70 protein-coding genes (1 of these 70 cut by a window edge) are annotated in these 55,479 nt (G+C 32.4%); 36 read left to right on the forward strand and 34 right to left on the reverse strand.

Annotated elements, in window-relative coordinates:
• Together STK_RS08225 and STK_RS08230 are read right to left on the reverse strand one after the other, a co-directional pair.
• On the reverse strand, positions 1-60 hold the beginning of the coding sequence (locus STK_RS08225; protein ID WP_010979518.1) for a B12-binding domain-containing radical SAM protein. It extends 1,410 nt beyond the left edge of the window; 60 of the gene's 1,470 nt are visible here — the first part of the coding sequence; its start codon is at positions 58-60; its stop codon lies beyond the left edge, outside the window.
• Positions 61-151: 91 nt separating this feature from the next.
• Positions 152-394 (reverse strand): hypothetical protein, encoded by a 243-nt coding sequence (locus STK_RS08230; RefSeq protein WP_052846575.1) that lies wholly within the window; start codon positions 392-394, stop codon positions 152-154.
• Positions 395-447: 53 nt separating this feature from the next.
• Between STK_RS08230 and STK_RS08235 the strand changes: the two genes are divergently transcribed.
• Positions 448-873 carry an HIT family protein gene (locus STK_RS08235; protein WP_010979519.1) on the forward strand — a complete coding sequence of 142 codons (426 nt, stop codon included), beginning with the start codon at positions 448-450 and terminating at the stop codon, positions 871-873.
• Here STK_RS08235 and STK_RS08240 read toward each other — a convergent pair.
• The 10 genes from STK_RS08240 to pyrB all read right to left on the reverse strand — a co-directional run bounded on the left by STK_RS08240 (position 859) and on the right by pyrB (position 6,922).
• Positions 859-1,164 carry a zf-TFIIB domain-containing protein gene (locus STK_RS08240; protein WP_010979520.1) on the reverse strand — a complete coding sequence of 102 codons (306 nt, stop codon included), beginning with the start codon at positions 1,162-1,164 and terminating at the stop codon, positions 859-861. The genes STK_RS08235 and STK_RS08240 overlap by 15 nt on opposite strands.
• A 73-nt stretch (positions 1,165-1,237) precedes the next feature.
• Positions 1,238-1,705, reverse strand: a complete 468-nt coding sequence (locus STK_RS08245; protein ID WP_052846576.1) for an Lrp/AsnC family transcriptional regulator — start codon at positions 1,703-1,705, stop codon at positions 1,238-1,240.
• 59 nt (positions 1,706-1,764) lie between these two features.
• Complete coding sequence (locus STK_RS08250; protein ID WP_010979522.1) at positions 1,765-2,373, reverse strand: MarC family protein; 609 nt, start codon at positions 2,371-2,373, stop codon at positions 1,765-1,767.
• Positions 2,370-2,681 carry a hypothetical protein gene (locus STK_RS08255; protein ID WP_010979523.1) on the reverse strand — a complete coding sequence of 104 codons (312 nt, stop codon included), beginning with the start codon at positions 2,679-2,681 and terminating at the stop codon, positions 2,370-2,372. Before STK_RS08255 ends, STK_RS08250 begins: the two co-directional genes overlap by 4 nt.
• Positions 2,653-2,964, reverse strand: a complete 312-nt coding sequence (locus tag STK_RS08260; protein WP_010979524.1) for a hypothetical protein — start codon at positions 2,962-2,964, stop codon at positions 2,653-2,655. Before STK_RS08260 ends, STK_RS08255 begins: the two co-directional genes overlap by 29 nt.
• A complete protein-coding gene (gene pyrD, locus STK_RS08265; RefSeq protein ID WP_052846577.1) occupies positions 2,961-3,827 on the reverse strand; it encodes a dihydroorotate dehydrogenase PyrD in 867 nt (288 codons plus the stop codon). The genes STK_RS08260 and pyrD overlap by 4 nt, the downstream gene beginning before the upstream one ends.
• The gene (pyrC, locus tag STK_RS08270; protein ID WP_052846578.1) at positions 3,799-4,968 is read right to left on the reverse strand and encodes a dihydroorotase; all 1,170 of its coding nucleotides are present in this window, start codon (positions 4,966-4,968) and stop codon (positions 3,799-3,801) included. Before pyrC ends, pyrD begins: the two co-directional genes overlap by 29 nt.
• On the reverse strand, positions 4,958-5,545 hold the full coding sequence (locus STK_RS08275) for a hypothetical protein (RefSeq protein WP_052846579.1): 588 nt from the start codon (positions 5,543-5,545) through the stop codon (positions 4,958-4,960). The genes pyrC and STK_RS08275 overlap by 11 nt, the downstream gene beginning before the upstream one ends.
• Positions 5,542-6,024, reverse strand: coding sequence for an aspartate carbamoyltransferase regulatory subunit (pyrI, locus tag STK_RS08280; RefSeq protein WP_052846971.1), 483 nt, complete (start codon positions 6,022-6,024; stop codon positions 5,542-5,544). The genes STK_RS08275 and pyrI overlap by 4 nt, the downstream gene beginning before the upstream one ends.
• 1 nt (position 6,025) lies before the next feature.
• Positions 6,026-6,922 carry an aspartate carbamoyltransferase gene (gene pyrB, locus STK_RS08285; protein WP_010979529.1) on the reverse strand — a complete coding sequence of 299 codons (897 nt, stop codon included), beginning with the start codon at positions 6,920-6,922 and terminating at the stop codon, positions 6,026-6,028.
• 62 nt (positions 6,923-6,984) lie between these two features.
• Here pyrB and pyrE point away from each other — a divergent pair, with 62 nt between their 5' ends.
• From pyrE to STK_RS15690, 3 genes are read left to right on the forward strand one after another with little or no spacing between them, the layout of a single operon-like run.
• On the forward strand, positions 6,985-7,572 hold the full coding sequence (pyrE, locus tag STK_RS08290) for an orotate phosphoribosyltransferase (protein WP_010979530.1): 588 nt from the start codon (positions 6,985-6,987) through the stop codon (positions 7,570-7,572).
• Position 7,573: 1 nt separating this feature from the next.
• The gene (locus tag STK_RS08295; protein WP_010979531.1) at positions 7,574-8,215 is read left to right on the forward strand and encodes an orotidine 5'-phosphate decarboxylase; all 642 of its coding nucleotides are present in this window, start codon (positions 7,574-7,576) and stop codon (positions 8,213-8,215) included.
• The gene (locus tag STK_RS15690; RefSeq protein ID WP_010979532.1) at positions 8,190-8,840 is read left to right on the forward strand and encodes a hypothetical protein; all 651 of its coding nucleotides are present in this window, start codon (positions 8,190-8,192) and stop codon (positions 8,838-8,840) included. The genes STK_RS08295 and STK_RS15690 overlap by 26 nt, the downstream gene beginning before the upstream one ends.
• Here the strand turns inward: STK_RS15690 and STK_RS08305 are convergent.
• The 5 genes from STK_RS08305 to STK_RS08325 are packed head-to-tail and all read right to left on the reverse strand — an operon-like array spanning position 8,803 to position 12,455.
• Complete coding sequence (locus tag STK_RS08305; RefSeq protein WP_010979533.1) at positions 8,803-9,834, reverse strand: phosphate signaling complex PhoU family protein; 1,032 nt, start codon at positions 9,832-9,834, stop codon at positions 8,803-8,805. The two genes, STK_RS15690 and STK_RS08305, sit on opposite strands and share 38 nt — an antisense overlap.
• A gap of 21 nt (positions 9,835-9,855) precedes the next feature.
• Entirely contained in the window at positions 9,856-10,353 is a 498-nt protein-coding gene (gene cdvB3 / locus STK_RS08310; RefSeq protein ID WP_010979534.1) for a cell division protein CdvB3, read from the reverse strand.
• A gap of 24 nt (positions 10,354-10,377) precedes the next feature.
• Complete coding sequence (locus STK_RS08315; protein ID WP_010979535.1) at positions 10,378-10,686, reverse strand: winged helix-turn-helix domain-containing protein; 309 nt, start codon at positions 10,684-10,686, stop codon at positions 10,378-10,380.
• Between the two features lie 27 nt (positions 10,687-10,713).
• On the reverse strand, positions 10,714-12,072 hold the full coding sequence (locus STK_RS08320) for a dihydrolipoyl dehydrogenase family protein (RefSeq protein ID WP_010979536.1): 1,359 nt from the start codon (positions 12,070-12,072) through the stop codon (positions 10,714-10,716).
• Positions 12,073-12,074: 2 nt separating this feature from the next.
• On the reverse strand, positions 12,075-12,455 hold the full coding sequence (locus tag STK_RS08325) for a hypothetical protein (RefSeq protein WP_010979537.1): 381 nt from the start codon (positions 12,453-12,455) through the stop codon (positions 12,075-12,077).
• Positions 12,456-12,490: 35 nt separating this feature from the next.
• Here STK_RS08325 and STK_RS08330 point away from each other — a divergent pair, with 35 nt between their 5' ends.
• The gene (locus STK_RS08330) at positions 12,491-13,135 is read left to right on the forward strand and encodes a tRNA-wybutosine modification methyltransferase TYW3 (protein WP_010979538.1); all 645 of its coding nucleotides are present in this window, start codon (positions 12,491-12,493) and stop codon (positions 13,133-13,135) included.
• Here STK_RS08330 and STK_RS08335 read toward each other — a convergent pair.
• From STK_RS08335 to metG, 3 genes are read right to left on the reverse strand one after another with little or no spacing between them, the layout of a single operon-like run.
• Complete coding sequence (locus STK_RS08335) at positions 13,049-13,687, reverse strand: 7-carboxy-7-deazaguanine synthase QueE (RefSeq protein ID WP_010979539.1); 639 nt, start codon at positions 13,685-13,687, stop codon at positions 13,049-13,051. The two genes, STK_RS08330 and STK_RS08335, sit on opposite strands and share 87 nt — an antisense overlap.
• On the reverse strand, positions 13,641-14,645 hold the full coding sequence (locus tag STK_RS08340; protein ID WP_010979540.1) for an NOG1 family protein: 1,005 nt from the start codon (positions 14,643-14,645) through the stop codon (positions 13,641-13,643). The genes STK_RS08335 and STK_RS08340 overlap by 47 nt, the downstream gene beginning before the upstream one ends.
• On the reverse strand, positions 14,639-14,980 hold the full coding sequence (gene metG / locus STK_RS08345) for a methionine--tRNA ligase subunit beta (protein WP_010979541.1): 342 nt from the start codon (positions 14,978-14,980) through the stop codon (positions 14,639-14,641). Before metG ends, STK_RS08340 begins: the two co-directional genes overlap by 7 nt.
• A 108-nt stretch (positions 14,981-15,088) precedes the next feature.
• Between metG and purC the strand changes: the two genes are divergently transcribed.
• The 15 genes from purC to lysX all read left to right on the forward strand — a co-directional run bounded on the left by purC (position 15,089) and on the right by lysX (position 32,192).
• Positions 15,089-15,793: a phosphoribosylaminoimidazolesuccinocarboxamide synthase gene (gene purC / locus STK_RS08350; protein ID WP_010979542.1), complete on the forward strand. Its 705-nt coding sequence runs from the start codon at positions 15,089-15,091 to the stop codon at positions 15,791-15,793.
• A 1-nt stretch (position 15,794) separates the two neighbouring features.
• Positions 15,795-16,064: a phosphoribosylformylglycinamidine synthase subunit PurS gene (purS, locus tag STK_RS08355; protein WP_052846581.1), complete on the forward strand. Its 270-nt coding sequence runs from the start codon at positions 15,795-15,797 to the stop codon at positions 16,062-16,064.
• The gene (purQ, locus tag STK_RS08360) at positions 16,045-16,716 is read left to right on the forward strand and encodes a phosphoribosylformylglycinamidine synthase I (protein ID WP_052846582.1); all 672 of its coding nucleotides are present in this window, start codon (positions 16,045-16,047) and stop codon (positions 16,714-16,716) included. Before purS ends, purQ begins: the two co-directional genes overlap by 20 nt.
• Positions 16,713-18,824, forward strand: a complete 2,112-nt coding sequence (gene purL / locus STK_RS08365; protein WP_010979545.1) for a phosphoribosylformylglycinamidine synthase subunit PurL — start codon at positions 16,713-16,715, stop codon at positions 18,822-18,824. The genes purQ and purL overlap by 4 nt, the downstream gene beginning before the upstream one ends.
• Positions 18,821-20,152 (forward strand): amidophosphoribosyltransferase, encoded by a 1,332-nt coding sequence (gene purF / locus STK_RS08370; RefSeq protein ID WP_010979546.1) that lies wholly within the window; start codon positions 18,821-18,823, stop codon positions 20,150-20,152. The genes purL and purF overlap by 4 nt, the downstream gene beginning before the upstream one ends.
• Positions 20,153-21,364: an amidophosphoribosyltransferase gene (locus STK_RS08375; RefSeq protein ID WP_010979547.1), complete on the forward strand. Its 1,212-nt coding sequence runs from the start codon at positions 20,153-20,155 to the stop codon at positions 21,362-21,364.
• 1 nt (position 21,365) lies between these two features.
• Complete coding sequence (gene purD, locus STK_RS08380) at positions 21,366-22,799, forward strand: phosphoribosylamine--glycine ligase (protein ID WP_010979548.1); 1,434 nt, start codon at positions 21,366-21,368, stop codon at positions 22,797-22,799.
• Positions 22,793-23,752 (forward strand): phosphoribosylformylglycinamidine cyclo-ligase, encoded by a 960-nt coding sequence (purM, locus tag STK_RS08385; protein WP_010979549.1) that lies wholly within the window; start codon positions 22,793-22,795, stop codon positions 23,750-23,752. The genes purD and purM overlap by 7 nt, the downstream gene beginning before the upstream one ends.
• A 56-nt stretch (positions 23,753-23,808) precedes the next feature.
• On the forward strand, positions 23,809-24,255 hold the full coding sequence (locus tag STK_RS08390) for a hypothetical protein (RefSeq protein ID WP_010979550.1): 447 nt from the start codon (positions 23,809-23,811) through the stop codon (positions 24,253-24,255).
• A gap of 97 nt (positions 24,256-24,352) precedes the next feature.
• On the forward strand, positions 24,353-24,499 hold the full coding sequence (locus tag STK_RS08395) for a ribbon-helix-helix domain-containing protein (RefSeq protein WP_052846583.1): 147 nt from the start codon (positions 24,353-24,355) through the stop codon (positions 24,497-24,499).
• Positions 24,500-24,590: 91 nt separating this feature from the next.
• The gene (locus STK_RS08400) at positions 24,591-25,763 is read left to right on the forward strand and encodes an argininosuccinate synthase (RefSeq protein WP_010979551.1); all 1,173 of its coding nucleotides are present in this window, start codon (positions 24,591-24,593) and stop codon (positions 25,761-25,763) included.
• Complete coding sequence (gene argH, locus STK_RS08405; protein ID WP_010979552.1) at positions 25,763-27,103, forward strand: argininosuccinate lyase; 1,341 nt, start codon at positions 25,763-25,765, stop codon at positions 27,101-27,103. The genes STK_RS08400 and argH overlap by 1 nt, the downstream gene beginning before the upstream one ends.
• The gene (gene carA, locus STK_RS08410) at positions 27,087-28,205 is read left to right on the forward strand and encodes a glutamine-hydrolyzing carbamoyl-phosphate synthase small subunit (protein WP_010979553.1); all 1,119 of its coding nucleotides are present in this window, start codon (positions 27,087-27,089) and stop codon (positions 28,203-28,205) included. The genes argH and carA overlap by 17 nt, the downstream gene beginning before the upstream one ends.
• Positions 28,198-31,347, forward strand: a complete 3,150-nt coding sequence (carB, locus tag STK_RS08415) for a carbamoyl-phosphate synthase (glutamine-hydrolyzing) large subunit (RefSeq protein ID WP_010979554.1) — start codon at positions 28,198-28,200, stop codon at positions 31,345-31,347. The genes carA and carB overlap by 8 nt, the downstream gene beginning before the upstream one ends.
• Entirely contained in the window at positions 31,344-32,192 is an 849-nt protein-coding gene (gene lysX / locus STK_RS08420) for a lysine biosynthesis protein LysX (protein ID WP_010979555.1), read from the forward strand. Before carB ends, lysX begins: the two co-directional genes overlap by 4 nt.
• On the opposite strand, the gene STK_RS08425 is transcribed toward lysX, so the two are convergent.
• On the reverse strand, positions 32,180-32,767 hold the full coding sequence (locus STK_RS08425) for a haloacid dehalogenase (protein ID WP_010979556.1): 588 nt from the start codon (positions 32,765-32,767) through the stop codon (positions 32,180-32,182). The genes lysX and STK_RS08425 overlap by 13 nt on opposite strands.
• A 100-nt stretch (positions 32,768-32,867) precedes the next feature.
• On the opposite strand from STK_RS08425, the gene STK_RS08430 reads away from it, so the two are divergent.
• Positions 32,868-33,824: a 3-hydroxyacyl-CoA dehydrogenase family protein gene (locus tag STK_RS08430; protein WP_010979557.1), complete on the forward strand. Its 957-nt coding sequence runs from the start codon at positions 32,868-32,870 to the stop codon at positions 33,822-33,824.
• 4 nt (positions 33,825-33,828) lie between these two features.
• On the opposite strand, the gene STK_RS08435 is transcribed toward STK_RS08430, so the two are convergent.
• A complete protein-coding gene (locus tag STK_RS08435) occupies positions 33,829-34,392 on the reverse strand; it encodes a cupin domain-containing protein (RefSeq protein WP_010979558.1) in 564 nt (187 codons plus the stop codon).
• 42 nt (positions 34,393-34,434) lie between these two features.
• Here STK_RS08435 and STK_RS08440 point away from each other — a divergent pair, with 42 nt between their 5' ends.
• The gene (locus STK_RS08440) at positions 34,435-34,620 is read left to right on the forward strand and encodes a hypothetical protein (protein WP_052846585.1); all 186 of its coding nucleotides are present in this window, start codon (positions 34,435-34,437) and stop codon (positions 34,618-34,620) included.
• On the opposite strand, the gene STK_RS08445 is transcribed toward STK_RS08440, so the two are convergent.
• On the reverse strand, positions 34,601-35,155 hold the full coding sequence (locus tag STK_RS08445) for a membrane protein (protein ID WP_010979559.1): 555 nt from the start codon (positions 35,153-35,155) through the stop codon (positions 34,601-34,603). The two genes, STK_RS08440 and STK_RS08445, sit on opposite strands and share 20 nt — an antisense overlap.
• A gap of 50 nt (positions 35,156-35,205) precedes the next feature.
• Here STK_RS08445 and STK_RS08450 point away from each other — a divergent pair, with 50 nt between their 5' ends.
• Both STK_RS08450 and STK_RS08455 read left to right on the forward strand, forming a co-directional pair.
• The gene (locus STK_RS08450; protein WP_052846586.1) at positions 35,206-35,595 is read left to right on the forward strand and encodes a hypothetical protein; all 390 of its coding nucleotides are present in this window, start codon (positions 35,206-35,208) and stop codon (positions 35,593-35,595) included.
• Between the two features lie 80 nt (positions 35,596-35,675).
• Positions 35,676-36,164: an adenosine-specific kinase gene (locus STK_RS08455; RefSeq protein ID WP_010979561.1), complete on the forward strand. Its 489-nt coding sequence runs from the start codon at positions 35,676-35,678 to the stop codon at positions 36,162-36,164.
• On the opposite strand, the gene STK_RS14880 is transcribed toward STK_RS08455, so the two are convergent.
• Positions 36,093-36,533, reverse strand: a complete 441-nt coding sequence (locus STK_RS14880; RefSeq protein WP_010979562.1) for a DUF309 domain-containing protein — start codon at positions 36,531-36,533, stop codon at positions 36,093-36,095. The two genes, STK_RS08455 and STK_RS14880, sit on opposite strands and share 72 nt — an antisense overlap.
• Positions 36,534-36,647: 114 nt before the next feature.
• Here STK_RS14880 and STK_RS08460 point away from each other — a divergent pair, with 114 nt between their 5' ends.
• Positions 36,648-36,998: a hypothetical protein gene (locus STK_RS08460; protein WP_010979563.1), complete on the forward strand. Its 351-nt coding sequence runs from the start codon at positions 36,648-36,650 to the stop codon at positions 36,996-36,998.
• 29 nt (positions 36,999-37,027) lie between these two features.
• Entirely contained in the window at positions 37,028-38,083 is a 1,056-nt protein-coding gene (gene amrS, locus STK_RS08465; RefSeq protein WP_010979564.1) for an AmmeMemoRadiSam system radical SAM enzyme, read from the forward strand.
• A 17-nt stretch (positions 38,084-38,100) separates the two neighbouring features.
• Here amrS and STK_RS08470 read toward each other — a convergent pair whose 3' ends face one another.
• Positions 38,101-38,874 (reverse strand): enoyl-CoA hydratase/isomerase family protein, encoded by a 774-nt coding sequence (locus tag STK_RS08470; protein WP_052846972.1) that lies wholly within the window; start codon positions 38,872-38,874, stop codon positions 38,101-38,103.
• A 93-nt stretch (positions 38,875-38,967) separates the two neighbouring features.
• Between STK_RS08470 and STK_RS08475 the strand changes: the two genes are divergently transcribed.
• A complete protein-coding gene (locus STK_RS08475) occupies positions 38,968-39,525 on the forward strand; it encodes a hypothetical protein (protein WP_010979566.1) in 558 nt (185 codons plus the stop codon).
• A gap of 42 nt (positions 39,526-39,567) precedes the next feature.
• On the opposite strand, the gene cyoE is transcribed toward STK_RS08475, so the two are convergent.
• The 4 genes from cyoE to STK_RS08495 form a co-directional block, all read right to left on the reverse strand.
• On the reverse strand, positions 39,568-40,443 hold the full coding sequence (gene cyoE / locus STK_RS08480) for a heme o synthase (RefSeq protein WP_052846973.1): 876 nt from the start codon (positions 40,441-40,443) through the stop codon (positions 39,568-39,570).
• A gap of 69 nt (positions 40,444-40,512) precedes the next feature.
• Positions 40,513-41,427 carry a homoserine dehydrogenase gene (locus tag STK_RS08485; RefSeq protein ID WP_052846974.1) on the reverse strand — a complete coding sequence of 305 codons (915 nt, stop codon included), beginning with the start codon at positions 41,425-41,427 and terminating at the stop codon, positions 40,513-40,515.
• Positions 41,424-42,095: a B3/B4 domain-containing protein gene (locus STK_RS08490; protein WP_010979569.1), complete on the reverse strand. Its 672-nt coding sequence runs from the start codon at positions 42,093-42,095 to the stop codon at positions 41,424-41,426. The genes STK_RS08485 and STK_RS08490 overlap by 4 nt, the downstream gene beginning before the upstream one ends.
• 3 nt (positions 42,096-42,098) lie before the next feature.
• Positions 42,099-42,482, reverse strand: coding sequence for a CopG family ribbon-helix-helix protein (locus tag STK_RS08495; RefSeq protein ID WP_010979570.1), 384 nt, complete (start codon positions 42,480-42,482; stop codon positions 42,099-42,101).
• A 30-nt stretch (positions 42,483-42,512) separates the two neighbouring features.
• Between STK_RS08495 and tldD the strand changes: the two genes are divergently transcribed.
• Genes tldD through STK_RS08510 form a run of 3 tightly spaced genes read left to right on the forward strand, consistent with a single transcriptional unit; the run spans position 42,513 to position 45,566 of the window.
• Positions 42,513-43,859 carry a zinc metalloprotease TldD gene (tldD, locus tag STK_RS08500; RefSeq protein WP_010979571.1) on the forward strand — a complete coding sequence of 449 codons (1,347 nt, stop codon included), beginning with the start codon at positions 42,513-42,515 and terminating at the stop codon, positions 43,857-43,859.
• On the forward strand, positions 43,852-45,096 hold the full coding sequence (locus STK_RS08505) for a TldD/PmbA family protein (protein WP_069168150.1): 1,245 nt from the start codon (positions 43,852-43,854) through the stop codon (positions 45,094-45,096). The genes tldD and STK_RS08505 overlap by 8 nt, the downstream gene beginning before the upstream one ends.
• 41 nt (positions 45,097-45,137) lie before the next feature.
• Positions 45,138-45,566: a universal stress protein gene (locus tag STK_RS08510; RefSeq protein WP_198429665.1), complete on the forward strand. Its 429-nt coding sequence runs from the start codon at positions 45,138-45,140 to the stop codon at positions 45,564-45,566.
• Between the two features lie 16 nt (positions 45,567-45,582).
• Here the strand turns inward: STK_RS08510 and STK_RS08515 are convergent, their stop codons facing one another.
• Positions 45,583-46,269: a biotin--[acetyl-CoA-carboxylase] ligase gene (locus tag STK_RS08515; protein WP_052846587.1), complete on the reverse strand. Its 687-nt coding sequence runs from the start codon at positions 46,267-46,269 to the stop codon at positions 45,583-45,585.
• Entirely contained in the window at positions 46,256-47,314 is a 1,059-nt protein-coding gene (locus STK_RS08520) for an L-threonylcarbamoyladenylate synthase (RefSeq protein ID WP_010979575.1), read from the reverse strand. Before STK_RS08520 ends, STK_RS08515 begins: the two co-directional genes overlap by 14 nt.
• A 273-nt stretch (positions 47,315-47,587) precedes the next feature.
• Between STK_RS08520 and STK_RS08525 the strand changes: the two genes are divergently transcribed.
• Positions 47,588-48,109 carry an NADH-quinone oxidoreductase subunit B gene (locus STK_RS08525; RefSeq protein ID WP_010979576.1) on the forward strand — a complete coding sequence of 174 codons (522 nt, stop codon included), beginning with the start codon at positions 47,588-47,590 and terminating at the stop codon, positions 48,107-48,109.
• Here the strand turns inward: STK_RS08525 and STK_RS08530 are convergent.
• A complete protein-coding gene (locus STK_RS08530; RefSeq protein ID WP_010979577.1) occupies positions 48,082-48,609 on the reverse strand; it encodes a hypothetical protein in 528 nt (175 codons plus the stop codon). The two genes, STK_RS08525 and STK_RS08530, sit on opposite strands and share 28 nt — an antisense overlap.
• Before the next feature lie 303 nt (positions 48,610-48,912).
• Here STK_RS08530 and STK_RS08535 point away from each other — a divergent pair, with 303 nt between their 5' ends.
• Positions 48,913-50,061 carry an ArgE/DapE family deacylase gene (locus STK_RS08535; RefSeq protein ID WP_010979578.1) on the forward strand — a complete coding sequence of 383 codons (1,149 nt, stop codon included), beginning with the start codon at positions 48,913-48,915 and terminating at the stop codon, positions 50,059-50,061.
• On the opposite strand, the gene STK_RS08540 is transcribed toward STK_RS08535, so the two are convergent.
• Complete coding sequence (locus STK_RS08540) at positions 50,047-51,297, reverse strand: MFS transporter (protein ID WP_052846588.1); 1,251 nt, start codon at positions 51,295-51,297, stop codon at positions 50,047-50,049. The two genes, STK_RS08535 and STK_RS08540, sit on opposite strands and share 15 nt — an antisense overlap.
• Before the next feature lie 131 nt (positions 51,298-51,428).
• Here STK_RS08540 and STK_RS08545 point away from each other — a divergent pair, with 131 nt between their 5' ends.
• The 4 genes from STK_RS08545 to STK_RS08560 are packed head-to-tail and all read left to right on the forward strand — an operon-like array spanning position 51,429 to position 54,286.
• Positions 51,429-51,974 carry a 2-oxoacid:acceptor oxidoreductase family protein gene (locus STK_RS08545; RefSeq protein WP_010979580.1) on the forward strand — a complete coding sequence of 182 codons (546 nt, stop codon included), beginning with the start codon at positions 51,429-51,431 and terminating at the stop codon, positions 51,972-51,974.
• On the forward strand, positions 51,967-52,233 hold the full coding sequence (locus STK_RS08550; RefSeq protein WP_052846589.1) for a 4Fe-4S binding protein: 267 nt from the start codon (positions 51,967-51,969) through the stop codon (positions 52,231-52,233). Before STK_RS08545 ends, STK_RS08550 begins: the two co-directional genes overlap by 8 nt.
• Before the next feature lie 2 nt (positions 52,234-52,235).
• Positions 52,236-53,396 carry a transketolase C-terminal domain-containing protein gene (locus tag STK_RS08555; protein WP_010979581.1) on the forward strand — a complete coding sequence of 387 codons (1,161 nt, stop codon included), beginning with the start codon at positions 52,236-52,238 and terminating at the stop codon, positions 53,394-53,396.
• On the forward strand, positions 53,393-54,286 hold the full coding sequence (locus STK_RS08560; RefSeq protein WP_052846976.1) for a 3-methyl-2-oxobutanoate dehydrogenase subunit beta: 894 nt from the start codon (positions 53,393-53,395) through the stop codon (positions 54,284-54,286). Before STK_RS08555 ends, STK_RS08560 begins: the two co-directional genes overlap by 4 nt.
• 5 nt (positions 54,287-54,291) lie before the next feature.
• Here STK_RS08560 and STK_RS08565 read toward each other — a convergent pair whose 3' ends face one another.
• Positions 54,292-55,335 carry a VIT1/CCC1 transporter family protein gene (locus STK_RS08565; RefSeq protein ID WP_010979583.1) on the reverse strand — a complete coding sequence of 348 codons (1,044 nt, stop codon included), beginning with the start codon at positions 55,333-55,335 and terminating at the stop codon, positions 54,292-54,294.
• Positions 55,336-55,479 lie beyond the last annotated feature (144 nt).

Consider the following 55,479-nt stretch of genomic DNA (forward strand, 5'->3'; position numbering starts at 1 on the left):
TCCTACTGCTGGTCCTGTAGCTAGGAAGCCTAGAAATTCTTTTCCGTGATGATTCGTCATTAAACATCTATCAGTGGTTAAAATAAAATCAAAGTGCTCTTCCAAGCAATCACCTCTCTTTATATAGTATATCCATATTTATAAAGACTGTTTATAAACTACTTAAAACATTTCTTAATATCTTTCTTAGGTTCTCAGGTAAATCTTCTCTTTTCTCTATTGTCTTAGCATTACTTAAATCTTCGTTCCACTCTTCTCCGTTAGAAAGTTTAGCAGAAGTTAAAACATAAAACGAATAGATTTTTTCTCCTTTCTCATTTCTACTTTCTTCTACTACAACTTGTCTATTTTTTAGGTTTAATACGTATTTAGCTTCTACGTTAGATATTTTCATCAGTTTATAGTAAAGGAAGCAAAACATTAAAGTTTTTACTCTATTTATAATCGATGCAAGTAGATAATTGTATATTTTGTAAAATAGTTAAAGGAGAGATAAAATCACAAAAAGTCTATGAGGACCAAGAAATAATGGCATTTTTAGATATTAATCCAGTTAATAAGGGTCATGTTCTAGTAATTCCTAAAGATCATTATGAAAATATTTTCGATGTTCCAAAAGAGAAATTAGGCAAAGTGATAGAAGTTGTACAGAAAGTTGCAATAGCGTTAAGAAAGATGGGAGCAGATGGGGTAAATATTGTATCTAACAATGGTAAAGCGGCTGAACAACATATATTTCATCTACATATTCACGTAATTCCAAGATATTTTAATGATGGAAAAGATATTGACTCCATGTCTAAAAGGACAAAATATAACGATGAAAAGGAAATGTCAGAATATGCTGAGAAGATAAGATTATTCCTCATCTGACTCTGTTTCTTCACTTAATTCTTCTCTTAATAGTTCTAATCCAACTTCTTTATAATATTCTTCTCTTTCTTGTTCTAATTGCTCTTCCTCTAATTTTCTCTCTCCTTTATCACTAACTAATGACGTGGTAAGTACTCTACTATTTTTGTCCTTTTGTTCTTTTACACTATATTCTTTTTTATCCTTGGCTGTAAGTTCCATCTCGTAACCGCACTTAGTACATCTCAGTATCTCTTTTCCGTCCTTCTTAGTCGGTATCATTACTCCTCCACATTTAGGGCAGAACTTCATTATTTCACCATATAAAAGAGTAAAGTCATAATACTATATATAAGGCTTTTGGTAATGATTTATCATTAAAAATTCATATTACTCTTATTCTTGGATCTTCCTTAACAACATTTAAAACAATGCTAGTGTGCGTTCTTTCAACTTTTGGGTTCTTTAGTAAGTTTTTAAGAAAGTTATCTAAATCTTCTACGCTTCTGAACTTAGCAACTATTGCAACATCATATTCTCCTACAATATCATAAACTGCTATAACATTATCATAATTTGAGATTTCCTTTTCAAATTCAACCAAATGTTTGCCATCTACTTTAGCCATAATAATACTAGTGAGAGAATAGCCTAATTTAGTATAGTCTAATAGTGCTATAAAACCTTTTACAACACCTTCCTGCATTAATCTAAGGAGCCTGTTATGTAATGTTGCAGGAGAAACATTCATTTCTTCTGCTAATCTTCTTAAACTAACTCTTGAATCTCTTAACAATTCCATAAGCAATTTTTTATCTACTGTATCTATTTCAACACGTCTTTTATCCGACATAAATTTCATAATAAAATTGATGAGGTGATTAAAAAATTTTCATCTTACGAAGATATTTATCATGCAAACTTTACTTGAGATATACCTTGTAATATCAGCTGAACTCCAAATGCAGCAATAATTATTGCAGTAAATCTACCAGCAGCTACTGTACCCGTTTCACCTAGTGCTTTTACTATGAAAGGTCCAGTTAGTAGAGATAAGTAAACTAGAAAACTAACTATTAAACTACTTATTATTAATATTAATGGATTATAACTAACCGACAATGTTATCAAAGCAGTCATTGTACCTGGGCCTACAAGAAGTGGAGTTGCAATTGGTGTTATAATTGCCTCTTCTAGTTTTCTAACAAATCTTAATTGCTGGAAACCGCCCATGGTATCTACTCCAAGGTATACAAGTAGAATTCCTCCAGCTATTTCAAGTGCTTGAGGCGAAATTCCTAGGAAATCTAGTAACGGTCTTCCTAATATAGAGAAAATTATTAAAAGAATTATGATAGCTATAGTTATCTTGTTGACTATAAAGTTCCAACTTACTTTTTTATCAGATCCCTCTTTAATAGCTTCCTCATATACTGCCAATAAATACGGAAGCACTGAAAAAGGATCTATTATAGCAAATAACTTTACTGTTATAACAGCTATAGCATCTAAACTACTCATTCTAATAAGCCTATGATATCTTTAAGATTTTTAATTCTCTCATCTTTATTTTCAGTAATAGTAGCTAATAGTAATTTACTAATTATCTTATACAATCTAGATATTTCTTTCTTGCACTCATCATTACTTTTTTCAAGTTCTGTAACTCTTCCCTCTATTCCTTGAAGCGACATGTACAATTCTGTAAGTAATTCTTCTTCACTATGCTCATGGTGATGATGGTGATGCTGTTCCTCTTCCTCTACTTCTCTTTGAATCTCATTTAAGTCCTCTTCACTTTTAGGTATCTTGTCTATCCTGAACTTCATCTTCTTCTACCTCTGTATCCACATTTTTAACATTACTTATATCATTATTCTGAATAATTAGTTTATCAACGCCCATTCTTAAATAATGTTTAATAACAACTGATATCTTTCCAGCAGCTCTAGTTGCTATACATTCTGTCTCTACTATATCACCATCAATTGTTTCTACGACAACTTTAGCCATCTTTTTACTTTCATCGCAATATTCAACGTTAACCGATTTTATCTTACCCATAAAAAGAAGAGATTCTATATCTCTTCCTTTCATAGTCATTCTTGTCATTTTTTCACTGCTACACCTATTATATCTGAATATTTTAATCCTTTTTCTTTTAAATATTCTTCCATTTCTTTTCTTATCCTTATAATACTAGAATATCCTTCATCAATGATTACAGTACCAAGCCCTATTAACTTTGCACCAACAGACATTAGCTCAATAGCGTCTATCCCGGAAAAGACACCACCCATACCTATAATATCAACGTTATACTCTTTATACACGTCATGGATAATTCTTACGGCTAGAGGATGAATGCATTTCCCAGATATTCCTCCAGTACCATAATGCATGACTTTCTTAAATGTCTCTACATCTATGACCATTCCTTTTACTGTGTTAATAAGTGAAAGCCCGTCAGCTCCAGCAGATATAGCTCGACCAGCAATCTCTATTATATTATCCCAAGGCCCTAACTTAACAAATACGGGTTTATTAGTTACTCCTTTCACATTCTTTACGACCTCATAAACGTAAGAAGCTAGACTTTCTCCATACCCCTTCCTATTAGGGCTACTCAGGTTTAATTCAATAATCTCCCCTCTATCAACTTTCTTTATAACTTCTATTATCTCATCAATACTACTTCCACCAACACTAACAATTAACTTGCATTCCATTTCATTTATTTTCTTTAGTTCGTCTATTCCTGGGTTTCCAAGACCGATAGCATTAAGATAACACTTATCATGAAATTTCACTAATGTAGGTGGATCATGGGGGTTAAGTGGCTTAAGAGTCAATGTTTTAGTTGTTATAGCAGATGGCAAGTAGTTTTTGCACACTTCTTTTATTTTAGATAATGTTACTATGCCAGAAGATATGATAATAGGATCTTTAAACTGGATACCTGCTAGATTTATCAAACGCGTTTACACCTCTTATCGGTAATACATTTTTCCCATCAAAAGCTATTTTACCTTGGACAATAGTAAACTCAACTTTTGCTTCTAGGGGGAAATTATCTAAAGGTGTTTCAGTAACTTTAGAGAATTTAGTCCTATATTTCCAATCATTTTTACTAATAATTGTAAAATTAGCAACATATCCGATTCTTATTTCTCCATAAGGTATATTAAGAATTTTAGCTGGATTTTTTGAAAGTAAATTTACGGCCCTTTCTATGTTTAATAAATCCTTAAAAACCAGTGAATAAATAAAGGGAGTAGTAAACGAAACAGCCGCAATACCAGGTGGGCACAGATCATAATTTAGATTTTTCTCCTCTTTTGAATGAGGTGCATGATCACTCACAACTGTATCAACTTCAAATAATGCTTTCCAAAGCCCTAACCTGGTTAAATAATCTCTTATTGGAGGATTAACTTTCGTAATACAATCTCTTTCACCATTAACTAGAAGATGATGTGGCGTAATATCAGTAGAGAAACCTAGTTCTTTGGCTATTTTTACTGTTTCGTAGTTTGTAATATGTGTAACATGAACGTTTCCTTGAACATAATGAAGAGCTGCTATTTCCATCCATATATTTCTTAACTTTCTTGGTACTTTTAATGCCAGCGGTATTTCTGGGTGAAGTACTTTTAATTTCTTGCTTTTTTCTAACAACACTTTAGTCTCTGTTCTGTCTAAATCTTCTGGGTAAATCTTGTATCCAGCAATAGGTAAAGTATCTATTTTTTCTATTTCTTTAGTTACACCAGAATATATTCCGAAATCAGTTCTTGAATAATTTTCAAATTCTCTTATCCTTTCAATTACTCTCTCGTAAGTATTAACTGGTGGTAAAGTATTTGGCATATCTATAATAAGTCCTATGCCTCCATATGCTGCTTCACTAGTTGCTGTTGCGACAGTTTCTTTATAAGATAATTGCGCTCCTCTTACATGGACATGCATATCTATTGAGGCTGGTAGTATAAGTTGGTTTTCCTTAAATTCTATGTCTGGTTTGCAGTCTTTTTTAATATTTTTTATAAATCTATCAATTTGAATACAGATAGTATCAATTGAATTATTAAACCATGCTTTTCCCTTAATCCACAATTTTACTCACCTTTATAAGAGGTCCATCAATACATGCAAGATTCTCCTTAATTTCACAAACTCCACAAACTCCTAACATACAATTCATTTTTACCCATCTTACGTAAACTAATGCTTCTTTAGGCAAGGAAGAGATCATATCTTTTGGTACAGAGGCAATTATAAGGTCAGCTTTTTCATCGTCTGCTTTATGGAACTCTTTAGTATTGCATTCAATGCATCTCACTTTTACATTAATTCCTTTTCTTTTAGCTTCTCTCAATATATAAAGAATGTCGTAAAGAAGGTCTTTATACGCAATTCCTAGTATGCTTGATACTGTAAGCCTTAATGGTCTTCCTAAAGGTCCTTTTATAAGTATTTTCTTTCTATCTCGTATTAAATCATAAATTTTTGGCGATACATGCAAAAATAAGGTTCCTTCATAATAATCAGTTACACTCAACGGAATCTCTTTCTCTCCAGCTATAATTAAACTTACGAATTGCCCTGGCTGAGGTTTTTGTGGGAAAAAAGTAGCAATTTCGTATAAATTATTGCTAATCTTTTTAGAGTATAAAATTTCAGAATAAATCAACTTTTGCTACCCAAAATTTGTTTTAGAATTTCATTTTCGTCTATTACTGTATCACAGTATACGCACTTCATTTTTAACGGTTTTTCACTTATTTTCTTAAATCCTGGTATTGCCTCAACATCATTGTTGGTAATGCACATTAAGTTAGTACATTTTAGGAGACCTTTAACAATATCTGGTATCTTTAGTTTCTTTTTCTCAACTACCTCGTAATCTCTAATTATGTTTATTGTAGCAGTAGGTGCTATTAACGTTATTAGGTTAGCTTCTTTTTCATCTACCTCTTTATTCTCGATCTTTACAATATCTTTCTTACCCATCTTTTTGCTTTCTACGTTCATAACCAGAGCTATTCTATAACCTTCTGCAATTTTTAATATTCTAAGTACAGCTAAAGCTCTTCCTGCCGGTATGTGGTCTATTACTGTGCCATTTTTAATTTTACTTACTATTAGTTCTTTTTTATTAACGGTCTCCATTTTATTCACCTACAATCTTATGGAAGATTGCCATTCTTACTGGAACAGCGTAAGAAGCTTGCTCAAAATACTTAGCTTGAGGAGTCTTATCTACTTCTCTACTAATCTCATTCACTCTAGGCAATGCGTGTAAAATTATTGCATCTTTCTTCATTTTGGATACTAAATTCATGTCTACCACATAACTTTCCTTAACTTTTTCATACTCACTTTCATCTGGGAATCTCTCTTTTTGAATTCTAGTAACATACAGCACATCTATCTCTTCAATAACCTCATTATAATCAATAACTTCTCTGTAAGGATAATTCAATTCTTCTAATATTTCTTTTCTAGCAGATAATTGTGGAGGAGAGATCAAGTAAACTTTTTTTGGCTTAAATCTTGTTAGTGCTCTTAAAAAGCTATTAACTACTCTAGCATATCTAAGATCTCCCATTAAGCCGAATGTTAAACCGTCTATGTTTTTGAAATTTCTATAAATTGTGTAAAAATCTATAACTGTCTGTGTTGGATGTTCATGTTTCCCATCCCCTGCGTTAATCACGGGTATTTCTGAAATTTCTGAAGCAAATTTTGCTGCTCCATCGAATTTATGCCTAATCACTATCATATCAGCATAATTGTTTAGCATTCTAATTGTATCAGCTAGATTTTCTCCCTTTGCAATAGAAGTGCCTTCCTCTCCAGAAAATCCTATAGTTGATGCTCCTAGGTTTATTGCAGCTTTATTAAAGCTTAAATACGTTCTAGTACTAGGTTCAAAGAATGCTAATGCTACAGTTTTCTCTTTCAATATTTTTGGATATGTAGACATATTTCGTAATTTATCAGCCAATTCGAATAATTCATCAAAATCGCTTTTTGAAAAATCATATACTGATATTATATCCTTCACAAATGCCCTTTATTTATCTTCGTTCAATGATTATTTAAACTCTTTCTTTCATAATCTAATTCATGGATTTTATTAAATCCTTAGTTGAGAATAAGCTTCTCTTGATAGGTAATTTCGTTTTAACATCTGGGAAGATAAGCCCATATTATCTAGATTTAAGAAGATTATCTAATTACTATGAAATTTTTTCTGATACTGTAAATAAGGCAATAGATAAGATAAAAAATATAGATTTTGATATGATCATAGGAATAGCAACTGGAGGAATTCCTTTTGCATCATTCATATCTTGCAGAATGGGAAAGCCTTTAGGATATATAAGAATGGAAAAGAAAGGGTATGGTACAGATAAGATCCTTGAGGCAGATGTAAGCGGAAGGAAGATACTCTTAGTTGATGATGTTGCTACTACAGGTGGATCCCTAAGTAAGGCCGTTGAGATAATTAACTCTGAAGGCGGAAGGGTTGTAGCAAGTTTAGTTATAGTTGATAGAGAAGAAGGTGCAGAGAAAAAACTAGGTGAGTATGGAGTCAAACTAATTTCTGTATATAAAATTAGGGAGATTTTGGAGTATTTGCTAAATTCTAGTTTAATTTCGGATAACGATAAAAATAATATAAAAGAATATTTGGTGAAAAATATTGAATAGAGTGATTCTTTCGTTAGATAGACAAATACCTCTTTCTACTCTATCAGAAATAAATAAATATATACATAAGGTTAAAATAGGCTATCCATTAATTCTTGAAAACATAGAATATCTAGATGATATAGTAAAACTCCACTGGGATGAAATAATATTTGATTTAAAACTTGCTGATATAGATAATACTATGGTTCTTATAGTATCTAAATTTATTAATTACGCAGATTCTTTCATTGCACATTCTTTCATAGGCATTGAAGGCGCCTTAGATAAATTATCAGAATTTTTGAAAAATCAGAATAAGTCCTTATATCTTGTCTTATCAATGTCTCATAAAGGCTGGAATGACGAATTTTACCCTTATTTAAAAAATATAGCTAAGACAATAGATCCTAAAGGATTTGTGGTTGGTGCAACTAGACCTAACATGATTAGAATTGTAAGGAATGATTTTAGGGATAAAATAATCATTTCTCCTGGAGTTGGCGCTCAAGGGGCTATGATTGGTGATGCTATCTGTAATGGAGCTGATTATGAAATAATAGGAAGAAGTATATATGAGTCTAAAGACCCTGTAACTGAAACAAAGAAAATAATTGAGACTCAAGAAGTGAAAATTAATGAGTGCAAAAGAACAGAAAATTAACCTAGATGAATTAAGCGAAAAACTTTCGAAAATAGCAGAATTGATAAATAAAGCTGAAGAGATTCACGAAGAATTTAATGAAGTTCCCACTACAGATTTCAGTAAATTATATACTATCACTGGAGTCTATGATACTGAAAAGGGTAAAGCATCTTATGACTATCTTTCTCTTTACGACTATTTTGCTGAACTTTATGTTAAGTTTATTCTATCTACAATGTCTACTTACGCAGTTAAGACTAAAGAATCAGAAATAGAGTACATTAATATTCTCCTAGATGATGGTCATTATATAATTCTAGAGGGAGAAGAGGACAAGGTCATTATACCACATCCTAGTGCTTTGGCTTCTACTCATACGCATCCTAATATATGTTTGTTCTCACATAAGGACATAGAAACAGCTGATCAATTATTTATAAAAGGGTATATAGCGGTAGGTGTACTTACTACAAATTGTTTTCTTTTGCTTTACAGAAGAGGAGTATATATTATTGAGGATAGAGAATCTTTATTATTATTAGCTAACAAGGTTAAAAAGAGTAAAACAATAGAAGAGTTAGTAAAATCGTATAATAACATTAAATTCAATTATCTAATTCTTCGTCTTGTTCAGTTTGCTTAGCCAGAAGATCTATTGTAGCCTCCGCTATATCTATTGAATATCTTATAACTCTTCTTACTGAATCTAGTATAATTAGAAGTGAACTGGTCTTCTTAGGACTATAGTTTAAGTTTAATACTTTTTCTGATAAGCTTCTATTTTTATATAGTAACTCAAATTCTTTATTTATGATATTATGAGACATATCTTTATCTTTTTCATTAAATGCATTTATAGAACTCTTAAAGAAGTCTGCTACTTCGTTACCATGATCGTATATTTCTTTTTCCTCTAATTTTCCTAGAATTGGCAATTGATCAACAATCCTCAAACTATGGTCTGAGACTCTCTCAATAGATTTTGCAACAGAGTAAAGATTAACTAATTGTGTCAAATTATATTTTTCATTTTCAATTATTTCTGGATATTCTATAGATAACGAAAGCTGTCTTACTATATAGAAATAAAATCTATCTACATCATCATCTCTACTGATGATCTCTTTCGATAAGTCCGAATCACCATCATATAATGCTTTAAATGAATCTCTTAGCATATTGTACGATATGTTAGCAGCTCTTGTAATTGATTTTGTCAGAGAAAGCTCTTTTTCACTTACTAGAAACTGAATTGTTAATGAATTTGAGTCTTCATCTATTATTTCAGCACCTAATAATCTATTTCTAATAGTTTCTTTAATTCTTTCCCTATCTTCAGAAGAAAATTTACTACAACTCACTGTTAATAACGTGAATCCAGCCATATAGTATGCTATAATTTCTCTTATTACAAAACTAATATCTGGCCTATCACAATTTAAGGAGATTTTTTTCTCTTTTTTTTCATTACTTTCACTCTTTTTTGGAACCAAAATTAATCTTGCGTGTCTATCTTGAAATATCTCTATCTCATCCCCTGGTTGAAGGAGATACTGTTTTACCCATGTCTTTGGTAAAGATATTATGTATGTTGATCCTCCTGTTAATTGTATTTTTCTCACTATAGGTTTTACCATAACTATATTCGCTATATATTATTATGCTGGTGCTTTATATTTTTCTTTTAGCTCTTCATTAGCTATTTTTTCAGCTTCTTCAAGAACCTTTTTTACTTCTTCACTTTCTTTTAATACAATTTGGGCTTCAGGATGTACAGTATATGATAAGTTAAGAATTATATCATCTATAAGGGGTCCGAACTCTATAGAGTTTCCTAGGTTTCCTCTTAAACTCTCTAAAGCTTTAACTACAGGATATATATAGTCTTTCAAAGAGTTCAAAATCATTAAAGTTTCTAATCTAATTTCTAGTATTTCTAGTAAGACTCTAACTTTTAACAAATTAAAAATTATGTTTTTATTTATTTCTATTTCTTTGTAATATTCCTTGGATAAATAATTAAATCTACCAATATTATAAAGAGATAATTCTTCTAAAGTTTTTATTCTATTATCAATTCTAGCAATAAATGCGTCTATCCTATGAATGGTAAGCTTAATATCCGTAATAATCTCTGGCAATCCTTTCTTTTTCACATAAAAGCTCTTATTTTATAACATTTAAGAATTTTTAGACTCCTCCAGGAGTAAACTGTCCAATGCAGATTTATACATTTTAAAAAATGTAGTTAGTTTGTATGGTGCTCCATAACCCTCTCCATCTTTATATACAATTTGATTTTCAATTAATACTTCTAAGTGATGAATAACAGTTTTATAATCTAGCCCTAAAGAATTAGCTATTTGATTTGCATTAAGAGGTTTTTCCTCAAGTAATCTAACTATTTTTAAACGTGTATTTCCTCCTCTAGAGGTAAGAAAGAGAAATTTAAAAAGTTTCTTTATCTGGCGTAATTCCTTTTCATTCACTCTGGGTTTTAAGTTTATTTTTCACTCTTAATAAATTTCTCCAACTATAGCTCTTTGTACTACCTCTGTTATAATTTCAGAAACTGTAGGATGAGAGAACTGAACCTTATATAAATCGTCAATTTTTAATGATAATTCCATAGCTAATGTAATTGTGTTAATTACTTCAGTAGCGTTTTCTCCTATCATATTAGCTCCTAAAATCCTATTATCTTCTCCAATGACTATTTTTAGAAATCCTTCTGTTTCATTTAATGTCCATGCTCTTGGTATTTCTTTCATATTAACTTTTACTTCCCTTCCGTTTATTCCATTTTTCTTCAACTCTTCTAGTGTACTTCCAACTACACCTATTTCTAGGTCAGCAAATATAGAGGTTGGAATATATTTGGGCATTTGAGAATTTCTATTACCAATATTATCGCCAGCGACTATACCTTGCCTCCATGCTTTAGTAGCTGATAAAGGCGCACCGGCTACATCTCCTACAGCATAAACTTTCGAGTTACTTGTTCTAGCTCTATTGTCGACTTTAATATAACCCCTTTGGTCAGTCTCAACTTTTATTGCCTTTAAGTCTATTCCGTCAGTAACTGGTTTTCTTCCGATTGTAATTACTGCTAAATCTCCAGAAATTTCTTCATTTGAAGAAGGTGTTTGTGCTTGAAATATTACTTTATCATCGCTCTTTATAATCCTAGATTTAGTATTTACGTAAATTCTCACTCCCTTTTCTTCTAGTCTTTTTTTAACTTCATTAGCTATTTCAATATCAATTCCAGGTACTGGAAGCAATCTAGGCATTAACTCTATTATTGTTACATTTTTGTTTAGTGCTCTAAATAGAGTTGCTAGCTCAACACCAGCAACTCCTCCACCAACTATTATTATATTTTCTGGCAAGTTGGTCATATTCATTGCAGTCCAAGGATCTACTACATTCTTTCCATTGAGCGGAAAATCCGCAAGCGATAGAGGTTCTGAACCTGTCGCAATAACTAAATTCTCATAAGTATAAACTTTTCCATTTACTATTACTTCTCCCTCATTTTTTACCTCTCCTTTTCCAGAAAGTAGATCTATTTTATGCTTATTGATAACTTGGTATAAGTTATCTTTTATTCCCTCGATAATATCATCTTTGAATTTATTCATCAGATTATAATTTATCTTTGCTGAAGTAGCTATCCATGGCGATTTTAATATCTTATTTACTATCTTTGCAGTATCTATTAATGTTTTTGATGGTATGCATGCTCTGTTTATACATTCACCGCCTATCTCATTTTTCTCTATGATTGCTACTTTTTTACCTAATTCGGCACTTCTTATTGCTGCGGCTAAACCTCCTACTCCTCCGCCGATTATGATCACGTCGTAATGCATTATTATCTCTTGTTTTTACTTATTAGATAAGATTTAAGCTTATTTAAAACGTAAATAAGATCCTTATGCAAATTATTTTTTTCTTCACTTTCACATAAGGCTAAAAATTCTAGTTCTGTATACACTTTATACTTTTTAAAAATATCCTCAAGAGATAATGATAAATCTAAATAATCTCTGCTAAAATCCTTTCCGTTCTTACAATATTTATATATAAAACTTAGAATTCCTAAATCCATAATTCTTTTTCTTTTCTTTCCAACGAGAATTATTCTAACTCCTATAGGGATTTCTTTCTCTAAATTAGATAGATTTATTTCTCCTTCGTTAACTCTAATTACGGCTTCTTCCTCTTTTAGAAATCTGTTAACTATATCATCCACAATATTTTAAAGTTACGATAAGTTAAAAAGAAAAGATGAATAATTGGTTTACGTATAAGCAGAGAGCCTGGGAAAGAGTAATTAGGGATAAAGAGATAGGATACCTTGATCCAGATATATTTGATACACTGGAAGTCTTTTTTAAAAGAAGGGATACTTTTACCCAAAGTAGTTGTAGCGGAAGAATTACGATAATAGATGCTGAGATGCCATGGGAGAGGAAAAATTCCAGTGTAGTCTTCAAAAATCATTTAGGAATTACGGTTACTGATTTGTTAGAAACTATAAATAAAGGGAAAGTTTGGAATTTATGGTTAGTAGTTCAAGGACCAATATTTCATGTTTATACTAGAACAAATGAAGAAGCTTGGAATATATTAAAATTAGCCAGATCTGTAGGTTTTAAACATAGTGGTGTTTTGACCGTAAATGAGAAAGGTGTATTGGTAGAGTTAAGAACTGGAGTAAAAATGGTGCATCTGCTCAAAGATAATTATGATGAAAAAGAAGCTAATGAGCTAGTAGTAATTGCTAACAAAGTATTACAGAAAGGAAAGGAGAAATTACGCAAATTAAAAGAAGTTGTTGAGAACTCATTGAATTCCAACAATTCTATGGAATTGAGGAAGAACTCTGAAGGGAATTCCGAGTTTCAATATAATATCAATAAGCTCTCTTAAGCCTTCCGTATAATTCTCTTTTCTTCCGTCGGGTTGAAGAATAACTTTGCTTGGTTCAATATTATTCTCTCTTATAAATCTTATTATTTCTTGAATATCCTCTAGTGGATTCACTATAACAAATTTAAAATATGTTACCCAATTATCATCTTTAAAATTATATTTAAATTTATACCCAGAATTAGACAACTTAGGAGAAACAGAAAATATATCAACAAGTTCTCTTAGTTTTTTAGATGGTTTTATAGTACCACTTGTTTCTACTAAAACTTTATGATTAAGTGATTTTAATGCTTCAACTAATGGTAAAATATCTTGAAGTAATGGTTCCCCGCCTGTTATCGTAGTAAATTTAATTCTTTTATCAATTTTATCAAGAATCTGTTCTATACTCATTTCCTCTCCATCATATTTGTGCCAAGCATATTTTGTATCACACCATATGCATCTTAAATGGCATCCAGCTAGTCTAATAAAATTAGAAGGTGTTCCTATAACTTCTCCTTCACCCTGAATTGAGGTAAATATCTCGCTTATCCAGTATTTGACCATTTTGTAGTAGGTTAATAACGTAATTTAAAAGTGTATCTAATCCTATATTCTTCTCAGCGCTTATCTCAAAAACTTTTTCAAGAATATTTTCCTTTATTTGCTTATATAATTCCTCGTTTTTATCATCTATCTTATTCAGTACTGGGATAACCACACTTTTAATGCTTTTCACTTCTTTGTATAAATCCAATTGTTCTTTCGCAGAATAAATTGAAGAATTTGATACGTCAAAGAGGAACAGTATGATTCCATTAAGGTTCTTTATTGCATTTATAGCCTTAAGCTCTATGCTGTTTCTTTCACTCATAGGTCTATCAAGTATACCTGGAGTATCTATTACCTGAATTTTAACAATACCAGTATCTATGTGTCCTACATGGATTTCTTTAGTCGTGAAGGGATATGATGCAACTTCAGGTTTTGCGGATGAGATTTTACTTACTAAAGTGCTTTTACCTACATTTGGAGGACCAGCAATTATGATAGTTGGAAGATTAGGATCTATCGCTTTTAATTTTTTTAATTGGCTTGTTATGTCTATGAGCCAGTCAATACAATCCTTTCTACTACGTAATATAGAACTTACTCTTCCAAAACATTGTCTCATTAGTCTATTTGCTTCTTTTTCATCTGAAGATTTAATTAACCTTCTATAGCGTTCTATTATGTTAAACGATAACTGAACTCCCCTGTTTATTGCTCCTAAGCACATTTTTACCTTATCTATATCTGCGATAATCTCTATATTTTCTCTATAAAATGGATGTAACTGATCTATTCTAGGAAATTGCAATACAAAATCTCTGTATTTTTGAAGCTGTTCTTTATAAAAAAGTATTCTTTTTATTTCTCTCTCCTTTACATTTTTTCCTCCTATTTTAGGTATCCTATCTAGGACTATTTTTATTAAGTCCTCTGTCTTTGGTGGTATTTTTATATTTTCAAAGGGGTTTAACATACTTTTGTTCCTGCGGGAACTTCCCCATCTACTGTAAGTATTCTAGGTTTTATTCCTTTCTCCTCATCTTCTTTACAACCAGCAGCTAATATCATTCCCTGACTTTCAAATCCTCTTATTTTTTTAGGCTTTAAATTAGCTATGAGTATGACTCTTTTTCCCACTAATTCTTCTGGCGTGTAAAATTCAGCTATACCAGAAATAATCTGCCTAGATTCACTGCCTAAATCAACGATTAATTTTAGTAATCTAGTTCCTTCTATCCTCTCAGCTGACTTTACAATTCCTACTCTTAAATCTAATTTTGCAAAGTCGTCTATTGTAATTTCACTCATAGGGGTTAAGTAAAATGAACTAGATAATGAGTATTCGTTTACTTAGCTAAGTAAAAATACTTAGGTTATTAACACAAGTTTTTTATACTGCTCATGTAAAGTTGTCATATGGAATTTCTAAAGCTTAGTGAAGGGAAAACGAAAGAAGTTTATGCATATGACGATTCCCATGTTCTTTTGAAATTCAAAGATTCTATAACTGCGGGTGATGGTGCAAGGAAAGATATACTCGAAGGAAAAGGAATATTAAATGCACAAACTTCGGCGTTTTTATTTAGACTATTAGAATCAAAAGGAATAGAGACACACTATATTGGAATGTTTGACGAAAGAACAATGATAGCTAAAAAACTAAAAATGATACCGGTTGAAGTTGTTTTAAGGAATATTGCTACTGGCAGTATAGTAAAGAGATTACCCATAAAAGAGGGTGAAGTTTTTGAGCCTCCAATTATAGAGTTTTTCCTTAAGGATGACGAAAGACATGATCCAATGCTAAATTACTATCACATGGAATACTTGAAATTAATGACAAGAAAAGAAGCAGAAAAAATAGAAGAGATTATGCTTAAGGTTAATGAGATTTTATATCCGTTTTTCAGAAGTAAAAAGCTTCTCCTCTATGATTTTAAACTTGAATTTGGTAGAGTGAATGACAAGTTAATCATAGGTGATGAACTCACATTAGACTCTATGAGGATTAGAGAGGAAGGTTCCGGTAGAATACTAGATAAAGATTTGTATAGGAAAGGAGCTGATTTAGAAACCGTCAAGAAGGCTTACGAAGAGTTCTTCAAAAGGATAAGTGAGTAAAATGCTTTACCGTGTAGAACTGATAATAACTAATAAAGAAGGAGTAAGAGATCCAGAAGGAGAAACAATTCAGCGTTATGTTGTTAGTAGATTTAGCGATAAAATTATAGAAACTAGAGCGGGAAAATACTTGGTATTTAGAGTTAATTCTAGTAGTCAGCAAGAGGCTACGGAATTAGTTAAAAAGTTAGCCGATGAAATGAGACTCTACAACCCAATAGTCCATAAAATTGAAATTAGGGCGAATAGGATTGAAGACAGCAGTAATTAAATTCCCTGGTACAACATGTGAGATCGACGTTTACAAGGCTCTGTTAGAGGCTGGAGTAGAAGCTGAAATTGTAAAATATAAGGATTTTGATCCCGATAAGTATAGTGCAGTTATTTTGCCAGGAGGTTTTAGTTTTGGTGATTATCTTAGAGCTGGTAGTATTGCCGCTAGTACGGAAACAATTAAGAAAGTTAAAGAAATGGCGGATGAGGGTAAAATTGTAATCGGAATATGCAACGGATTTCAAATATTGGTTGAAAGTGGTCTCTTAGAAGGTGCTCTTTTACCTAACTTAAATTTGCGTTTTATCAGTAAGTGGGTTTACTTGAGAGTCGTTAGATTTGATACAGCTGTAACTCGTGGATTAAATAAGACTATTCTAAAAATGCCTATAGCACATGCAGAAGGGAGATTTTATTTAGATAATGTAGAGAAAGCAAAGAAATATGCTGTTATGTTATATTGTGACGAAAATGGTAATGTGAACGATATGGTAAATCCTAATGGTTCAATTCTCAATATAGCTTCAATTGCTAATGAAGAAGGAAATGTCATAGGCATGATGCCACATCCAGAGAGGGCATCTTTCAAATTAACCTCTATAACGGGTGAAACTGATGGATTATTATTATTTAAGGGGTTAAGAAAATGAAAATAACACTTTCTTCGTACGAAATGGAACTAGTAAGAAAGAAGCTTGCAAGAGAACCTAATGAGGCTGAATGGCTAACTATAGATGCATTATGGAGTGAACATTGCTCTTATAAGTCGTCTAAAGTTTTCTTAAGAAGTTTTCCTAGTGAGGGAGAAAAGGTATTAATGGGTATTGAAGATTGGCAAGACGCTGGAGCATTAGATGTTGGAGATGGGTGGGCAATTGTGTTAAAACTTGAAAGCCATAATCATCCTTCAGCTATTGATCCCTTTAATGGTGCAGCTACTGGAGTTGGAGGTATAATTAGGGATATAATAAGTAAAGGAGCGAAGCCAATTGCCTTATTAGATATGATTAGGGTTGGTAATTTATCTAATCCAAGAAATAAATGGTTGCTAAAGAATATAATTGCTGGAATTGGATTTTATGGGAATAGTATTGGTGTACCAGTAGTTGGTGGAGAATTAGATTTTGACGATTCATATAATGATAATCCTTTAGTGGATGTTGCTGGTGTAGGTATAGTAAGAAAAGATAAGATTGTACCAAGTGTTGTTAAGGAGCCTGGATTAAAGATAGTCATAGTTGGCTTAACTGGTTTAGATGGTTTAGGAGGAGCTTCTTTTGCTTCAAGAAAATTAAGTGGAGAGGATGAAATAGGTGCTGTACAAATTGCCGACCCATTTGCTGGAAAAATAGTTTTAGACGTTACTCTTGAAATTGCTGATAAAGTAGAGGCTATTAAGGACCTAGGCGGTGGTGGATTAGTAGTTGGAGTTACTGAAATGGCTAATGGTTTAGGGGCAATAGTTAATTTAGATAAGGTTCCCTTAAGGGTTAAAGACCTTAAACCAGAAGAGATTTTGGTATCAGAAACCCAAGAGAGAATGCTTTTTGCTGTTAAAGAAGAAAATGTTAATGAAGTTTGTAAAGCATTTGAATATTACGATTATCCTTGTGCTGTAATAGGTGAATTCGTAAAAGAACCATACATTAAGTTTCTTTATGGAGGTAAAGAGATTGTTTCCTTACCATCAGATTTACTTTTATCTCCACCAAGATTTATATGGGAAATTAAAAAGCCTAAACTAATTAAAAGTGATAAAAAACCTGAAGTTGGGTTAGAAGAAAGTATTAGAGCAATACTCTCTAGAATAATAAGTAAAGAATGGGCTTACTCACAATTTGACTATGAAGTAGGTACTTCTACTGTTTTAAAGCCTGGAGAAGCCGATTCTGCTTTAATATCACTTCCGAATGGTAAGCTTTTAGCATTAAAGGGTGATGCTAATCCAGACTTATGTGCTGAAGATTCTTATGAATGTGGCAAATCTATTGTTGCTGAAGCATATCGTAACTTAGCATCTGTCGGTGCAATTGGTATAGGAGTAGTTGATCATCTTCAATTTGGTGATCCTAAAAAACCAGAAGTTTACTATTCTTTTGTAGAAGCTATTAGAGGTATAGCTGAAGCATCAAAGTTCTTTTCTACCCCAATAGTTGGCGGAAAAGTATCATTTTATAATGAAAATAAAGAAGGTAAGGCAATTAAACCCACTCCTTTGATAGTCATGGCAGGCTTAATTAAGGATAAATTCTTACGTAATAAGGTCGTTGAAGATAGTTATATCACTTTAATAGGTTTTACAAGGGACGAGATGAGGGGGTCTTTATTTGGTAAAATATTTGGAAATTATGGCGAGGTTCCAAAAGCGAGGTTAAATGAAGACTATTTAGCGAGTCAGTTAGTTGTAAATTTAATAAACGACGAGAAAATATTCTTTGCTAAGGACATTAATAAAGGAGGTCTAATTGCCTCGTTATTTTCAATACTAGTTAAAGGTATGGGCGTAGAGATTGAAACGTCTTCAATTCCTTCGGATACTGATGATTGGATTCCTAAACTTTATTCTGAAAATGGTGGTAGGTTTATTGTATTAACTAACGATCCAGAGTACATAATACGTAAGTCCAAAGGAATTCATATATCAGTAATTGGAAAGATAACTAAGGACCAAGGTATAATAAAAATTGATAATAAAGAGATTAATGTAAATAAAGAGATTGATAATTATTATAACTACTTATATGAGGTGATGTCATGAAGGTTAAAGAACACTGCGGTATTGTTGGAGTTTATGCTGATAATTCTCCAATGATTTCTTACGAATCCCTAAAATTATTACAACATAGGGGACAAGAATCAGCAGGAATTACTTACAGAAAAGATGGGAGTTTAGTTACCATGAAAGGCTTGGGTTTAGTTGAAGAGGCATTAGATCCTAGGCTTCTTCCTAATGCGAAACTATCAATAGGTCATGTTAGATATTCAACTACCGGTAAAGGTTCACTTGACGAGGCTCAACCTTTAAGTAACGGTAAAATTGCTATAGCATTTAATGGTACAATAACTAATTATTTTAAGTTCGGAACTTCTACCGATACTGAATTTATTCTTAAGGTTCTCTCGGAGGCGCCTAACATTAAAGAAGGAATTAGAAGGTTAGTTGACTTAGCTGACGGTGCATACTCACTCGTAGTTTTAACTAATGAAGGAGAACTTATCGGCTTTAGAGATCCTAAAGGATTCCGTCCTCTGGTCTTAGGTAAAATTAATAACGGTTATATAATTGCTTCAGAAGATTCCGTAATCAGACAATTAGGAGGTAAGCCTTTAAGAGATGTAAAACCTGGAGAAATGATATACATTAAAGATGGTGAAATTGAAAGCGAAGTTATTTCTAGGGATCGTGTAAGTTTTTGCTCATTTGAGTACATCTATTTTGCCAGACCCGATTCTATAATTGATGGTGTGTCTGTTTATAACTCTAGGATAAAGCTAGGAGAAATTTTAGCTGAAAATCATGGAGTTGATGCAGATGTAGCTATACCAGTTCCAGAATCCTCAATTCCGATTGCAATAGGATTCTCTAGGAAATCAAAGATTCCTATGGAATACGGTTTGATTAGAACACTCGTAGCAAAGAGGTCTTTTATCATGCCTACACAAGATAAAAGAAATGCTGTACTAGAAGAGAAATTTGGTATAGTCAAAAGTGTAGTAGAAAATAAGAAAGTTGTTGTCATTGATGACTCAATCGTTAGAGGAAATACTATGAGAAAAATTGTAAGAATGATAAGGGATAATGGTGCTAAGGAAGTTCATGTAAGAATAGGCTCTCCAAAAGTAAAATATCCTTGTTATATGGGTATAGATTTTCCATTATCTAAAGAACTAATAGCTAGTGAGAAAGATGAAAAAGAAATAGCTAAGTATATTGGTGCTGATTCAGTTGAGTTCTTAACAGTTGAAGAAATGATTAAAGCCATAGGAAGACCTGATTTATGTCATGCATGTTTTTCTGGAGTTTATCCCCTTAAATTTTCATATAATTTGCAAGTATTAGAATCTATATTTAAAAAGGTGAGTTAAATGGCTGGAATAATAGGTGTATATGCATTTGATAAAATTTGGAATATAAGTAAATTTTTATATTATGGTCTAATAGGATTACAGAATAGAGGATATAGTTACTCAGGAATGTCGATACTTAAAGAAAACTTCCAATTAATAACTAACGAAGGTGCACCAGAAGATATTGAGCTACCACCGAATATAGAAGGATGGGCAGGGATAGCTTATACTGGAACTAAAATAGGATATCCAATAATAACAGATTTTGGCACTTTAGTTGTAGATGGAATTATTAAGGGAGATTTAAATGAAATCGCAAAAGGATTATATAAAGATCCAGAGAATACTTTAAAAGAAATCAATGGTGTTTTCTCATTAATATTCTTAGCAAAAGATGGAAAAATGTTGGGTTATAGAGATTCATATGGAATAAAACCTCTAGAAATAGGAGGTTTTGGTTTTGATTTAGCTATTCTATCATCAGAGACTTCGGGAATTACGGTTATAGGTGGAGAATTCAGAAGAGAAATTAAACCTGGTGAAGCGGTATTTATTGACACTTATGAAATTTCTTACAGCCAAATAAATGAGAGTAGACATAATTACTGCGCGATTGATTTAGTTTATCAATCAAGAATAGACAGTTTTGTATTTAGTAAAAATATTTATGAAGTAAGAGTGAAGATTGGAGAACAGCTAGCTGAAGAAAAGAAAATTGATGCTGATGTTGTGATTGGCGTTCCAGATACTGCTATACCTTTTGCAATAGGCTATTCTAAGAAGTCTGGTATACCTTATGATTTAGGTTTTACCAGAACTGGAAGTCCGATTAGAACAATGCTGGCTTCAGATGATTTCTTAAAGATCATAGGAGTTCAACTAAAATTAAATCCTATTAAATACGTAGTCAAAGGCAAAAGAGTAATCTTAATTGACGATTCTATGGTCACTGGCAGAACTTTGAAAAATACAGTTTTTGCTTTGAGAAGTTTAGGTGCTAAGGAGGTTCACGTTTTAATTGGCAGTCCTAAGTTAATATCAAAATGTCCTTATGGTATGGAAGTTCCAGAGGAAAAAGATTTAATTGCTGCTAATCTCTCAGAAGAAGAAATAGCTAAGGTTATTGGTGCTGATTCCATTTACTGGTTAAGTCTTGAAGGTCTTTATAAAGTTCTAGGTAAGAGCATATGTGTTGGTTGTATGACTAGAAACTATCCTAAGGTGATATAAGATGAAAGTTTTGTTAATCGGAGATGGAGCAAGAGAAAACGCTCTAGCAGAAGCATTAGCTAACTCTCCTAAAGGTTATAAGATTCATGCAATTTCTTCATACACAAATCCTGGAATAAAAGAAGCTGTAGATAAAACTAATGGAAAATATTTTAAAGGCAATATTAACTCTGTTGAATTTGTTAAAGAGATAGTAAAAGAGGTAAATCCAGATTTTGGTGTTATAGGTCCTGAAGATCCATTATTCCATGGTGTTGCAAACGTCTTCAGAGAAGAAGGCATTCCAGTAGTTGGTCCTGATAAAGAATGTGCGATGATAGAGAAATCTAAAGTTTGGATGAGAGAACTAATGTGGAAATATAACATTCCCGGTAGGTTAAGGTTTAAGGCCTTTGAAGATCTAAGAGATGCTATTAATTTTATACTAGAATATGGTGGTTCTATCGCTGTAAAACCATCAGAGCAAGTTGGAGGAAAAGGAGTTAAAGTGATTGCTGATTTGCAAGCCTACCTTTCCAACGAGAAAAGAAATGCACTAACAAAGGGAATCAATGGAATTGCTAGTTATGTTAATGATAAGGTAAAGATTATAATTGAGGAGAAGGTAGACGGACCAGAATATACATTACATGTCCTAACTGATGGTTATACGCAAATACCTATGCCTCTAGCACAAGATTATAAGCATGCATATGAAGACGGAATTGGTCCAGAGACTGGTGGAATGGGTTCTATATCTGGTCCCAAAGAAGGTTTGCCATTTATTAATGAAGAAGAATATGAGAAATCATTTGAGATTGTAAAGCTTACTGCTGAAGCTATTAAAAAAGAAACTGGAAAGGATTATGTAGGGATTCTCTCTGGGCAAATGATGCTTACTGGTATTTGGGGACCTACGATAATTGAATATTATTCTAGGTTTGGAGATCCAGAAGCTTCTGCTATAATACCGAGAATAGAGAGTGATTTTGGCGAAGTTCTAGAACTATTAGCGACTAGAAGATTAAGTAAAGCCAAAATAAAGGTTAATCCAACGCCATCAGTAGTTAGAGCTATAGCACCTTTAGGATATCCCTTAAATAAGACTATGGCATCGAATCATATAATAAATATAGATGTACAGAAGATAAGAGAGCTAGGTTGTAAAATATACTTTGGTTCAGTCTCTCTTGAAGGAATGCAATTAGTAACTAAAGGTTCAAGAGCATTAGAATTAGTAGTTATTAATGATTTTAAGGAAGCTTCAGATAAATTAGATAAATGCATAAATTATATTTCTTCTGATACAAAATTAATATTCAGGCATGATATTGGAAGAACGATTGAAGATCAAGTTGAAAAAGCTGAGATAGTAAGATACACGTATAAGTCAAGAGAGAAAAAAGGCCTTTTTGGAGTATCAGCAGATTGGTCTCCAAATGGTGGTTTATGGTGAGTGAATATAAAAAGGCTGGAGTTGATTTAAACAAATTAAAGGAGTATCATACTCTAGCTTTAAACACTTTTCAAAATTCTGGAGTATTAAAGATTGGACATTACGCTAATGCAATAAAACTTGATGATAAGTATTTAGCAATGCATGTTGATGGTGTAGGTACAAAGACAATTTTAGCCTTAAAGACTGGAATAATTGAACCTACTGGAATTGATTGTATTGCTATGAATGTTAATGATTTAGTATGTATTGGTGCAAGGCCTTTAGCTGGTGTTGATTATCTAGCTTTAGAAAAGCCAATGGATGATGTTGTTGAGAAAGTAATGAAAGGTTTGAAGCAAGGTGCTGATGAAGCAAACATAGAAATTATTGGCGGCGAGACTGCAATAATGCCCGGAGTAATAACTGGATATGATTTATCTTGCTCAGTAATAGGTATTTCAGATAGGTTGAAGACCGGCGAAGATGTTGCACCTGGCGATGTGATTTTAGGTTTAAAAAGTAATGGTGTTCATTCTAACGGTTATTCTCTGATTAGAAAACTCATAGATGAAGGTAAATTGTCTCTTAATGACTGGGGAGAAGAATTAATGAGACCTACTAGAATATATTCTTCTTCTATAATACCAATTTTAGATAAAATAAAAGCTTTGGCCCATATTACTGGTGGAGCCTTTTCTAAATTAAAGAGAATAACGAACTATAGGATTAATCTAAAAATGCCAGATCCTCCGGAGGTGTTTAAAGCAATTGAAAATGCTGGAGTACCTCATTTTGAAATGTATAAAATTTTCAATATGGGTATAGGTATGATTATATTTGTTTCAAAGGATCTTAAAGATGATATAATTGAATTTTTGAGTAAAAAAGAAACAGTTTATGAATTAGGTTATGTAGAAAAAGGGGAAGGGATAAAAATTACGACCTATAAGAACGAAATTCTCTACATATAGCATTTAATGAAGTCCTTTTAAACTCTGGTGATAATATAGCCTTCTAGTGATTAAATATGAAACAAATGGATACAAAATCTTTGGTAAATTATATAGCATTAAAGATACTAGGTGGTAGCGACTATATATTAGATGCACTAGAAGAATATCTAGTCAAAGGAGAAGGACCGGCATCAGTTGCATATAAGTATCAAATATCAAAGCATCAGCTTAGGGGTTATGCTCAAAGGATTATTGAAAAGAGTGGTAGTGAAGCTAGAGCTAGAAAAATTATTCCTATAATTAAGCAAATTGCAAGCGATATTAAGCCAATAATTAAGAAAAATGAAAAAGACCTATATGTATGTGAAATATGTAAAGTTACAATTCCAAAGGAAGACACAGAAGAACATGTGAGAAAATATCATAAAGATATTCTTACAACAACAATGAAGACAATGCTTGAAAGACTTGAAGAATATAAGAAAGAAAAACAAACCGTAATACTTACTTCAGCAAGTTAATGATTTTTATATGTTTACTCCGTATTTTAAAACTTGTTTATTTTTTCTTCTTAGCTTTTACTCTTATATATGATCTCGGTATTACTATTATGAGAATATGAAGAAGGTAGTTAGCGTAAGACTAAGAGAGGAAATTATTGCAACAATTGATGAATACAGTAAAAAAATGAGTTATCAAAGTAGAACTGATTTTCTTAAAAAAGCTCTAGAATTTTACATGAAGAAAAGATTGGGGAAGAGCTAAAGGACTCCTTTACCATTCTATTTCTTGAGAAATGCCTTTTTTTACTTAACCTCATACTTTTTAAGTAATTTCTTATATCAACAAAGCCGATATGAAAATAGTTCTTGCATACTCTGGTGGGTTAGATACTACAGTAGCGATAAGATGGCTAAAGGAAACCTTTAATGCTGACGTTATCACAGTCACAGTAGATGTAGGGCAAAAAGATAACTTTGAAGACATAGAAAAAAGAGCATATATAGCAGGAGCAACAAAACATTATACTATAGATGCAAAAAAGGAATTTGCTGATAATTTCATTTCTTACGCAATCAAAATGAACGCATTATATGAGGATGTTTATCCATTATCAACAGCCTTAGCAAGACCATTAATAGCACAAAAAGTTGTTGAAATAGCAAAAAAAGAAAAAGTAGACTATATTGCTCACGGTTCAACATCTAAAGGAAATGATCAAGTAAGATTCGACTTAGCAGTTAAAGCATTATATCCAGAGGCTAAAATCATAGCTCCAGCTAGAATATGGAATATGACAAGAGAGAAAGAGATAGAGTTTGCAAAAGCCAGAGGGATTCCTATCAAAACTGAAAGCAGTAAATATAGTATTGACGAGAACTTATGGGGTAGAAGTATTGAAGGTGATGATATTTCTGATCCGTCAAAAGAAGTCCCAGAAGATGCTTTTGAATGGACCAAAAAGAAAAATAATGGTAAAATTACTCTCTCCATTGAATTTGAAAAAGGTATTCCAGTTGCTATAAATAATGAAAAAATGGATTTAGTTAAAATTATTCAAGTGTTAAATGAGGTAGTAGGTTCTTATGGTTTTGGAAGAGTAGAACATTTAGAAAATAGAGTTGTAGGTTTTAAATCTAGAGAAGTTTATGAAGTTCCTGCAGCGTTAGTTTTGATAAATTCACATAAAGACTTAGAAAAGACTGTTTATTCTCCGTTAGAGTTTAGATTTAAGAAATATATAGACTCACAATGGGCTGATTTAGTTTATCAAGGGCTTTGGTTTGAACCTTTAAGAGAGACTATACAATTGGCCGGTGATAATTTAAATAAATGGGTTACTGGTGAGGTAAAAATAGAAATAGAAGGTAATGGAATGAGAACATTAGGTAGGGCTTCAAAGTACTCTCCATTTTCTGAAAAAGTTGCCAGTTATAATAAAGGATGGTACCCAACTGATGAGATGGCAAGAGGGTTTATTGAAATATATGGTATGCATTCATTACTAACCAGACAGGTGAGAGAATAGTGGTATTGTACAGAAGATGGGGCACAGAAAAAGATTTTGTGTCTACTTATACTTCTTCCATAGATAGTGATAAGGAAATAGTAGAAGAAGTAAAAGTTGTGATGAAAGCTCATGTTATAGAACTTTATCTATCTGGTTATATAACAAAAGATACTGCTAAGAGAATTTTGTTAGCAATAAACTCTTTTCATGAATTGAAAGAAGGATATGAAGATATTCATGAGGCTTTAGAAGATCATATAATAAAGACAGTTGGTGAAGAAGGCGGATGGGTAGGATTTGGAAGGAGTAGAAATGATCACGTTGCTACAGCACTAAGACTTAAGATGAGAAAATATCTTATTGAAATTTTATACGATATTATATCTTTAAGAAAAACCCTCATTGAAAAGAGTAAGACATCTACAGAAATTTTATTTCCTACTTATACTCACTTTCAACCAGCTCAACCATCAACGTTAGCTCATTATTTCTTATATATTGAAGACGAATTGGATACAATCTGGAATTATATTTATTCCTCTTTACTTTTAGTAAATAGATCTCCATTAGGAAGCGGGGCTATTGTAGGGACTAACGTTAAATTAGATAGAAAAAGAGAAGCTGAATTGCTAGGATTCGATGACATTATATATAACACAATATCTGCTACTTCATCAAGATTAGATCTGATTAATGCAGTATCAAATTTGTCATTACTAATGTTATTTTTTAGCAGAATAGCAGAAGATTTGATTCTTCTTTCCTCCATGTTTATTAATATAGTAAAATTACCTGACTCTCACGTAAGTACCAGTAGTCTAATGCCACAAAAAAGAAATGCAGTCACGTTAGAGATTCTAAGAAGTAAGGCTGGAGAATGCTTTGGCGATCTATCTTCTCTTTTTAACATTTACAAAGGTTTACCCTCTGGTTATAATTTGGATTTACAAGAAATGAATAAGCATTATTGGGATTGCGTTAAAATTGTTAATTCTTCAATAGAAGTAATAAATTCAATACTAGAAGGTATCGAAGTTCTAAACTTTCAATTAGATGACAAGACTACAGCTACTGATGTTGCAGAAGACTTAGCTATTACCGGAATACCGTACAGAAAAGCTTATATGGAGGTAGCTAACAAAATTAGAGCGGGCACTTTTATATCCGAAATTTCTCCAAAAACTTCTATATATAAGAAGGCTGTTATAGGCTCTCCTAATCCCGAGTTAATAAATGAAGAGATAAAAATTAAAGAAAATAGAATAGCAGAAGAAGAGAGTAAATTGAAAAAATATGAAGAAAAAATAATCGGAAAAATGAATGAATTAAAGGTGATCGAAGATGACCTTATATTGTAAGAGAGGATATAAAGGGTATTTATACCTAGAAGATGGTACATTAATTGAAGGTTGCGGTTTTGGAGCTAAAGGAATTAGAGCTGGAGAAGTAGTTTTCACTACATCAATGAATGGCTATCCAGAAAGCTTAACCGATCCTTCATATAGAGGGCAAATCCTTGTAATAACACATCCACTGGTAGGAAATTACGGAGTCCCAGAAAAGCAAAGAGTAGAGGGAATATTAACTAACTTCGAGTCAGAGCAAATACAAGTTGAGGGTCTTGTAGTATCTGAGGAAACAGATCCCTTTAAATGGAATTCGTCTAAAAGCCTTCATGAATGGTTACTAAGTGAGGGGGTTCCAGGGCTTTCAGACGTTGATACTAGAAGTATCGTTAAAAAAGTAAGAAGTAGAGGAGTCATGATGGGTGTAATAGCATCTGGTTATGAGATAGAAGATCCAAAAAAGTTCCTAGAAAAGAAGTATGATGAGATTGATTTTACGCAGTTTACATCACCAAAAGCTCCCATAGTTCATTTAGGTAATACCGGTGAAACAATAGTAGTGGTAGATTGTGGAGTAAAGCATGGTATACTATATCAACTTCATCAAAGAGGATTCACAATTGTAAGAGTACCTTGTAAGTTTAATGTAAGTAAAATAATGGATTATTATCCTAAAGGTGTAGTTTTTGGCAATGGGCCTGGTAATCCAAACTTATTGCAAGAAGTTATAGAGAATTTTAAAGAATTAACAGAATATAAAATCCCAATTTTAGGAATTTGCTTAGGTCATCAAGTAGCAACTTTAGCAATGGGGGGGAAGGTAAATAAAATGAAATTTGGACATAGAGCAATAAACAAACCAGTTATTGATATCTCATCAAATAAATGTTATATTACAACGCATAATCATGGTTATGGTATTCTTTCAAAAGAAGATCTACCACCAAATAGTAAGTTGTGGTTTATTAACCCAGATGACGGAACAATTGAAGGTTGGATTCATGAAAAGTTACCAATTATTACTACTCAGTTTCATCCTGAAGCTAGACCTGGTCCTTGGGATGTGACCTGGGTATTTGATAAATTTAAAAAGATGGTGAGTCGTAATGCGTGAGAGTGTAAGAAAAGTATTAGTTATTGGGTCTGGACCAATTAAAATAGCGGAAGCAGCAGAGTTTGATTACTCTGGAAGTCAAGCATTAAAGGCATTAAAAGAAGAGGGAATAGAAACAATATTAGTAAACTCTAACGTAGCAACTGTGCAGACTAGTAGAAAATTTGCTGATAAACTTTATATGATACCAGTAACTTGGTGGGCTGTTGAAAAAGTAATTGAGAGAGAAAGACCAGACGGAATTATGGTAGGATTCGGCGGTCAGACAGCACTGAACGTAGGTGTAGATTTATACAATAAGGGAATACTTCAGAAGTACGGTGTTAAAGTTTTAGGTACTCCTATAGAAGGAATTGAGAGAGCATTAAGTAGAGAGAAATTCAGAGAGACAATGATTAATGTAGGTTTACCGGTACCTCCTAGTCTTTCAGCTAGAAGCGAGGAAGAGGCATTAGAAAAGGCAAGGCAAATTGGTTATCCAGTAATGGTTAGAGTCAGTTTTAATCTTGGTGGTAGAGGTTCTATTGTAGCTTGGAATGAAGAAGAGTTAAAGAGAGATATTGGAAGGGCTTTGAGTCAAAGTTATATTCATGAAGTTCTAATAGAGAAATATTTACATCATTGGATAGAATTAGAATATGAGGTAATGAGAGATAAATACGGAAATTCAGCAGTAATAGCATGTATTGAAAATCTTGATCCTATGGGTGTTCACACTGGTGAATCTACTGTTATTTCACCTTGTCAAACATTAGATAATAAAGAATTTCAAGATATGAGATTTATGTCTATGGATGTTGCAAAATCTATTGATCTAGTGGGAGAATGTAATGTACAATTTGCATTAGATCCAAAAGGTTATAATTATTACGTAATCGAGACAAATCCTAGAATGTCAAGATCTAGTGCGTTAGCAAGTAAAGCTACTGGTTACCCATTAGCCTACGTATCAGCAAAGTTAGCGTTAGGTTACAGTTTATATGAAGTTTTGAATAAGGTATCTGGAAGCACTTGTGCTTGCTTTGAGCCCAGTTTAGATTACGTTGTAATAAAGATTCCTAGATGGGATTTAGATAAATTTGAAAACGTGGAGATTAGCTTAGCTTCAGAAATGAAAAGCGTTGGAGAAGTAATGAGTATAGGCAGATCATTTGAGGAGTCATTGCAAAAAGCTGTGAGAATGTTAGATATTGGTGAGCCAGGAGTTGTAGGAGGGAAAATATATTTCTCCAAAATGACAAAAGAAGATGCTCTTAAAAATCTTAAAATGAGAAGGCCTTATTGGTTCCTTTATGCTGCTAAAGCATTTAAAGAAGGTGCAACTATTGATGAGGTTTATGAAGTCACTGGAATTAACAAATTCTTCCTAAATAAGATAAAAGCATTAGTAGAGTTTTATGAGATACTAAGAAAGCAAAGAAACATTGATAAGGATACTTTACTTCAGGCTAAGAAATTAGGGTTTAGTGATCTTCAGTTGGCAAAAGCATTAGGAGTGAAGGAAAGTGATATTAGAAAACTAAGAGAAAAATGGAATATTGAACCTAAAGTAAAGCAAATAGATACTTTAGCTGGAGAATGGCCAGCTGTTACTAATTATCTCTATTTAACATATAATGGCACAGAAGATGATATTGAATTTTCAGAAGCTGGAAATAAGTTATTAATTATAGGGGCTGGTGGATTTAGAATAGGTGTTTCAGTAGAGTTTGACTGGAGTGTAGTGTCACTATTAGATAGTTCATTAAAGTACTTTAATGATATAGCCATACTTAATTATAATCCAGAAACTGTCTCAACAGATTGGGACATAGCGAGAAAATTATATTTTGATGAAATTTCAGTCGAAAGAGTATTAGATTTAATTAGGAAAGAGAAATTCACTTATGTAGCTACATTTACTGGAGGTCAGATAGGGAATAATATATCTAAAAAATTAGAAGAAGAAGGAATAAGATTGTTAGGGACTTCTGGTAGAAGTATAGATACAGCAGAAGATAGAGAGAAGTTCTCTAAATTACTTGATAAACTAGGAATTAAACAACCCGAATGGATTTCTGCAAGATCATTGGAAGAAGTAAAGGAATTTATTAGCAAAGTAGGCTATCCAGTCCTAATAAGACCAAGTTATGTACTAAGTGGTGCAGCTATGAAAATAGTAAATAACGATCTTGAGTTAATGGAATATTTGAAAAGGGCTACAGAAGTTTCACCAGAACATCCAGTTGTTATATCAAAATACTTAAACGATGCTATTGAGGCTGAAATTGATGCTGCCGGAGATGGTAAAGGAGTATATGGGGTAGTAATTGAACATGTAGAAGAGGCTGGTGTGCATAGTGGAGATGCTACGATGTCTATTCCTTATAGAAAACTATCAAGTAATGTAGTTAATAAAATGAAAGAGAATGTACATATGATAGTAAGAGAATTAGAAATTAAAGGTCCCTTTAATGTGCAGTTTGTAATAAAGAATAATGAACCATATATTATAGAGCTTAATTTGAGAGCTAGTAGATCTATGCCATTTAGTAGCAAAGTGGTTAGTAAAAACATAATTTCATTAGCACTTGATGGAATATTAAATGGCTTCGGAGTTGATGAGTTCATTGAGTTAAAACCAAAATCATGGGGAGTAAAATCTCCACAATTTTCATGGGCTCAATTAAAAGGTGCTTATCCATTTTTAGGACCAGAAATGAAGAGTACTGGTGAAGCAGCCTCTTTAGGTACTGATTTTTACGACGCATTATTAAAAAGCTGGTTATCGTCCAGTCCAAATAAAATACCTAATAAAGAAGGAATTGCTCTTGTATATGGTACTACAAATGTTGAATACTTAAAAATTGCAGCTAAGAATTTAATTGATTATGGAATTACTGTTTATACTTTATCGGAAGCTAGCATAGGAATTGAAGAGAAAAGCATTAATGATATAATAGAACTTATTAAGAACAGAAAAGTTGAAATTGTTGTAACTGATGGATATCTTAAGCATATAGATTATGAGGTGAGGCGTATTGCCGTGGATTATAATATACCCATAATATTAAATGGGAGATTAGGAGCTGAAGTTACAAGAGCTTTTTCTCATCCAAATGTTACATATTACGAAATAAGTGAATATGGTGCAGGAATATGAGAGTGGTCTTGATAGTTGATATTGTAAGACAAGAAGAGAAATTAATAGCGAAAGCACTAGAGGAAAATAAGGTTCAATATGATATAATAAATGTTGCACAAGAACCTCTACCATTTAATAAAGCACTTGGTAGATACGATGTAGCGATAATAAGACCAGTTAGCATGTATAGAGCATTATATTCTTCAGCTGTGCTTGAAGCTGCTGGAGTTCATACCATAAACTCAAGTGATGTAATAAATGTGTGTGGAGATAAGATTTTAACGTACTCTAAATTGTATAGGGAGGGAATTCCAATTCCAGATTCAATAATTGCTCTTTCTGCAGAAGCAGCATTAAAAGCTTATGAGCAAAGGGGATTTCCATTAATAGATAAACCACCAATAGGAAGCTGGGGTAGGTTAGTCTCATTAATTAGGGATGTATTTGAAGGTAAAACAATAATTGAACACAGAGAGCTAATGGGTAATTCTGCTTTAAAAGCTCATATAGTTCAAGAATACATTCAGTATAAAGGTAGAGATATAAGATGTATAGCAATAGGAGAAGAGCTATTAGGTTGTTATGCTAGAAATATTCCACCAAATGAATGGAGGGCTAATGTAGCTTTAGGTGGAACTCCTTCAAACATTGAAGTTGATGAGAAATTAAAGGAAACTGTAGTAAAAGCTGTAAGCATTGTTCACGGAGAATTTGTTTCGATAGATATACTAGAGCATCCAAATAAAGGTTATGTAGTTAACGAATTAAATGATGTACCAGAGTTCAAGGGTTTCATGGTAGCAACTAATATAAATGTTGCACAAAAGCTAGTTGAATATATAAAAGAAAACTACTCTAAATGAGCTAAGAATAAATCATGATTTGTTTCTTCTAAAAGTCTTCTGAGATTGTCAATTTTTTGTCTTAACCCTGGAACTACAGCCTTTGGGTACTCTAAAGTCCACAATATTTCATATAACTCTTCCATCATCTTATAAGTATTCTCGGCTTCAATCTTATCGTCTTTTCTAAGTAACTCTAACACTCTTCTTCTCATTTCCCCAATAGCATCTGCAATACCAAGAATATAATAAATCTCTGGAATTCCTAAATCTTCTGCAGTCTTTAGTTTCTCTCCGAAGTACATTGAATAGACTATACTAGCTTCAGAAATTTCTTGGTAAGCTGTACCAACATCACCGTACAATAACTCTGGGTATTCATCTATTATTTTCTTTAATTCTTCCAATTTTTGTAATGCAACCTTATATTTTTCTTCTGCTTCTTTCTTTTTTAATCTATGAGATAAAGATATTGTTTCTCCAGAATATCTAATTACTTCTCTTGCAATAAGTAAGACTTTTTCTCTTTTATCGAATCTTTCTTGTAATTTAGGAGTTATCTTATCTATGTACTCTTTGATTTCCTCAGTAAGCATAGGATAGAATTCGAGTTAAATAATTAAAACTATTCATTGATATAGAGATTCTCATTAGCTGAAAGAAAACTACTTATACTACTTATACTTTTTAAATCTTATGAGACAAATAAAGACAGTATCCGTAATTGGTGCTGGAGTAATTGGTGCTGGTTGGAGTACTCTATTAGCTCTAAAAGGATATGAAAATTGGTTTTATACAGAAAAGAAAGAGACATTAGATAAAGGGCTAGCGAAAATTAAAGGATATCTCAATGTTTTATATGAGTATAAGCTTATCGATAAGGAGCCAGATTACTATATGCAGAGAATCCATCCTACTACTAAGCTTGATGAGGCTATCAGTAATACAGATTTTGTATTGGAGGCTATAGTTGAAGAGTATGGAGCTAAAAAAGCGTTATTTAAACAACTTGATGAAAAGCTTGACAAAGATGTAATATTAGCAAGTAGTACTTCTGGGTTATTAATGACAGAAATACAAAAAGCAATGACTAAATATCCAGAAAGAGGAATTATTGCACATCCATGGAATCCACCACATCTTTTACCCTTAGTGGAAATTGTTCCTGGTGAAAAGACATCTCAAGATACAATTTATGCTACTAAAGATTTTATGGAAAACAAACTTGAAAGAGTTGTAGTAGTTTTAAAGAAAGAAATATCGGGATTTATTGGAAATAGGTTAGCTTTTGCATTATTTAGAGAAGCAGTATATTTAGTTGATGAAGGTATTGCAACAGTTGAGGATATAGATAAAGTTATGACTGCTGCTATTGGCTTAAGATGGGCATTCATGGGTCCATTCCTAACCTATCATTTAGGAGGAGGAGAAGGAGGATTAGAGTATTTCTTCAGTAGAGGGTTTGGATACGGAGCTAATGAATGGATGCATACATTAGCTAAGTACGATAAATTCCCATATACCGGTGTTGTAAAATCCGTGCAACAAATGAAAGAATACGAATTTGTAAAGAGCAAAACATTTCAAGAACTATCTAGATGGAGAGACGAAAAATTAATATCTTTAATAAAATTATTAAGAGGAAAGATTTAATATTTTATTCCTCTTCTTCTTCTTTAAATTCTAAGATTCCTAAATTTTCTAATAATCCAGAATCTGTAACGTCAAATAGTATTGCCTCTTCTGTTTCTGAAACATTAACGTGATAGTGAACCATATTTGCTGGAACTACAAATACGTCTCCTTCTTCCCAATCTAACTTCTTACCCCCAACTACTGAATAGCCTTTTCCTTTAACTACTAGGTATATTGAGGCCATGTTATGTGAATGAGGTTTAGTTTTAGCATTTGGGGACAGATATTGAAAGCCTGGCATCATAGTAGGTGTTAATCCTCTAGATCTTCCAGTACTAGGTGAGTATAACATAACTTTTGCCACTCCTTTTTCGATAGGATTATCTATAGCTAATAACCTCAATAATTCCAAAATTTTATTAAACTTTATTACTTTAGGGCTTACTTGTGGTGGTGGTGTAGTATGTTCCATAAAGGCAACTATTTTAAGATCCTCAGTTTCATTTTCAATTTCCTTTATTATTTCTTTAGCTTTATCCTTTATTATTTCAGACTGTTTATCGATTCGTTGAAGGGTTTTAGACATATGTATAAATTATATAAGTAATTTAAAAGGGTTGTGGTTAGAATGAAATGTTATGTGATATTTGAAGGAAAAAAATGTGTGGAAATATGTGGTAGAATAATTTGCGATGAAGAAACAGTAAAAAGTTACGGTGAAATGTGCGAGAAATGTGAAAAAGGGGATAAGCAGTCTTGTATCAAACTTTATGAAAGGTATGGTTGTTGGAGTACTACAGGGTGGTGGTTATAAGGATTGAGAATAAAGATGCTATTATACCAGCTACTACCATAAGAATTATTGTAAATACTTTTTCTTTTATTTCTCCTTCATAAAAAACTCCTAAAATTGAAAGTGATCCAGCCGATAATATGATAGTCAAAGTGACATTTTTCAATAAAATATAGATTAGTAGTGGGATTAATCCTATGAATGGAGAGAGTGTATGAGCGATAGTTGATAGAATAACACTTATTTTGTAACTATAATCATAAACTGTTCCTTTTAGAGATCTCATCATTTGTTTTTCAAGTTCTTTTAATTCTTCCTCTTTTTCCTTAAGCTCTACTACTATTGTATTCCACATTGAGGAAAGAGAAACTCCTACAATACCAGATAAGGTTAACGGAATTAGCTTAGGAATAGGTGTTTTAGCTAATGCTGATGAAACAATTATACTTAGAGATACAAGTAAACCATCAAATGCACCTAAAACAAGGTATCTACGAATACTGGATTTATCATTTTTTACAACAATCTTAAATGCGTCTAAAAGTTTCTGTGACACAGTAATACTTTAGATTGAACTTATATATTAGGTTTATTTAAAAAATGTCGATGAATAAAAACATATACCTTGCTTTGGCAATGGTAGTTATAATAATAACAGCTCTTGGTGTTTATGCATTTAGTTCATATAAAACTACGATAGATGTGAAAAATTTAGGAGGAAGTCCGGCAAATGGGGAATACAAACTTGTTGTCAAAATTTTAGTAAATTACGGACCATTTGGAGGTATACATCCTCTAGGCTCAGCTGATGTTTGGATTTATTATAATGGTAAGTATTATAATCAATCACTAACAGACAGCAATGGCGTAGTGACTTTCTATTTACCACCAGGTAATTACACATTGTTTTTTACAGTGTTTAATATAAAGTATAATATAAACTTGGACTCCAATTACGAAGTAACATTAAATTATGCATACCTAAAATCCACATGATGTAAATGGGAGTACATCTGAAAAATGATGAAGTGGTCCTCGTCTGAAAAGTTTTTACCTTGTTTTTCTAAGTATATAGTATGAGTGTAAAAATTGATGTAATAAGAGTTGAAATACCAGAAGGAACTAATGTTATTATTGGGCAATCCCATTTTATAAAAACAGTAGAAGATTTGTATGAAACATTAGCTTCCTCAAGTCCTCATCTAAAATTTGGTATAGCGTTCTGTGAAGCTAGCGGTAAAAGATTAATAAGATGGGATGGAAATGATGAAGAACTAATCAAGTTAGCCCAACAAACAGCATTAAAAATTGGTGCTGGACATACTTTTGTAATTTATATCAAGAATGGATTCCCGATAAATGTCTTAAATAGAATAAAGAATGTAGAAGAAGTTGTGAGAATATTTGCTGCTACAGCTAATCCATTACAAGTTCTCGTTGCAGAGACTGATCAAGGTAGGGGAGTAATAGGAGTAGTTGATGGTTATACGCCTCTAGGTATCGAGACAGAAGCTGATATAAAAGAAAGGAAGGAGCTCCTCAGGAAGTTCGGATATAAGAGATAAAGCCCTATCTAAAAGTGAATCAGAAATCTCTTTTTGACCCTTACAATATTTTATCATTGAAGCTGAAATAAGAATAAGAGCTTGTAAATATTTTTTCTTTTTCTCATCTTTCTCAACTCTCCATTTTTCCTCTAGTATTTCATGTGATTCCCAAAATCTACCATTAAAAAATAATTTCTCAAATGGTAATTTCTCATTTGTGAATAACGGTTTACCTAGTACAGAAATTATCTTTTCGTCTTCATAAAAATCTATCTCAACATATTTGCAAATTCTTACATCAATAACATTAATACCCATTTGTCGTAATTTATCTTTAATTGTGTAGTCACAACAATCTTTTGGATAGAAGTAGATTACCCTTTTCATTACATAAACATTGTAGGAAGAGATAAAAAATAATTGCAAATTAGCGAGTTGCCTTTCCGTAAATTTAAACAAATAAAAATTTTAGTCCAAAACTCAAACTATCCTAACTGAATTATGTTTAGGAAATTTTATGAAGAAGGAAAAGAAGTTGATTATGAAATACAACAGCCAATAAGTTTAGATGAGATTTGGAAAGTGCTCGACGAAATATTCATGAATCTAAAATATGTTAACGTTGTTGATGTTTACTATAGAGAAGTTGAAATTGATGAAAAAACCTCATACCCTACAGTAATTGTTGATGTTTACAATAATGACGATACTAATCCAGTTTACTTGATTTATGTTAAAGATTTAGATGAATATTCATGGAAGGAGTTAAAAGAAAAGATTGTTAATAAGTACAAAAGCGATAAACTTAACGTATGTGATGAAGATGAAATATATGTTTCATTTTGTTCATAGTTTTTATTTTTGCATTCAGAGTATTTCATATGGGAAAAGAAGCTGTATTATATAAAGTAGAAGGAAATAAAATTAGATGTTTAGCCTGTGCACGAAGGTGCCTAATTGGCGAAGGCCAAGTTGGATTTTGTGGTGTTAGATCCGTTTATAATGGTAAACTTTATTTGGATGTTTACGGCAAAGTTGCTGCGGCACATGTAGATCCAATAGAGAAAAAACCTTTGGTACATTTCTATCCTGGTTCTAAAGTATTCTCCTTTTCCACATTTGGCTGTAATTGGATGTGCATGTACTGTCAAAACTTTGATATAAGTCAAAGAAGAAGAGCTGAAGGTACTGAAGTTACTCCAGAAGAATTGGTAGAAATGGCGATAGCTTATGATGCCGAAGGTATGACTTATACTTATAACGAACCAGCAATATTTGCAGAATTTGCTCATGATACTGGAGTTATAGCCAGGAAGAAAGGCCTATTTAATACTATGGTTACCAATGGATACTGGACTCCAGAATTGGTAGATTATGTTAAAGACTTTCTAGATGCTGCAACTGTTGATTTTAAAGGAAATGGTGAGCCAAAATTTATGAGAAGATACACTGGGGCTTCTGGTCCAGAACCAATTATTGAGACTATAAAAGGGCTTAAGGACGAAGGCATTCATGTAGAAATTACAGATTTAATAATTCCTCAAATTGGTGATAGCTTAGAAGCTGCTAAAAAACTGCTTAAGCAATTATATGATATTCTAGGACCAGATGTTCCTATTCATTTTCTGAGATTTCATCCAGATTATAAGTTGGATTATCTTCCTTGGACTCCAGTAAAAACTCTTGAAGAACATTATAAAGTAGCTAAGGAGATGGGCTTTAACTACGTTTACATAGGTAATGTTCCCGGACATCCTTATGAGAATACATATTGCCCTAATTGTGGTAGAATGGTTATAAGAAGAGAGGGATTTAGAATCCTTGAGTGGAATCTAACAGAAGATATGAGGTGTAAATACTGTGGTTATAAGTTACCAATAGTTGGTAAACTTTCAAAGCATGCATTTGAAGATAGGTTTGAATCAGTATATATTTAATTAAAAAAGAAGAGATACTATTTACCCTTAAACTGAGCCTTTCTTTTCTCTAGGAAAGCACTTACACCTTCTTTCTCATCTTCAGTACTAAAAACAACACCCCATCCTAAGCTTTCCATATTTAAACCAGCTAAAATTGGTAAATCTATTCCTTGATTAACAAGGAGTTTTATTAATGCAATAGAGATTGGTGGTTTTTCAGCTAACTTAAGTGCAAAATTCCTAGTTTCTTGTTCTAGGTTACTTAATGGGACTACTTTGTTAACTAAACCAATTTTTTCAGCCTCCTTAGCTGAAATTCTATCTCCAGTTAACATTAGTTCTAATGCTTTTCCTTTTCCTATTAGCCTAACTAATCTTTGTGTTCCTCCAAAACCCGGATAAATTCCTAAGTTAATTTCTGGTAAGCCTAATTGCGCTTCTTCAGCAGCAATTCGTATATCACAAGCCATTGCTAATTCTAGTCCTCCCCCTAAAGCATAACCATTTACCATTGCTATTGTAGGTTTACTAATATTTTCTATATAATCCATAAGTTCTCTCCCACTCTTAGCAAATTGCCAAGCAGTATAGCCATTTAGCTCTTTAAATCGAGAAATATCAGCACCAGCTGAAAAAGCTTTTCCGTTTCCAGTAATTATAATTACTTTAATGTCAGAGTCATATACCATTTCGTCTATTCCTTGTCTCAATTCTTTTATCATTTGTTGATTTATAGCATTTAATCTATCTGGTCTATTTAAATAAATCCACCCTATTGGGGTCTCTTTTTTTATAACAATTGTTTCCATAAGATCTTCATAGAGATTAAGCTTAAAAATAAACATGCTTAAGCTAAAAGTCTTTGAAAAAGGCTTTTAAGATCTTGATCAGTAAAGATAATTATGAAAAAAGATATTAGACCACTATTATATTCCTCTATTGCGATTATTCCGATAGGAGGTAGTTCTATTTCTTCATATTTATTATCAGATTATTTACGAGATTTCTCAGAGACTTTAAGATATTTACCCCTAATATGGGGTCTCTCTTCTTTATCTTCCATTCTTGTTACGTTTTATTATTTTAAACAATTTCTTTTCGAAATTTTAGCTATTGTAATAGCTGCTCCACTTCTTATTTCTTATTTAAATTATAAAAAATATGAGAATATAAAAATAGAAGTTAATGAATACTATCTAGAAATTAAATTCGAAGTGCCTATGAAGAGACTATCATTTGATAACCCTTCCGCTTTATTTGAGTATGTTTTTGAAAAAGCATTGAAGAAAATAAAACCTCCCTACTTATTTAAATTAAGAAATTTAGATAATTGCGGAAATTTAAAAGTAATTCCAAGAGAGAACTCAATAATATTAAGGAAAAGATGTGGAGATACAGTGGTTGAAATAATAATATCGAACAATGATAAAGCCGATTTAAAAGTCACAATGCCATATTAATCTTGTTTTTAAAAATATTACAAAATAATAAAACTTTAAGTATTAAATAAGTTTTACTATAATTAACGTTAGTAAGATTATTGCAAGATAAGGCGAGGATAATTTAAATGATTCCCAAGCTTCATCTGCTGTAGGATTAAGATAAAGTTTAACTGATACATATAGTAGAAATGCGGACACTATTGTACTTACAATCAAATATATTAAACCAGCATATAACCCTATTAGTAAAGCAAATGGTACCATTAATGCATTTGATATAGCAATAGCTTTAGCAGAAGTTCTCTCATCTGTCAATACTGGTAACATAGGAATTTCAGCATTTTTATAATCATCTCTGAACCTTAACGCTAAAGACCAAAAGTGTCCTGGGGTCCACATAAAGATTAAAAAGCCTAATAAAAACGACAATAATGTGAAAGAACCACTACTTGCTGCAAAACCAGCCCATGCTGCCGCACTTCCAGCAAAACCACCAATCACAATATTCCACCAAGTTCTTGGTTTTAGCCAAATTGAGTAAATAACTACATATATAAAAGCTCCTAAAGCGATAAATAGGGCTGTGAGAGGATTTGCAAGAAAACCAATAAGTGTACCAACAACTATAAATATTGAACCTATTGCATAAGCCTCTTTTCTTCCTACTTCTCCTTTTACTGTTGGTCTCCAAGAAGTTCTCTTCATTTTCTTATCTTTTTCTATCTCAAGACCTCCATTAATTATCATTCCTCCACCAGATGCAAGGCTACCTCCTATAATTACGGCAAGAAAACTCACTATGATAGAAGTAATATTAATAGCTTTAGGTAAACCAAGTACAAATCCTGCAATAGCAGCGAGATCTAAGAGGCTAATAACTCGAGGTTTTGAAAGCTTAATATAGTCAATTAACTTCCTAGATAGACTTATTGCCATAAGTCTCACGTATATTCTCGTAATTTTCATATTTAAATATTCTCTTAAATAATTACAAATAGAGAAAAATCATAAGCAATCTCTCTTTAGAAGAATTAAATCAGATAAAGCTCCATAGGCAGCATTTACTGGTCCGGCACCAGGTCCTCTTATTAAAATACTTTGAATATCTGTAGTAATCTCAAGTGCGTTTTCAACACCGTCAACATTATATAGAGGATCATCTTGAGAAATAGGAAGGGGCTTTACCCAAACTTCTTTTTCATCAGCATACGCGATTAACTTTATTTTTTCATTTTTTGGTAAATCTCGATTTATGCCTTCAAACTTTACATCTTTAATCGTCACACTATTTCCTATCATAAAGTTGGCTAAAATAGTTATTTTTGCTGCCGCATCAAAACCGTTAATGTCTAATGTAGGGTCTTCTTCAGCATATCCTCTTCTTTGAGCCTCTTTCAATGCCTCTTCGAAACTTACTCCTTTATTCATGAGGGTCAATATGAAGTTTGTTGTCCCATTTAGAATCCCCCTAATCTTTATCACTCTACTTCCTGGTAAAACTCTGTATAGATTAATTGATGGTGTTCCGCTCATTACAGTTCCTTGAAAACCAATTTTTACACCTTTTGATCTAGCTAAAGAAAATATCTCGTTAAAGGCTAAAGCTAAAGGAGCTTTATTTGTAGTTATTATATTTACACCATCTTTTATAGCTTCCTTATATAAAGAGAGTGAAGGTTCTCCATTGTTATAATTTGCAGATGAAACATCAACTATTATATCTGGTTTAATTTTTTCAAAGGCTTTAAATACGTCTCCTTCAAGATCTGGTGTAAAGTCTTCTTTATCTTGTAACATTATTCCTCTTCTAGTAACTATTCCTCCAATTATTACGTCATTTAACTCCGGAGATCTTTTTTCATGAAGTAATTTTCTAAATGCTTTTCCGACATTTCCATAACCAAAGAGTAATAATTTCAACCTAACTTCACCATTCCATCCCACTTTCCATTAGCATATTTAACTAATAACTCTGCTGTAAGTTTAGCAGCATAAAATACTAAATCTTTTTCAACTCCCGGTACTCCAGCTGAAACAATTAAAACATTTTTAGTTTCTAATGTAATACTTGTAAGCACTGAGTCTCTATGAGGATAAATATGCATGACTTTTCCGCTTTCGTCAACCATAATTGGTATTCCTGGACTAACTTTTTCTGGTTCTTTCTTTCCAATTCCATAAAATAGTTCATCACCTTTACTTATTATTATCCTCGGATTTCCTATTATTTTATCGATGTCATATAATCCTATCGGTACCAAAGTTTCTGTACTTGATATATTTCCAGAATCTACTACGTTATTTATTCTTGGTAATTTCCCGTTTCTTGATACTCTTCTTCTTAATGCTTCTCCACTAGGTCTTATTTTTGTTGGGTCAATCCCTATTTTCCAATAAAAATCTCTATAAGCCCTAACTACAGGATTATCCTTTAAGTTTTCAGGATTTTCTCCTTTATACTTCTCTTCAATTTTTTGTAATTCCATTTCAATCAGTTGACTATTCTTTTCTACGGTAACGGAGTGAACTTCAGTGAAACCAATAAAAATTCCCAGATTTTTAGCGTCTTCGCATACTTTAACAATCATATATTAAGTTTCTGGTGTCGAAACAATAAACCTTACTTTTTTCACACCCTTAAGCTGAGATAGTTTTGCTGTCAATTCCACTAAATCTCTTTTCTTTCCTTTCACTGCTAATGCTTCTATGCATTCATTTCCCACATGAATATGCATAACAGAAATTATCTTATCTTCATGTTCATGTTGGAATTTAGTAACTTCAGAAGCGTCCTCATCGTAAACCAAGTTTATTATACCATAAACAAATGTGTCACTACTCTCATTTTCATCAAGGAAATTTCGTATAGCGATCTGGAAAATTTTGCTTCTATCTACTATTTGTTTCTCTTTTAAATATCTTTCTAATCTTTCATATAATTCCCTAGGTATTGATATACTTATTTTTTCGCTCATTTATATAAACCTCTTGGAAAAGTAAAATATATGGATTTATTAAAAAAGGCTGAGGAATTAGGGGCTACATTTGCTGATTTAAGAATAATGAAAATTAAAGAACTTTCTTTGACTGTAACTGAAGATAGGGAATTAATAACCACTAATGGAATTGACCAAGGGTTCTCATTGAGAGTGCTTTATAGAGGTAATTGGGGGTATAAATCTAGTACTGGTGAAATAGGTTACGATGACGTTAAAGATGCAATTAACGTAAGTTATGGAGATGAAAAAACGAATATCATTTACATGCCTCCAAAAAAGGATAATGTTGACATAAAAATAAAATATGATTTTAATAAATTAATTAAAGAAAAATTTAATGATTTAAGAAAAATAAGAGAAAGCGTATTTTCTTTGTCTGATAGGATAAAAAGTGTGAATATAAGATATTATGAGTCACATTTTGAAAAAGAATATTATAGCACTGAAGATAGAGAGATTAAACAAAAATATGTAATAAGTGGATTTTCGATTGTTGCAGTAGCTAGAGAAAATGATATTGTTGCATCAGCCTATGTTTCAAAATCTACATTCCAAGGCTATCCACTAGAAGTATTTGATATCAATGATATTTTACAGACATTAAAAATTAGGATAGAAGGACAACTTAAAGGTAAGCCACCAAAAGCTGATAAATACCCTGTTGTATTAGCACCAGAAGTTGTTGGAGTTTTTGCCCATGAAGCTATAGGTCATTTAGCCGAAGCTGATTTAGCTATAAATGGTATTCTTTATGAATTAAGAGGAAAACAAATAGCTCCGGAATTTTTAAATATAGTAGATTCTCCAATAGTGGATTATCCTATGGGTATAGGAGTTACTATTTATGATGATGACGGAATAGAGGGAAGAGATGTTCATATTATAAAGAATGGGGCGGTAAACGAATTCCTTACTGACAGATTTTACTCCTCATATCTTGGCCAGAAACCCACTGGTAATGCAAGGGCAGAAGATTTTAGGAATCCTATTATAATAAGGATGAGAAATACTTACATATCTCCTGGTTCTTATTCTTATGACGAGATGATTAAAGAGGTAAAACAAGGGATATTGTTAGTTTCTCCACGTGGTGGTCAAACCAGTCCAGATGGTACTTTCCAGTTTGGAATACAAGAAGCATATAAGATAGAAAACGGAGAAGTTAAAGAACCTCTAAGAAATGTTGGAATTTCTGGTTATACAATCGAAACATTAAGAGATATTAAGGCTATATCTAAAGAATTTAATGTTTCTCCTGGTTATTGTGGAAAAGATGGTCAAAGTGTCCCAGTAGGTGTTGGTGGTCCATACGTTTTAGTTGAAAATATGAAAGTTGGTGGTATAATTGAATGATGTATACACTATTGTCCAAAAAGGAAAGGAATTAGGTTATTCAATTGAAGTCTTTATGGCAGAACTTAGAGCCGTTCAAATTAAAAGAGAAAGACAGTACCAAAACATGAATATTTTAGATAGAGGATATGGTATTAGAATAATAAAAGATGGTAAGTTAGGCTTTGCATATGGTAATAGACTTGATAATCTTTTAGATTTAGCACTTGATAGCCTTCATGCGTCTAAAGAAGATAAATTTAATGTTTTACCATCTCCAGAAAAGATTAGTAAATTAAACTTAAAAATGTTTGATATAGTAAATGCACAAACTAAAATTAATGATTACTTAGCCTTTGGTGATGAGATAAGAGAATATGTCAACGTTGTATCCGAGTATTATGAAGTTATGAACTTAAAGGTTAAGATTGTTAGTTCAGAAGGAATTGATGTAGAGGAAGAGAGAAGTCTTTCCTCAATAAGTTTAAGTTTTAACATAAAGAATGATATTGAAATTAGCCCAGAAATATATGAATATGCAACAAGTAGATCTTTAAATATTAACATAGATAATCTTAAGGGTAATATTTTGAAAATGAAAGAAATATTTAAGAAGAAAAGGGTGAAATTAGAAAAACCTATGTCAGAGGGGATTTTTACTCCTAAAGCACTTTCAGAGTTATTCTCTCCGTTATTTTCTCATGCAATCTCTTTAGAGAATTATTACAGAGGAAAATCGCCATTAAAAGAAGGAGAAATAATAAACGAGAAACTAGAAATAAGCGATAATCCTTTAATACCTGAGGCCCCTTATAGTAGATCTTTTGATGCAGAGGGATTACCATCTAAGATAAACTACTTAATAAAAGATGGAAAAATTACTCAATTCTTATCAAATACTTACTGGAGTTTAAAGGCTAATAGAGAAAATACACATTCAGCTGCTAGGAACTACTCAGTTCTTCCTTATATTTCGCCTACAATATTAGATATAAATGTAAAAAGCGGTTCTGATAACGAAGGAATATTTATAGGTCAAGTACAAGGAGTTCATACTAGTAATTTTGATACTGGAGAATTCTCAGTAGTGATTCCCATAGCATGGAACGAAAAAGAAGGTACAGCATACAAGGAATTAACCTTATCTGGAAATCTAAAGGATTTCATTAAAGGTATTGAAGGTAGTGTAGGAGAGAAGACAATTTATGGTAATTTGAGTACTTCAGCACTCAGAGTGAAAAACGTTACCATCGTATGAAATATTTAAATTCTATCTATTCCATAAGAAAAGTGATGAATATGTTCAAAAAGATCCTCGTAGCTTATGATGGCTCAGATCATGCGGCTAGAGCATTAGATATTGGGATAGATTTAGCTAAAAGATATGAAGCAAAACTAGATATCGTAGAAGTTGTAGATACAGCAGCACTATTAGGTATGGGTGTAGCACCTATTCCAGGAGAAGTAATTCAACAAGTTTACAATAAGGCAAAAAGCGATATTAACAACGCTAAAGCAAAAGCTCAAAATCAAGGTGTTAAAGACGTTGAAGGTGTAGTTCTTGAAGGTGATCCAGCAACAGCAATTTTAGAATATGCTGGAAAAAATGGTGTTGATCTAATAGTTACTGGAAGTAGGGGGCTTTCAACATTTAAGAGAATAATTCTAGGGAGCGTATCCACAAAACTAGTTCAAGAGGCTAAAATACCCGTATTAGTCGTAAAGTAAAAATTCTTCTTTCTTTTTATTCCTCTATTACTCTTAAAATGTCTTCTACTTCGAATATTCCACATTCTGTTACAAGTCTTCCATAATAGTCAACAAATAATGCTAGGCAATTTCTCTCTTCACTCTTACTTATTAGTTTTACCTTCTTATCCTTTATAGACAGATGTTCATTAATTTCATCTATGATTTCCTTATCACTAATTTTTTCATAATTTTTTATTTCATTAATAATTTCATTTAGCATCTTATCATTATCTACTTCCCTATTTAATTCTAGATAAAGAGAAGTAGCACTTAATTCTTCTGGTAAGCTCTTTACGTTCGTATCAATTCCTATACCTATGAAAACTGTACTATTTGCTCCTTCACTAATTCCCTCAATAAGAATACCAGAAATCTTTCTTTTTCCGTAGACAATATCATTTGGCCACCTTATCTTTACATTAAGAAAAGTTGATAACACTTTTCTAACAGCTAATGAAGATCTAAAAGTAAGAAAGGGAATTTTTTCTGCATTATAGTTCTTTATCACATAAGTAAACCATAAACCACCTTTAGGAGAATACCATTCTCTTTTATATCTACCTCTTGCCCTAGTTTGCTCTTCAGCAACAATTACAAACTCATCTGCGTTTATTATTTGATATATTGCTTCAGCTAAATCTTGAGTTGAAGTTACACTAGGAAACTTAAATATTAACATACTTATACACATCACTAATAGCTTTGATAATTGAAAAGCCTGATGCTTTTCTTGCCCTATTCATGATAGCAAATCCTATTCCTCTTTCTGGAAAACCTATCATAATGCCTAAGTCAACGTTTAGTTTATCTAGTTCTCTGAAAGAATCAAATAAATTCCTTGCTACTTCGTATAAATTTTCATCACTGCCAAGGATTATTTGTTGTAAACCTTCAAACTCTTTACTTAGTTCTTTAGGTATAAGAAGTGCAACCTTATATTTCTTACTCAACAAAGACACTACATCTTTAAATATATTCCTATTTTCTACTAATAGTAATCTTGTATTAGGCGCGTAATGTTTATATTTCATTCCAGGTGCTAAGGCTATTTCAGCTTCTTTCTTTCCTTGAGCAAATTCTGGAATAACTATTTCACCAAAGAGCTTCTTTAGTTCCTCAATTGTGAAAGGTCCAGGTCGAAGAAGTACCGGTGGTTCAACTGTTACGTTAATTATTGTGCTTTCAACACCAAAGAACGTATGTCCACCATCGATAATTACGTCTACCCTTCCATTTAGATCTACAATTACATCTTCAGCCTTTGTAGGACTTGGTCTAGTAGCTAAATTAGCACTAGGTGCAGCTATTGGAACCCCGCTCTCACGTATTAATTGTAATGCTATTGGATGAGCTGGCATCCTAACGGCAACAGTATCCAGACCAGCAGTAACTTCTTTAGGAACTCTCTCGGTCTTTTTTAGAACAAATGTAAGAGGGCCTGGCCAAACAATTTGTGCTATCTCCAATACTTTATCTGGTATATCTTTAGCAACTTCAAACAGCTGGTTAAAATCTGCAATATGGACAATTAGTGGGTTATCAACTGGTCTGTTTTTAGCTTGAAATATTTTTAAACACGCATTTCCATCAAAAGCATTAGCACCTAAACCGTAAACAGTTTCTGTAGGAAAAGCTACTGTTCCACCATTCCTTATAACATCAGCAGCTATTTTTATTTTATCAATTTCTGGGTTCAATGGATCGATCTTAATTATTTGAGTCATAAAAAATGTTAATAGTATGCTACTTTTTAAATTTAAACAGTGATGAGAAATTAGTATTGAGGATTATGATGTCTGAGGCGCTCTATACTGATTTAGTTGAACGGTGATAGATGAGGTGATCGCTGAAAAAATGATGATGGGTTTAAAAACCCGTACTAGAGTTTAAAATTGAATAGAAATGTATATACATTTTTTTCCAATGAAACACAAATTGTACGACTTTTATTAACAAAAGGATTTTAAGAATGCCTCTAATTGTAATATGGGATTATAATGACTGAAGAACTACTTTTAACAGGAAACTTACAAGAAGCATCTAAGAAAGCAATCCAATGGTTGATAAACAGAAAACCGATAAAGAACTTAATAGATTGGGGTATTTCATTTTCACTATGGCCACCACATTTAACAACCAGCTGTTGTGGAACAGAATTTGGAGCTTTTGCTGCAGCTAGATTTGATGCTGAGAGATTTGGTGTTCTTCCATTTTCCTCTGCAAGGCAAACTAATTTATTAGTTATTGAAGGCACTTTAACTAGAAAAATGGCAAGAGCAGCGAAAATTGTCTATGATCAAATGCCAGAACCCAAATGGGTAATAGCTATGGGAGCTTGCTCACTTGAAGGTGGAATATTTTGGAACTCCTATAATACTGTCTTACCCTCAGAAATTGGGATTCCAGTAGACATTTATGCCCCAGGCTGTCCAACTAGACCAGAAGCATTAGCAAGAGCTATAATAACACTTCAAAAAAGAATAAGAAGTAATCAAACAGTAAAAGCTAAATCTGCATAATCTACGTCTAATATTTTTCCTTTTACTGGAGTCTTATACTCTGGTTTAACTATAGCAGGTAAATCTGAAATTTCAATACCGTTCCAAAGCTTAAGATATTCTTTTATATCATTAATTAATTCTTCTCTATTATTTCCAATTACTGGAACATCATGCAGAATTAGAATCTTGTCTAGATTGTCTTTTTTAAACCCTAAGAATCGAAGCTCTGCTGTTAAGAACTTTTCTAGTTTTTTTGCTCTTAGGGCTATTATTACTTTGTCGTCATCAATTAATGATGTTAGTCCACCATCCTTATTCGCTGTAATAGAATATTTATAACCAGTATACATTCCTTTTTTGCTAACTACAATTAATTCTCTTAGTTTAATGCCCATCTCATTGTATGATATAAAATCTGGATAATCTTCAGCTAATGATGATACAAACTTCTTAGTAAGAATTACATACTTAGCTTCAGGCTTAAGTATTGATGATATATCTATTCCTTGGAGTTTCATAAGTATAAATACGTTTTAATATCTTATCTATTTTTCATTTAATCAAACTTTAATTTGCTTATAAGCTAAATGAACAATTTAAAATATAGAAATAAATTCCGAATTATTTCCTTGCTTAATAGGACTTAAGATAATTAGTATTATTTACTGATGAATATTTATGTAAAAGATAATTATAAATATCGATGTAAAAATAAAAAGTATTCAATATCATATTTTTATATTATCTTCTATTCTTTTTAGATTTTTCTTCTATCATTCATAATATTAAATCCTTTTAATCAGAATGCTTAAAAATAATTTATGGAAATAGAGGAATTAACCTCAAAATTAATTCAATTTCCTACAGTAAATCCACCAGCTGAAAACCTACATGATTGTGCCTCATTTATAAAAGATTATCTTTCATCTCAGGGTTTTTCATCTCAAGTTATAGAGTTTGAAAAGGGCTGGCCAGTTGTTATTTCCGAAAATGGCAATAAAAATGACAAGCTAATAATGTTAAACGGCCATTATGATGTTGTCCCTACTGGAGATGTTAATAAGTGGAAATACAATCCTTTTTCTGGAAAGATCATTGATGATAAAGTTTACGGGCGAGGAAGTACTGATATGAAAGGAGGCTTAGCCGTTTTCATGAAAGTATTTACTGAAATAGCCGATAAAGTTAATTATAACCTTATTTTCACAGCTGTTCCAGATGAAGAAAGTGGTGGTGATAAAGGGTCAAAATATTTAGCTGATAGATATAAGCCAGATTTAGTACTCATATCTGAACCATCCGGTTCAGATTCTATAAACATTGGTGAAAAAGGGCTATTGCAAGTAAAGTTAATCGCTAAAGGTAAGGTTGCTCATGGAAGTCTTCCATCTTTAGGTGAAAATGCAATAATGAAACTCGTTAAGGATTTAATTCAACTTGAAAAAATAAAAGAGATTGAAATAAAAATCCCAGATAATCTCATAGAAGCGATGACAGCAAGAATACCTTCCGAAATTGCTAAGAATGATGTATTGAGGATTTCCTTTAATCCCGGTGTAATTAAAGGCGGAGTTAAGGTTAATGTAGTTCCAGATTACGCTGAAGTTGAAGTTGATATGAGAATACCTCCTGGAATAAATAGTGGTGAAGCATTAAATATTGTAAGGAGTCTTGTGAAACAAGGTGAAATAATACCTCTAGATATCTCAGAGCCTAATTATACTCCTCCAGATAATGAGTTTGTGAAAAAATTGGAAAATATTATATATAAACAGCTAGGAATTAAAGCTAAGAAATATATTATTACTGGTGCTACAGATGGTAGATATTTTAGATATAAAGGAGTTCCAGTAATAGTTTACGGTCCAGGAGAGCTAGGTATGGCTCACGCTTATGACGAGTTTATTTCATTTAAAGAATTAAGAAATTCCTATACTGTTATAAAAGATTATTTATTAACCCTCTTCTAGGTATCTAAAGATTAATGAAGAGATGAATAGTAAAATCCCAGCTGTTATGAAGTCAATTCCATAACTTAAATAATGAGTTATATATCCAGATAGAAGACTACCTAGAAAAAGTGCAATTCCAACTACAGTACTATACACACCAAGATTTTTACCTTGTGATCTCTCTCCAACGATCTTAAATATCAAAGTATTTGATGATGAATAGTAAATTGCAAAGGCTATACCAGCTGCTAAAGGATAAAATATTAATCCCAAAATCAGAATTAATTGACCATAAAATAATAATGTAGAAACGCCAAGTATAAAGTACGAGCCTCCTCTAAGAAGCAGAGATTTATGAGCAAGTTCAGTCTCATTCTTATCTTTAATTAATTTCTCACTTATTCTAAACCCTATAATTTGAAATATCATCCCCATAGTTATAACTGCAAGAGCTTCTGACTTATCTAAACCTTTTACGTAAAGACTTGCTGGATAAACTGTGTTAAAGATTCCACTACTAATGTAAAAGATAACTATAGCAATATAAAGTAAAGGAACGTAATTTATTGGTTTTTTCAATAGTCTACTAAGTTTAAATAATTTAAAATGATGAGGATTAGGCAAATGTAAAAACATTAATGGTAAATGAAGTAATCGTGTAAAGAAGGACTCTTTATGATGGAGTATTGCTGTTCTTTCAAAAGTTAAGATTGGTTCTGGCAGAATTTTAACAGAAATGATTGATGTTATAGCCATAATTACAGCTAATATGAAAATTATTTGAAATATTCTCATATATATTACAAGAAACGTTGATATTAACAATCCGATTAAGGTCCCTATTGATGAAAGAAATGAATATCTAGAAAATAACGCTCCCCATTCCTTTTTACTAGCAGATTCCATAACTAAAAGATTGAATGGTGTCGTAGACGCTGTTGATGTAAAGATAAGTAAGGAGTATCCTAAAGCTATCATTTGAACATTCCTAGAATAAGATAGAAGGAAAAGAGAAAAAGCTGTACCAGAGAAACTGGTGATAATTTGTTTTCTTCTACTAATCCTATCAGCTGTATAACCCCAGAAGATCGACGAAGGAATTAATACCAGATTACCTAGTGATATTACATAAGCGATATCAAGCGCGTTTCCTCCCAAAGAAATAATTTGTAGGGTTATAAGAGTGGATATCGGACCTATAGTAGCATTATAAGGCAAAGTAAGGTAAAGCCATTTTATATTTCTTTTTATCAACTTGAGCTTATACAGTAGTATTTATTTTTAAAATTACCTTTCTAATATTTAACAAGGTTAATTATATTAACGTCGGGTTTTAGTAAGTTAAAATTTTTTCGTCATAAGAGAAAAAAATTAAATGTGGAAAAATGCTTATCGAAATAGCCTTAAGAGGTAGAGGAGGGCAAGGAGTAGTTACCGCGGGAGAATTAATGGTTAAAGCGACAGTTCTTGAGGATAAGTATGCTCAGTCAATTCCCTTTTATGGAGGAGAAAGAAGAGGAGCTCCGGTTGTATCATTTTTACGTCTCTCGGACAAACCTGTTCTTTTACATAGGGAAGTATATAACCCGGATGGAGTAGCAGTTTTTGATCCTTCCTTAACTAAAATTATGGATGTAACACAAGGCATAAAAGAAGACGGTTTCTTATTAATTAACACATCAGAAGCAAAGAAAATTTGGAAAAATGAGTATATTGTGGATGCAACATCAATTGCTAAAGATTTAGGCTTAGTAATAGCTGGATGGGCAGTAGTCAATACTACAATGATTGGCGCTTTAGCTAAAATTTTAGGAATGCCTTCTTTAACTTCCTTAGAGGAAGCGATAAAAGAAGAATTTCCTGGAAAGCTTGGCGAATTAAACGCAGAAGCTGTTGAAAGAGGGTATAAAGAGGTGAAAAAAGTTGATTAAAGTCCCAGAAGGAATTCCAATCACAAGACCAAAAATTGGGTCAGCTGGAAATACTGGATTATGGAGAGTTGAAAAACCTGAGATTCATTATGATAAATGCACTAAGTGTAGGCTATGTGTGCTATATTGCCCAGAAAATACAATCGATTTGTTAGAGAATTTATTTCCTAAAATTGATTATGATTATTGTAAAGGTTGTGGTGTATGTGCTCAAGTTTGTCCCACAAAAGCAATTGAGATGGTTAGGGAGGTGAAATAAAAATGACTCAAATTTTAAAAAGAAAAGCCTTAGCACTAGTAGGTAATCATGCAGTTGCTTATGCAGTTAAACAAGCTAAACCACAAGTACTAGCAGTGTTTCCGATAACACCTCAAACTACTATGTTAGAAAAACTTGCTGAATATATAAGTTCAGGTGAACTAAAAGCAGAGCTTGTAAGAATAGAGAGTGAGCATTCAGCATTAGCAACAATTTATGGTGCAGCAGTAGCGGGTGCTAGAGTATTTACTGCTACTGCCTCACAAGGACTATTGTACATGGGCGAAATGATATATTGGGCTGGTGGTCAGAGAGTTCCTATGGTAGCTGCAGTAGCAACAAGGGCAATAGCGGAGCCTTGGAGCATTTGGGATGATCATCAAGATTTTATGAGTAAAAGAGATGCTGTATGGATTCAAATTATGGCTGAAAACGTTCAAGAGGCTTACGATTTAACACTTCAAGCTTTTAGGATTTCTGAAGATGAAAGGGTAATAATGCCTGTAATGATGGGATTTGATGGCTTTATCTTAACTCACACAATGGAGAGAGTTGAAGTGCTTGAGGATTATGAAGTTGATTCATTCTTACCACCTAGACAATTTAATTTAATTGACTTTTCAGATCCAGTAGGAGTAGGCCCAATAGCACAGCCAGATGAGTATATGAGAATAAGATATGAAGCTATGAAGGCTATGGAAAGAGCTAAGTTAGTCATCGAAGAAATAATGAGAGAATATGAGAAAATCTCTGGAAGAAAGCAGTACGGACTTGTTGAATGCTATAAATGTGAAGATGCAAAGTATGCTTTTGTAACTATGGGCGCATGGAGCGGTGATGCGAAAGTCGCAGTAGACAGATTAAGAGATCAAGGTATTGAGGCAGGATTATTAAAGATTAGAGTATTCAGACCTTTCCCAAGGGAAAAAGTAAAGGAGTATTTGAGGTCAATGAAGGGTGTAATAATATTTGATAGAGCTGTATCTTTCGGCTCTGGAGGTATTTTAGCAAATGAAGTAAAATCATCTCTTTATGGATTAGAGGTTCCAGTTTATAGCGTTGTAGCCGGTTTAGGTGGTAAAGATGTTAGACCCTTACACTTCCAAAAAGTAATGGAAGATCTAATTGAAGGTAGGTTAGAAGAGGAGAGGTGGTTGTTATGAGTTTAATCACTCAAGTTAAAAGAATTCCAAAATTCTATAGAGGAAATGCTGCATGTCCAGGTTGTCCAATTCCAAGGGAATTAGATATACTAATTGAGGAATTAGGAGAGAAAACTGTACTAGTTGTTCCAGCATCATGCTCAACAGTAATTTTAGGAGATACTTCTGGGATGCCATCTACAGTTCCAGTAGTTCATAGTGCATTTGCCGCATCCGCAGCTGTAGCTTCTGGTATTGTTAGGGCTTTAAGAATGAGAGGAGATAAAGATGCAATAGTTACAGTATGGGCTGGTGATGGTGCCACTGGAGATATAGGTTTTGCTACTTTAAGTGGTGCTGCTGAAAGAAATGAAGACATACTTTACGTTTGTTATGATAATGAAGCCTATATGAATACTGGAATTCAACGTTCAGGTTTAACTCCTAAAGGAGCCTGGACAACTACAACTCCAGAAGGTAAAAGAGAGTTCAAAAAACCACTACCATTCATTATGGCTGAACATAAAATACCTTACGTAGCTACTGCATCAATAGCTTATCCATTTGATTATCAAGCAAAGGTGAGGAAAGCAAAGCAAATTCACGGATTTAGGTACATACATTTACTATCACCATGTCCACCAGGCTGGCGTTTTGACTCAAGTTTAACAATTGAAATTGCAAAGTTAGCTGTAGAAACCGGTGTTTGGCCATTATTTGAAATAGAGAACGGAGAATTTAGATTAACAAGTGTTAGTAAGACACTACTTGATAAGAAAAACAGAAAACCAGTGATAGAATACTTAAAATTGCAGGGAAGATTTAGTAAACTTACTGAGGAACAAATTAAAGAAATTCAAGAATCAATAGACGAAATGTGGGAACAAATTAAAGAAATGGTTAAAAAATGATGGAATTAAATGTGCAAATAATAAGAAGCTAGTAAACCTAGTATATGTGTTCCGATAGCAGCTAATATTCCTAGGCTTAACATTTCAACACCTTTTTTAGCTGGATTTACTGAACTTAACAAACCTATTAAATAACCCACAATAAATATCGCTATTCCAGAAATGATATATGAGGAAATTACACCGACTAATCCTCCAATACCCAGTAAATAAGGAATTATTGGAATTACTGCACCGGATATATAGGATAACGCTGTAACTCCAGCACTCTTTTTTGGGCTTTCCTCAACTTTTGGTGCAATTATGTCTTCAGCAACATCAACAAGCTGTGGAGAAATATCAGAGGCAATATTTTCTCTAATTCCTAGTTCTGTTAATATCATAGAAAGTTTTTTCGCAACTTCCTTTCTATCTACAAGCTTTTGTATCTCTATTTTTCTTCTCTTATGCTCATTAATTTCTTTTTCTGATTTCGTAGACAAATAAGCACCAATAGCCATGGATAAAGTGCCAGAAGCACCAATTATTAAGCCAGAAATTCCAACTAGAAATGGAATATTGAAAGCACCAGAAAGACCAGATGTTGCAGCTAGAACCTCAACTAATCCATCACTAATTCCATATACAAAATCGCTAACATCCTTAGATTTTACCGTAGATATAATTTCTTCATGTACAGCTTCATCAACACTTAATTCTCTCATTTTTTGTCTTTCTTCTTCACTTAGTTCTTCGCTCTTTGAAAGTTCATAGTATTTTTTAATATCGCTTTCTTCTCCGTTCTCTAATAGTTTTGTTGTAAGCTCTAATCCGAATATTTTTCTAAAAATAACATAGAAATTTATTTTCCACTTGTGATACCATTTTAATTTTCCTAGTTTTATGCCTCTACTTATTGCAATTTCCTTCCAAATTTCGGAATGTTTTCTTTCCATTTCTGAGAGTTTATAAAGATATATTCTTGTAACTCTATCTTTCTCCACATCTCCTAATCTTCTATAAACTTCACTATCAAACAGTTCTTCAATATAATTCTTGTTATAGTCCATACTTAATTTATAGTAACTCTTACTTAAAAATGTTTCTAATTGGCTTCCTTATAAAAATAATTTAGAGCCAATTTTTATTGGTTAATATAAAATCTATTATAAAATGGAACTATGGAGATTCAGGATTGCTGGGCGATTTGATTT

Source organism: Sulfurisphaera tokodaii str. 7 (genome assembly GCF_000011205.1).
Taxonomy (GTDB): domain Archaea; phylum Thermoproteota; class Thermoprotei_A; order Sulfolobales; family Sulfolobaceae; genus Sulfurisphaera; species Sulfurisphaera tokodaii.

What these genes read in the sequence shown, in the direction of transcription:
- STK_RS08230 (WP_052846575.1), bottom strand. Translation starts at nt 394, where the DNA reads ATGAAAATATCTAACGTAGAAGCTAAATACGTATTAAACCTAAAAAAT.
- STK_RS08235 (WP_010979519.1), top strand. Translation starts at nt 448, where the DNA reads ATGCAAGTAGATAATTGTATATTTTGTAAAATAGTTAAAGGAGAGATA.
- STK_RS08240 (WP_010979520.1), bottom strand. Translation starts at nt 1,164, where the DNA reads ATGAAGTTCTGCCCTAAATGTGGAGGAGTAATGATACCGACTAAGAAG.
- STK_RS08245 (WP_052846576.1), bottom strand. Translation starts at nt 1,705, where the DNA reads ATGTCGGATAAAAGACGTGTTGAAATAGATACAGTAGATAAAAAATTG.
- STK_RS08250 (WP_010979522.1), bottom strand. Translation starts at nt 2,373, where the DNA reads ATGAGTAGTTTAGATGCTATAGCTGTTATAACAGTAAAGTTATTTGCT.
- STK_RS08255 (WP_010979523.1), bottom strand. Translation starts at nt 2,681, where the DNA reads ATGAAGTTCAGGATAGACAAGATACCTAAAAGTGAAGAGGACTTAAAT.
- STK_RS08260 (WP_010979524.1), bottom strand. Translation starts at nt 2,964, where the DNA reads ATGACAAGAATGACTATGAAAGGAAGAGATATAGAATCTCTTCTTTTT.
- pyrI (WP_052846971.1), bottom strand. Translation starts at nt 6,024, where the DNA reads ATGGAGACCGTTAATAAAAAAGAACTAATAGTAAGTAAAATTAAAAAT.
- pyrE (WP_010979530.1), top strand. Translation starts at nt 6,985, where the DNA reads ATGGATTTTATTAAATCCTTAGTTGAGAATAAGCTTCTCTTGATAGGT.
- STK_RS15690 (WP_010979532.1), top strand. Translation starts at nt 8,190, where the DNA reads ATGAGTGCAAAAGAACAGAAAATTAACCTAGATGAATTAAGCGAAAAA.
- STK_RS08305 (WP_010979533.1), bottom strand. Translation starts at nt 9,834, where the DNA reads ATGGTAAAACCTATAGTGAGAAAAATACAATTAACAGGAGGATCAACA.
- STK_RS08320 (WP_010979536.1), bottom strand. Translation starts at nt 12,072, where the DNA reads ATGCATTACGACGTGATCATAATCGGCGGAGGAGTAGGAGGTTTAGCC.
- STK_RS08330 (WP_010979538.1), top strand. Translation starts at nt 12,491, where the DNA reads ATGAATAATTGGTTTACGTATAAGCAGAGAGCCTGGGAAAGAGTAATT.
- STK_RS08335 (WP_010979539.1), bottom strand. Translation starts at nt 13,687, where the DNA reads ATGGTCAAATACTGGATAAGCGAGATATTTACCTCAATTCAGGGTGAA.
- STK_RS08340 (WP_010979540.1), bottom strand. Translation starts at nt 14,645, where the DNA reads ATGTTAAACCCCTTTGAAAATATAAAAATACCACCAAAGACAGAGGAC.
- metG (WP_010979541.1), bottom strand. Translation starts at nt 14,980, where the DNA reads ATGAGTGAAATTACAATAGACGACTTTGCAAAATTAGATTTAAGAGTA.
- purC (WP_010979542.1), top strand. Translation starts at nt 15,089, where the DNA reads ATGGAATTTCTAAAGCTTAGTGAAGGGAAAACGAAAGAAGTTTATGCA.
- purS (WP_052846581.1), top strand. Translation starts at nt 15,795, where the DNA reads ATGCTTTACCGTGTAGAACTGATAATAACTAATAAAGAAGGAGTAAGA.
- purL (WP_010979545.1), top strand. Translation starts at nt 16,713, where the DNA reads ATGAAAATAACACTTTCTTCGTACGAAATGGAACTAGTAAGAAAGAAG.
- purF (WP_010979546.1), top strand. Translation starts at nt 18,821, where the DNA reads ATGAAGGTTAAAGAACACTGCGGTATTGTTGGAGTTTATGCTGATAAT.
- STK_RS08375 (WP_010979547.1), top strand. Translation starts at nt 20,153, where the DNA reads ATGGCTGGAATAATAGGTGTATATGCATTTGATAAAATTTGGAATATA.
- purD (WP_010979548.1), top strand. Translation starts at nt 21,366, where the DNA reads ATGAAAGTTTTGTTAATCGGAGATGGAGCAAGAGAAAACGCTCTAGCA.
- purM (WP_010979549.1), top strand. Translation starts at nt 22,793, where the DNA reads ATGGTGAGTGAATATAAAAAGGCTGGAGTTGATTTAAACAAATTAAAG.
- STK_RS08390 (WP_010979550.1), top strand. Translation starts at nt 23,809, where the DNA reads ATGAAACAAATGGATACAAAATCTTTGGTAAATTATATAGCATTAAAG.
- STK_RS08395 (WP_052846583.1), top strand. Translation starts at nt 24,353, where the DNA reads ATGAAGAAGGTAGTTAGCGTAAGACTAAGAGAGGAAATTATTGCAACA.
- STK_RS08400 (WP_010979551.1), top strand. Translation starts at nt 24,591, where the DNA reads ATGAAAATAGTTCTTGCATACTCTGGTGGGTTAGATACTACAGTAGCG.
- carA (WP_010979553.1), top strand. Translation starts at nt 27,087, where the DNA reads ATGACCTTATATTGTAAGAGAGGATATAAAGGGTATTTATACCTAGAA.
- carB (WP_010979554.1), top strand. Translation starts at nt 28,198, where the DNA reads ATGCGTGAGAGTGTAAGAAAAGTATTAGTTATTGGGTCTGGACCAATT.
- lysX (WP_010979555.1), top strand. Translation starts at nt 31,344, where the DNA reads ATGAGAGTGGTCTTGATAGTTGATATTGTAAGACAAGAAGAGAAATTA.
- STK_RS08425 (WP_010979556.1), bottom strand. Translation starts at nt 32,767, where the DNA reads ATGCTTACTGAGGAAATCAAAGAGTACATAGATAAGATAACTCCTAAA.
- STK_RS08430 (WP_010979557.1), top strand. Translation starts at nt 32,868, where the DNA reads ATGAGACAAATAAAGACAGTATCCGTAATTGGTGCTGGAGTAATTGGT.
- STK_RS08435 (WP_010979558.1), bottom strand. Translation starts at nt 34,392, where the DNA reads ATGTCTAAAACCCTTCAACGAATCGATAAACAGTCTGAAATAATAAAG.
- STK_RS08440 (WP_052846585.1), top strand. Translation starts at nt 34,435, where the DNA reads ATGAAATGTTATGTGATATTTGAAGGAAAAAAATGTGTGGAAATATGT.
- STK_RS08450 (WP_052846586.1), top strand. Translation starts at nt 35,206, where the DNA reads ATGAATAAAAACATATACCTTGCTTTGGCAATGGTAGTTATAATAATA.
- STK_RS08455 (WP_010979561.1), top strand. Translation starts at nt 35,676, where the DNA reads ATGAGTGTAAAAATTGATGTAATAAGAGTTGAAATACCAGAAGGAACT.
- STK_RS14880 (WP_010979562.1), bottom strand. Translation starts at nt 36,533, where the DNA reads ATGAAAAGGGTAATCTACTTCTATCCAAAAGATTGTTGTGACTACACA.
- STK_RS08460 (WP_010979563.1), top strand. Translation starts at nt 36,648, where the DNA reads ATGTTTAGGAAATTTTATGAAGAAGGAAAAGAAGTTGATTATGAAATA.
- amrS (WP_010979564.1), top strand. Translation starts at nt 37,028, where the DNA reads ATGGGAAAAGAAGCTGTATTATATAAAGTAGAAGGAAATAAAATTAGA.
- STK_RS08470 (WP_052846972.1), bottom strand. Translation starts at nt 38,874, where the DNA reads ATGGAAACAATTGTTATAAAAAAAGAGACCCCAATAGGGTGGATTTAT.
- STK_RS08475 (WP_010979566.1), top strand. Translation starts at nt 38,968, where the DNA reads ATGAAAAAAGATATTAGACCACTATTATATTCCTCTATTGCGATTATT.
- cyoE (WP_052846973.1), bottom strand. Translation starts at nt 40,443, where the DNA reads ATGGCAATAAGTCTATCTAGGAAGTTAATTGACTATATTAAGCTTTCA.
- STK_RS08490 (WP_010979569.1), bottom strand. Translation starts at nt 42,095, where the DNA reads ATGATTGTTAAAGTATGCGAAGACGCTAAAAATCTGGGAATTTTTATT.
- STK_RS08495 (WP_010979570.1), bottom strand. Translation starts at nt 42,482, where the DNA reads ATGAGCGAAAAAATAAGTATATCAATACCTAGGGAATTATATGAAAGA.
- tldD (WP_010979571.1), top strand. Translation starts at nt 42,513, where the DNA reads ATGGATTTATTAAAAAAGGCTGAGGAATTAGGGGCTACATTTGCTGAT.
- STK_RS08510 (WP_198429665.1), top strand. Translation starts at nt 45,138, where the DNA reads ATGTTCAAAAAGATCCTCGTAGCTTATGATGGCTCAGATCATGCGGCT.
- STK_RS08515 (WP_052846587.1), bottom strand. Translation starts at nt 46,269, where the DNA reads ATGTTAATATTTAAGTTTCCTAGTGTAACTTCAACTCAAGATTTAGCT.
- STK_RS08520 (WP_010979575.1), bottom strand. Translation starts at nt 47,314, where the DNA reads ATGACTCAAATAATTAAGATCGATCCATTGAACCCAGAAATTGATAAA.
- STK_RS08525 (WP_010979576.1), top strand. Translation starts at nt 47,588, where the DNA reads ATGACTGAAGAACTACTTTTAACAGGAAACTTACAAGAAGCATCTAAG.
- STK_RS08530 (WP_010979577.1), bottom strand. Translation starts at nt 48,609, where the DNA reads ATGAAACTCCAAGGAATAGATATATCATCAATACTTAAGCCTGAAGCT.
- STK_RS08535 (WP_010979578.1), top strand. Translation starts at nt 48,913, where the DNA reads ATGGAAATAGAGGAATTAACCTCAAAATTAATTCAATTTCCTACAGTA.
- STK_RS08545 (WP_010979580.1), top strand. Translation starts at nt 51,429, where the DNA reads ATGCTTATCGAAATAGCCTTAAGAGGTAGAGGAGGGCAAGGAGTAGTT.
- STK_RS08555 (WP_010979581.1), top strand. Translation starts at nt 52,236, where the DNA reads ATGACTCAAATTTTAAAAAGAAAAGCCTTAGCACTAGTAGGTAATCAT.
- STK_RS08560 (WP_052846976.1), top strand. Translation starts at nt 53,393, where the DNA reads ATGAGTTTAATCACTCAAGTTAAAAGAATTCCAAAATTCTATAGAGGA.
- STK_RS08565 (WP_010979583.1), bottom strand. Translation starts at nt 55,335, where the DNA reads ATGGACTATAACAAGAATTATATTGAAGAACTGTTTGATAGTGAAGTT.